Source organism: Burkholderia sp. LS-044, from assembly GCF_004803625.1.
Taxonomy (GTDB): domain Bacteria; phylum Pseudomonadota; class Gammaproteobacteria; order Burkholderiales; family Burkholderiaceae; genus Burkholderia; species Burkholderia cepacia.
In genome coordinates, this window is record NZ_SSWO01000003.1 from 226373 (window position 1) to 283088 (window position 56716).

Consider the following 56716-nt stretch of genomic DNA (forward strand, 5'->3'; position numbering starts at 1 on the left):
TCGAGGCCGCGCCACGTGGTGCCGCGCTTGTTGACGAGTGCGTCGAGCGACACGTCCTTCAGCCAGTCTTCGATCAGCGGCGCGCTGACGCCGAGCTTCTTGAAGTCGTGGAACTCGAATTCGACGCCGTGATCGTCGAGCCACACGCGGGCCTTCTTCACGGTGTCGCAGTTCGGAATGCCGTAGACGACCACGGTGTGCGGCTTCGCCATCAGTCGCCTCGCAGCAGCTCGTTCAGGCCGACCTTCGCGCGCGTCTTCGCGTCGACCTTCTTGACGATCACCGCGCAATACAGGCTATGCGAGCCGTCCTTCGACGGCAGGTTGCCGGCGACGACGACCGAACCGGCCGGGATGCGGCCGTAGCTGACTTCGCCCGTCTCGCGATCGTAGATCTTCGTGCTCTGGCCGAGGTACACGCCCATCGAGATCACCGAGTTTTCCTCGACGATTACGCCTTCGACGACTTCCGAGCGGGCGCCGATGAAGCAGTTGTCTTCGATGATGACCGGGTTCGCCTGCAGCGGCTCGAGCACGCCGCCGATGCCGACGCCGCCCGACAGGTGCACGTTCTTGCCGATCTGCGCGCACGAACCGACCGTTGCCCACGTGTCGACCATCGTGCCTTCGTCGACGTACGCGCCGATGTTGGTGTACGACGGCATCAGCACGACGTTCTTCGCGATGAACGAGCCGCGGCGCGCGATGGCCGGCGGGACGACGCGGAAGCCGCCTGCGGCGAAATCTTCTGCCGTGTAGTTCGCGAACTTCGACGGCACCTTGTCGTAGAACTGCGAGTAGCCGCCGGCGGGCATCGGCGCGTTGTCCTCCAGGCGGAACGACAGCAGCACGGCCTTCTTCAGCCACTGGTGCACGGTCCAGTTGCCGTCGATCTTCTCGGCAACGCGCAGCGCGCCTTTGTCGAGCTGCTCGATCGCGTGCGCGACGGCTTCGCGGACGTCGGCCGGCGCGGCCTTCGGCGACAGCTCGGCGCGGTTGTCCCAGGCGGTATCGATGATTTGCTGAAGTTGTTGCGACATGTTCGTTTTCGCAGGAGATTGGATGGAATTGATCGGATGGACGATTACCGCGCGAGAGACCGGCAGAAATCGACGATACGTTGCGCGCCCTCGACGCATTCGGGGGTGCCCGCGACGAGCGCGATCCGGATGAAATCGCGGCCCGGATTCGTGCCGTGCGCATCGCGCGCCAGGTACGAGCCGGGCAGAACCGTCACATTATAGTCGGCGTACAGGCGACGGGCGAACTCGGTGTCCGACAGGCCGGTGCGCGACACGTTGGCCCACAGGTAGAACGCCGCGTCGGGCAGTTTCACGTCGATCACGTCGGCGAGCATCGGCGTGACCGTGTTGAACTTCTGCAGGTACAGCGCGCGGTTCTCGCGCACGTGCGCCTCGTCGTTCCACGCGGCGATGCTCGCGTGCTGCCAGACCGGCGAAAGTGCCGCGCCGTGGTACGTGCGGTACAGCAGGAATTTCTTCAGCAGCGCGGCGTCGCCGGCGACGAAACCCGAGCGCATGCCCGGCACGTTCGAGCGTTTCGACAGGCTCGACAGCATCACGAGCCGCTCGAAGCCGCGGCCGAGGCGGTGCGCGGCCTCGAGGCCGCCGAGCGGCGGTGCCGCTTCGTCGAAATAGATTTCCGAATAGCACTCGTCGGACGCGATCACGAAACCGTGGCGGTCGGACAGCGCGAACAGCTCGCGCCAGTCGTCGAGCGTCAGCACGGCGCCCGTCGGGTTGCCCGGCGAGCAGACGTACAGCAGCTGCGTGCGCGCCCAGACCGCGTCGGGCACCGACGCGTAGTCGCACGCGAAGTTGCGGGCCGGGTCGCTGTTCGCGAAATAGGGTTCGGCACCGGCCAGCAGCGCCGCGCCTTCGTAAATTTGATAGAAAGGATTCGGACAGAGTACGATCGCCTTCTCGCCCGTTTCGGACGGGCGTGCGTCGATCACCGTCTGGGCGAGCGAGAACAGCGCCTCGCGCGAGCCCGACACGGGCAGCACCTGCGTGGCCGGATCGATGGCCGGCAGCCCGTAGCGGCGCTCGAGCCAGTGCGCGATCGACGTACGCAGCGCGTCCGAGCCGGCGGTGGCCGGGTACGACGCGAGACCGTCGAGGGCGGCCACCACGGCGTCGCGGATCAGCGCCGGGGTCGCATGTTTGGGCTCGCCGATGCCGAAGCTGATCGGTTTGAGGGCGCCGGAAGGCGTCACGTCCTTGAACAGGGCGCGCAGCTTTTCGAAGGGATAGGGCTGGAGCGAGTCGAGTCGAGGGTTCACGGGCGAAGCGGCCATCGCGGCCGGTTGGAGCGAAAGAAGCGGCGGGCGCGCCGCGCGGCTGCGAACGGGCGCCGCGGGCGCACGGGTCGCAACGGACGATTATAGCGTGACGGAACGCGGTCACGGCCTGCCGGAACGGCGGCCGGGCCGGTCGAATAAAGGGTATCGAACCAAATGAATAACGCGGTACGCGGCAGCCTGCCGACGCTGGCCATCCTGATCGGCGCCTCGGTATGGGGCCTGATCTGGTATCCGCTGCGGATCCTTGCGTCGCTCGGCGTGACGGGCACGCTCGCGAGCGCGCTGACGAGCCTCGTCGCGTTCCTGTTCGTGATCGTCGCGCGGCACCGCACGATCGCGACGCTGCGCTGGCACTGGGTGCTGGCCGGCATCGCGGTGACGGCCGGCGTGACGAACCTCGGGTTCGTGTGGGGCACGATCCACGGCGAAGTGCTGCGCGTGATGCTGCTGTTCTACCTGACCCCCGCGTGGACCGCGATCTACGCGCACTTCCTGCTGCGCGAGCGGCTGACCTGGGCCGGCGCGGGGCTCGCGGCGCTGTCGATCGGCGGCGCGATGCTGATGCTGTGGTCGCCGGCGCTCGGCCTGCCGCTGCCGGCCAGCCCGGCCGAATGGGCCGGCCTCGCTGCCGGGCTGAGTTTCGCGATGAGCAACGTGCTCGTGATCAAGGCGAGCCGCGAACTGCCGGAGATGCGCGCGGAGATGCGCACCGCGACGCTGTTCGGCGGCGCGGCCGTGTTCGGCGCGATCGCGTCGCTGTTCGAGGGGCTGCCGGCTGCGCCGGCGGGCGGCCAGCTCGGTGTCGCCGCGCTGATCATCGTCGCGATCGGCGTGACGATGGCGTCGAACAACCTGCTCGTGCAGTACGGGCTCGCGCGTGTGCCGGCGAACCGTGCGTCGATCATCATGCTGTTCGAGATCGTGATCACCGCGCTGTCGGCGTGGGTGTTCGCGAACGAGCTGCCGACCGCGCGCGAGTGGGCGGGCGGCGCGTGCATCGTGCTGGCCACGCTGCTGTCGAGCCGGGTCCATCCTGCCGCGCCGGCACCGGACAAACCCGGCGACGGTCGGGACGGTGCACGCGCGATGGTATGATGGAAGCCGTTTGCGGGGCCCAACGCTGGATGCGCGCGGCCCCGCTTTTGAATTCCGGGGCGCGTCGCGCGCATGGGCCGTCCGGCCTCGCGCAGTGCGGCTCCGTCCGTTTCACACCTTCTTCACATCCGATACCGCCGTGCGTCTGAGCTCGATCAAACTCGCTGGCTTCAAATCCTTTGTCGATCCCACGCATTTCCAGGTTCCGGGCCAGCTTGTCGGCGTGGTGGGCCCGAACGGGTGCGGCAAGTCCAACATCATCGACGCCGTGCGCTGGGTGCTCGGCGAGTCGCGCGCTTCCGAGCTGCGCGGCGAGTCGATGCAGGACGTGATCTTCAACGGCTCGACCGCCCGCAAGCCCGGCAGCCGGGCCAGCGTCGAACTGATCTTCGACAACTCCGACGGCCGCGCGGCCGGCCAGTGGGGCCAGTACGGCGAGATCGCCGTGAAGCGCGTGCTCACGCGCGACGGCACGTCGAGTTACTACATCAACAACCTGCCGGCGCGTCGCCGCGACATCCAGGACATCTTCCTCGGCACGGGCCTCGGGCCGCGTGCGTACGCGATCATCGGGCAGGGCATGATCGCGCGGATCATCGAGGCGAAGCCGGAAGAGCTGCGCGTGTTCCTCGAGGAAGCCGCGGGCGTCTCGAAGTACAAGGAGCGCCGCCGCGAAACCGAGAACCGCCTGCACGACACGCGCGAGAACCTGACGCGCGTCGAGGACATCGTCCGCGAACTCGGTGCGAACCTCGAGAAGCTCGAGGCGCAGGCCGTCGTCGCGACCAAGTACAAGGAACTCGTCGCCGACGGCGAGGAGAAGCAGCGCCTGCTGTGGCTGCTGCGCAAGAACGAGGCCGCGGGCGAGCAGCAGAAGCAGCAGCGCGCGATCGAACAGGCGCAGATCGACCTCGAGGCGCAGACGGCGAAGCTGCGCGAGGTCGAGGCGCAGCTCGAGACGCTGCGTGTCGCGCATTACTCGGCGAGCGACGCGATGCAGGGCGCGCAGGGTTCGCTTTACGAGGCGAATGCCGAGGTGAGCCGCCTCGAAGCCGAGATCAAGTTCATCGTCGAATCGCGCAATCGCGTGCAGGCGCAGATCGCCGCGCTGAACGCGCAGCGCGAGCAATGGCGCGCGCAGGCCGAGAAGGCGCAGGACGAGCTCGAGGAAGCCGAGGAAGCGCGCGCGATGGCCGACGAGAAGGCCGCGCTCGCCGAAGACAACGCCGCCGCGAAGCACGACGCGCTGCCGGCGCTCGAAGCGAAATGGCGCGATGCGCAGGCGCAGCTCAACGACGAGCGCGCGCGGATCGCGCAGACCGAACAGTCGCTGAAACTCGAGGCCGCGCACCAGCGCAACGCCGACCAGCAGCTTCAGCAGCTTCAGCAGCGCCATGAGCGCCTGAAGAGCGAAGCGGGCGGGCTCGACGCGCCGGACGAGGCCCAGCTCGAAGAGCTGCGCATGCAGCTGGCCGAGCAGGAAGAGATCCTTGCCGAAGCGCAGGCGCGCCTCGCCGACGCGCAGGAAACGGTGCCGCGCCTCGATGGCGAACGCCGTGCCGCGCAGGAGCGCGTGCAGGCCGAGGCCGCGCAGATCCACCAGCTCGAGGCGCGTCTCGCCGCGTTGAAGCAACTGCAGGAAAACGTGCAGACCGAAGGCAAGGTGCAGCCGTGGCTCGACAAGCACGAGCTCGGCGCGCTGCCGCGCCTGTGGAAGAAGCTGCACGTCGAGGCCGGCTGGGAAGCGGCGCTCGAGGCCGTGCTGCGCGAGCGTCTCGCCGCGCTCGAAGTGTCGAATCTCGACTGGGTGAAGGCATTCGCGACCGATGCGCCGCCGGCAAAGCTCGCGTTCTATGCGCCGCCCGCGGCCGGCGAACCGCCCGCGGCCGTGGCGGGCCTGCGTCCGGTGCTGTCGCTCGTGCGCATCGACGATGCGGGCATCCGTGCGGTGCTGAACGACTGGCTCGGCAACGTGTATGTCGCCGACGACGTCGCACAGGCGCTCGCGACGCGCACGCAGCTGCCGGCAGGCGGCGCGTTCGTCGTCAAGGCCGGCCATGTCGTCACGCGCGTCGGCGTGCAGCTCTATGCCGCCGATTCGGAACAGGCCGGGATGCTGGCCCGCCAGCAGGAAATCGAAAACCTGACGCGCCAGGTGCGTGCGCAGGCGCTGCTCGCCGACGAGGCGCGCACGGCGGCCGTGCGCGCGGAAGCCGCGCACACGCAGGCCACGCAGGCGCTCGGCGACGTGCGCGCACAGGCCGAGCGTGCGACGCAACGCGTGCACGCGCTGCAGATGGACGTGCTGAAGCTCGCGCAGGCGCACGAACGTTACACGCAGCGCAGCACGCAGATCCGCGAGGAACTCGAGGAAATCGGCGCGCAGATCGAAGAGCAGCGCGCGATGCGCGCGGAATCGGAAGCGAATTTCGAACGTTTCGACGGCGAACTCGCGGAGCTGCAGGCGCGCTTCGAGGACAACCAGCTCGCATTCGAAGCGCTCGACGAATCGCTGACGCAGGCGCGTCAGGAAGCGCGTGACCTGGAGCGCGGCGCGAACGACGCACGCTTCGCCGCGCGCAACGCGGTGACGCGGATCGACGAACTCAAGCGCAGCATCCAGGTCGCGCACGAGCAGAGCGAACGTGTTGCCGGATCGCTGGAAGACGCACGCGCCGAACTCGAGACGATCAACGAGCAGACCGCGCACACGGGCCTGCAGGACGCGCTCGAAGTTCGTGCGGTGAAGGAAGAGGCGCTGCAGGCCGCGCGGATCGAACTCGACGACCTGACCGCGAAGCTGCGCGCGTCGGACGAGCAGCGGCTCGTCGCCGAGCGCTCGCTGCAGCCGCTGCGCGACCGCATCACCGAATTGCAGTTGAAGGAGCAGGCCGCGCGCCTGGCGGTCGAGCAGTTCGCCGAGCAACTGACCGCGGCCGAGGTCGACGAGGAAGCGCTGCGCGAGAAGCTCACGCCGGATCTGAAGCCGTCGTACCTGCAAGGCGAGGTCACGCGCCTGAACAACGCGATCAATGCGCTCGGCCCGGTGAACATGGCCGCGCTCGACGAGCTGAAGGCCGCGAGCGAGCGCAAGGTGTTCCTCGATGCGCAGTCGGCCGACCTGATCGACGCGATCACGACGCTCGAGGACGCGATCCACAAGATCGACCAGGAAACCCGCACGCTGCTGCAAGGCACCTTCGACGAGGTCAACCGTCACTTCAGCGACCTGTTCCCGCGCCTGTTCGGCGGCGGCCAGGCGAAGCTGATCATGACGGGCGACGAGATCCTCGATGCCGGCGTGCAGGTGATGGCGCAGCCGCCCGGCAAGAAGAACGCGACGATTCACCTGCTGTCGGGCGGCGAGAAGGCGCTGACCGCGACCGCACTGGTGTTCGCGATGTTCCAGCTCAATCCGGCGCCGTTCTGTCTGCTCGACGAGGTCGACGCGCCGCTCGACGACGCGAACACCGAGCGTTTCGCGAATCTCGTGCGCGCGATGTCCGACAAGACGCAGTTCCTGTTCATCTCGCACAACAAGATCGCGATGGAGATGGCGCAGCAGCTGATCGGCGTGACGATGCAGGAGCAGGGCGTGTCGCGGATCGTCGCGGTGGACATGGAAACCGCCGCGGGTTTTGCCCAGAATTGACGTTTGACGAAACCGGACCGCGTTCGCGCGGCGCATGGGCGCCCGTTCGCGGTTCCGACGAACAAGAATTGCTGATGGAGCGTGCATGGACGAGTTGACACTCGGTTTGATCGGCGCGGGCGCCGTCGTGGTGGGCGGCGTCGTGGTCTACAACGCATGGCAGGGCGCGAAGGTGCGGCGCAGGATGCCGCGCCCGATGCCGGAGGAAGCGGCCGAGGCGATGAACCGCCCCGAGCGCGACGAAGAGTTGCCGTTCATCGAGCCGGTGCGTCAGCCGGTGCGGCGCGAGCCTGCGGCGCCGGCTGCTGCGGCTGCCGCGTCGGCGGAAGTCGCGCGCGTCGAGCCGACCTTCGGCGGTGCGGCGCCTGCCGACATGCCGGCCGATCTGCAGGCCGAGGCGACCGGCGTCGAGTCGCCGGCCGAGCCGGTCGACGCGGTTGCCGGCGAAGACACCGTGCCGGCCGCCGCGCACGACACGCACGCTGAAGCGGCCGAGCCGGTCGAACCCGTGCTGCCGGCCGCGACGACGATCTCGTCGGCACCGCCGGCGATCGTCGACCGCCGGATCGACTGCATCGTGCCGATCCGCCTCACCGGTTTGCTGCCGGGCGACAAGATCCTGCCGGCCGCGCAGCGGCTGCGCCGCGCGGGCAGCAAGCCCGTGCATATCGAAGGCAAGCCCGAAGGCGGCCAGTGGGAGCTGCTGCAGAACGGCGTGCGCTACGAGGAACTGCGCGCGGCCGCGCAGCTCGCGAACCGCAGCGGCGCGCTGAACGAGCTCGAGTTCTCCGAATTCGTGACGGGCGTCCAGCAGTTCGCCGACGCGATCGACGGCGCGCCGGAATTCCCGGACATGATGGAAACGGTCGCGATGGCGCGCGAACTCGACGCGTTTGCCGCGCAATGCGACGCCCAGTTGTCGATCAACGTGATGTCGGACGGCGCGCCGTGGTCGGCGAACTACGTGCAGGCGGTCGCGTCGCAGGACGGGCTGCTGCTGTCGCGCGACGGCACGCGTTTCGTGAAGCTCGACGCGAAGCAGAACCCGGTGTTCATGCTGCAGTTCGGCGACACGAACTTCCTGCGTGACGACCTCACGTACAAGGGCGGCAACATGATCACGCTGGTGCTCGACGTGCCCGTCGCCGAAGAGGACATCCTGCCGTTCCGGCTGATGTGCGACTACGCGAAGTCGCTGTCCGAACGGATCGGTGCGCGGGTCGTCGACGATTCGCGCCGGCCGCTGCCGGAATCGACGCTCGTCGCGATCGACCAGCAACTGATGAAGCTGTACGCGAAGCTCGAGGAAGCCGGCATCCCGGCCGGTTCGCCGGTCACGCGCCGCCTCTTCAGCCAGTAACGCGAGCGCACGGGCGGCGGGCTTCGGGGCCGCCGTTCGTCGCTGCGGCGCACACCTCGCTGTTTGCGCTGCAGCACGCGCATCGGGCGCGTTTTGCGCGCCCCGCCACGGCGGCAAACTGAGATAATCGGGCATCCGATTTTCTCAGAACGAATCTGCCGCCAGCATGGCCCGAACCCAAGCCGAACCGCCAGCCAGCCAGCCCGACGCGCGCGCCGCATGGCTGCGCGACCAACTCGAGCGGGCGAACTACGCCTACTACGTGCTCGATCAGCCGGATCTGCCCGACGCCGAGTACGACCGACTGTTTCGCGAGTTGCAGCAGCTCGAAACCGATCATCCCGAACTCGTGACGCCCGATTCGCCGACGCAACGCGTGGGCGGCGAGGCGGCCGGCGGCTTCACGCCGGTCGTCCACGACGCGCCGATGCTGTCGCTGAACAACGGCTTTGCCGACGAGGACATCGTCGCGTTCGACAAGCGCGTCGCCGATGCGCTCGACAAGGCGACCGATCTCGCCGGTTCGGTGACGGAGCCGGTCGACTACGCGTGCGAACTGAAGTTCGACGGTCTCGCGATCTCGCTGCGTTACGAGCAGGGCGTATTCGTGCAGGCGTCGACGCGCGGCGACGGCACGACCGGCGAGGACGTGACCGAGAACGTGCGCACGATCCGCTCGATTCCGCTGAAGCTGAAGGGCAAGAACGTGCCGGCCGTACTCGACGTGCGCGGCGAGGTACTGATGTTCAAGCGCGATTTCGCACGCCTGAACGAACGCCAGCGCGCGGCCGAGCAGCGCGAATTCGCGAACCCGCGCAACGCGGCGGCCGGCAGCCTGCGCCAGCTCGACTCGAAGATCACCGCGCAGCGTCCGCTGTCGTTCTTCGCGTACGGGATCGGCGTGCTCGACGGGATGCCGATGCCCGATACGCACAGCGCGCTGCTCGACTGGTACGAGTCGCTCGGCCTGCCCGTGAACCGCGAGCGCGCGGTCGTGCAGGGCGCCGAGGGCTTGCTCGACTTCTTCCGCAAGGTCGGCGAGAAGCGCGAGTCGCTGCCCTACGACATCGACGGTGTCGTCTACAAGGTCAACCGGCGTGACGAGCAGGAGCGCCTCGGTTTCGTGTCGCGTGCGCCGCGCTTCGCGCTTGCTCACAAGTTCCCCGCGCAGGAAGCGCTGACGAAGCTCGTCGCGATCGACGTGCAGGTCGGGCGCACCGGCGCGATCACACCGGTCGCGCGCCTCGAGCCGGTGTTTGTCGGCGGGGCGACGGTGACCAACGCGACGCTGCACAACGAGGACGAGGTGCGCCGCAAGGACATCCGGATTGGCGATACCGTGATCGTGCGCCGCGCCGGCGATGTGATCCCCGAGGTGGTCGGTGCGCTGCTCGACCGGCGCCCGGCCGATGCGGCCGAATTCGTGATGCCGACCGAATGCCCGGTGTGCGGCTCGAAGATCGAGCGCCTGCCGGACGAGGCGATCGCGCGCTGCACGGGCGGCCTGTTCTGCCCGGCGCAGCGCAAGCAGGCGCTGTGGCACTTCGCGCAGCGCCGCGCGCTCGACATCGACGGTCTCGGCGAGAAGATCATCGACCAGCTCGTCGAACTGAATCTCGTGCGCACGCCGGCCGACCTGTTCAATCTCGGCTTTGCGACGCTCGCCGAGCTCGACCGGTTTGCCGAGAAGTCCGCACAGAACCTGCTCGACTCGCTCGAGAAGGCGAAGCACACGACGCTCGCGCGCTTCATCTACGGGCTCGGTATCCGCCACGTGGGCGAATCGACCGCGAAGGATCTCGCGAAGCATTTCGGCTCGCTCACGCCGATCATGGACGCGTCGATCGAAGAGCTGCTCGAAGTCAACGACGTCGGGCCGATCGTCGCCGAGTCGATTCATCAGTTCTTCGCGGAAGAGCACAACCGGACCGTGATCGAGCAGTTGCGCGCACCGGGCAAGGTGACGTGGCCGGAAGGGCCGCCCGCGCCGAAGGCGCCGCAGGGCGTGCTGGCCGGCAAGACCGTCGTGCTGACGGGCACGCTGCCGACGCTCACGCGCGATGCCGCGAAGGAAATGCTCGAAGCGGCGGGCGCGAAGGTGGCCGGTTCGGTATCGAAGAAGACGGATTACGTGGTCGCGGGCGCCGAAGCCGGCAGCAAGCTCGCGAAGGCCGAGGAACTCGGCATCCCCGTGCTGGACGAAGACGGCCTGCACCAACTCCTGGAGGGCAATACGCCATGATTCGCGAGATCCTGAAGATGGGCGATCCGCGCCTGCTCGAAGTCGCCAAGCCGGTCGAGCGGTTCGATACACCCGAGCTGCACGAGATCGTCGCGGACATGTTCGAGACGATGCACCATGCGAACGGCGCCGGCCTGGCCGCGCCGCAGATCGGCGTCGGGCTGCAGATCATCATCTTCGGCTTCGGCAACAACAACCGCTACCCGGAAGCGCCGCCGGTGCCCGAGACCGTGCTGATCAACCCGAAGGTCGAATACATGCCGCCGGACATGGAGGAGGGCTGGGAAGGCTGCCTGTCGGTGCCGGGCATGCGCGGCGTCGTCAGCCGCTACGCGAAGGTGCGCTACAGCGGCTTCGACCAGTTCGGCGAGAAGATCGATCGTGTCGCCGACGGTTTTCACGCACGTGTCGTCCAGCACGAATACGACCACCTGATCGGCAAGCTGTATCCGATGCGGATCACCGATTTCACGCGCTTCGGCTTCACGGAAGTGCTGTTCCCGGGGCTCGATCCGGCTTCCGACGACTGATCCCTCTGCTTTCCCGGTTTCTCGCAGACAAGAAAAAGCCCGCTTGCGCGGGCTTTTTCATTGCATGGCGCACGTGTGGCGCGCCGGCGGTCAGAACGTCTCGTCGGCCGACAGATAGCGCCATTGCCCCTGCGGCAGTGCGCCGAGCATCACGCGGCCCATCCGGACGCGCTTCAGGCCGATCACGTCGAGACCCACCAGTTCGCACATGCGACGGATCTGGCGCTTCTTGCCTTCGCGCAGCACGAAGCGCAACTGCTCGCCGTTCTGCCAGCTCACCATCGCGGGCTTCAGCGCGACGCCGTCGAGCTCGAGGCCGTGGCGCAGCTTCGCGAGCGATTCCGCGGGGAAGTGCTGGTCGATGTCGATCAGCCGTTCGCCGAAGCGCACGCGCACCAGGTATTCCTTGTCGATATCCGACTGCTCGCCGATCAGCTGCTTCGCGATCACGCCGTTCTGCGTCAGCACGAGCAGGCCGGTCGAATCGATGTCCAGGCGGCCGGCCGGTGCGAGCGCGTGCAGGTGCTGCGGCGAGAAGCGTACCGGCGAATGGTCGCCGCTCCAGCGGTTCGCGCGCGTGATCAGCACGGCTGCCGGCTCGTAGCCGTCTTCCGCCTGGCCCGACACGTAACCGACGGGCTTGTGCAGCAGGATCGTCACTTGCGCGGCCTGCGCGGCGCTCGCGCGCTCGTCGATCTCGATCTTCTGGTCGGCGCGGACCTTGGTGCCGAGCGTGTCGATGCGTTCGCCGTCGACGAGCACCCAACCCTTTTCGATCCATTCGTCGGCTTCGCGGCGCGAGCACATGCCAAGCTCGGACATCCGCTTCGACAGGCGCATCAGGCCCGTTTCGTCGCCGTAGTCGACGTCGGCCGCCGCGCGCTTGACCGGCTGCGCGGTCTTGACCGCACCGAACGAGCGGCGCTCGCCGTCGCGCGCAGGGCGGGCCGGGCGGTCGCCGAAACTGCGCTTCGCGCCTTCGCCGGCCGTCTTGTCGCGATAGGACGGGCGCTTGCCGTCGTCGGCGCCTGCGCGGCGCGGACGGGCATCGTCATCGCGGCGCGGCGGACGATCGGACGACGGGCGGCGGTCGCCGAAGCTGCGCTTCGCGCCTTCGCCGGCCGTCTTGTCGCGATAGGACGGGCGCTTGCCGTCGTCGGCGCCAGCGCGGCGCGGACGGGCATCGTCATCGCGGCGCGGCGGACGATCGGACGATGTGCGGCGGTCGCCGAAGCTGCGCTTTGCACCTTCACCGGCTGCCTTGTCGCGATAGGACGAGCGTTTGTCGTCGTCGCCACCTGCACGGCGCGGACGTGCATCGTCATCGCGGCGGGGCGGACGATCGGACGACGGGCGGCGATCGCCGAAGCTGCGCTTTGCACCTTCACCAGCTGCCTTGTCGCGATAGGGGGTACGCGGGCCGCCTTCACCACCGGCGCGACGCGGACGTGCATCGTCATCACGGCGGGGCGGACGATCGGACGACGGGCGGCGGTCGCCGAAGCTGCGCTTTGCCCCTTCACCGGCTGCCTTGTCGCGATAGGACGGGCGCTTGCCGTCGTCGGCGCCTGCGCGACGCGGACGTGCATCGTCATCGCGGCGGGGCGGACGATCGGACGACGGGCGGCGGTCGCCGAAGCTGCGCTTTGCACCTTCACCGGCTGCCTTGTCGCGATAGGACGAGCGTTTGTCGTCGTCGCCACCTGCGCGACGCGGACGTGCGTCGTCATCACGGCGCGGCGGACGATCGGACGACGTGCGGCGATCGCCGAAGCTGCGCTTCGCCCCTTCGCCGGCCGCGTTGTCGCGATACGGCGCGCGCGTGCCGCGTTCGGCACCGCCGTCACGCGGCGCACGCTTGGCCGGTGCGCGATCCGCGCCCGGGCGCTCGGCGCCGGCCGCGCCGCGCGGCTTGAACGAGCGTTCGCCGGCGGCGGCCGGGGCGGCCTTCTTCGGGCGGGCCGGCTTGTCCCCTGCGGGCGGCGCAGCGGGACGCACCGCCTTGCGGGCGACGAGGCTGCCGGAGCGGACAGGGGCGCGGGTCGGCGACGCCGGCTTCGGATTCTTGACGGTTAGTTTGGTGCGCATAAACGCTGGAATTCATTCAGACTGCGATCGCACGCAGCAACTCGGTTTCAAGCTGGATCTGCAGGCGGTTGTCGGACAGGCCGGCACCCGCGAGCAGGAAGATGTCCTCGACGCGTTCGCCGAGCGTATTGATCCGCGCCGCGTGGACGCCGATCCGATGCTCGGCGAGTACGCGCGCGATCGAATAGAGAAGGCCCGGCCGGTCGTTGGCCGACACGGACAGGATGTAGTACTGGCCGCGCTCGTCGGCCCGCAGGTCGACGCGCGGCGTGATCGGAAACGTCCGGGACAGCCTCGACAGGCGGCCCTTGGACGGCTCCGGCAGCGGTGCGGTTTCGGTGAGCCGCGACGCGAGCTGTTGTTCGACGAGATTCGCGATGTCGCGGTAGCGCACGTCGCGTTCGGTCTGCGTGACGATGAAGTTGTCGAGCGCGTAGCCGTGCCGCGTCGTGCTGACGCGCGCGTCGAGCACCGACAGCCCGTTGCGGTCGAAATACGCGCAGATGCCCGCGAACAGGTCGGGGCGATCCTTCACGTACACGAGCACCTGCAGCGCGTCGCCGATCGGCGACGGCCGCGCGCGGACGATCGCGGTTTCGGCGTTCACGTGCCGGTACAGCACGCGTGTCTGCCACGCGATGTCGGCTGCGTCGTGACGCAGGAAGAAGCCGACGTCGAGCTGGTCCCACAGCGCGCGATGGGCGTCCTCGGGCACGGTCTCGAGGCGCAGCAGCGCGAGCGCCTGCTCCTGCCGCGACTTCAGCTCCGAATGCGCGTCGGGGTTGGCGCCGCCGAGCACTGCGAGCGTGATGCGGTACAGGTCCTCGAGCAGCTTGCCTTTCCACGTGTTCCACACCTTCGGGCTCGTGCCGCGGATATCGGCGACCGTCAGCAGGTACAGCGCGGTGAGGTAGCGTTCGTTGCCGACGACTTCGGCAAAGCGCTTGATGACTTCGGGGTCGCTCGTGTCCTGCTTCTGCGCGACCTGGCTCATCGTCAGGTGATGCTGGACGAGCCACACGATCAACGACGCGTCGTCGCCGGCGATGCCGTGCTCGCGGCAGAAGCGCCGCGCATCGGCCATCCCGAGCGTCGAGTGATCGCCGCCGCGGCCTTTCGCGATGTCGTGGAACAGCGCGGCGACATACAGCACCCACGGGCGCTCGAAGTTGCCGATCAACTGGCTGCAGAACGGATATTCGTGCGCGTGCTCGGCCACCGCGAAGCGGCGGATGTTGCGCAACACCATCAGGATGTGCTGGTCGACCGTGTACACGTGGTACAGGTCGTGCTGCATCTGGCCGACGATGCGGCGGAAGTTCAGCAGATAGCGGCCGAGCACGCTCGTCTGGTTCATCAGCCGGAACGCGTGCGTGATGCCTTCGGGCTGCTGCAGGATCCGCATGAACGTGTCGCGGTTCTGCGGATCGCGGCGCCACGCGTTGTTCATGATCTCGCGCGAGTTGTACAGCGCGCGCAGCGTGCGGGCGGACAGGCCCTTCACGCCGCGGGTCGTCTCGTACAGCAGGAACGCTTCGAGGATCGCGTCGGGATGGCGCTCGAACACGCCGTCGTCGACGATCTCGAGCATCCCCTGCTTCTCGACGAAGCGGTCGGGCGACAGCACGCGCGTGATGCCGCTCGTCGCGGGAAAGAGCTGCGCCTCGATGTTCTGGATCAGGATCGTCGCGAGCTGCGTGACGGCTTTCGCGGCCCAGTAATAGCGGCGCATCAGCTGCTCGCTCGCGCGCTTGGTCTGCGTCGGCTGGTAGCCGAAGCTCTCGGCCGCCTGCGTCTGCAGGTCGAACACGAGCATGTCCTGGCGGCGGCCGGCGATCACGTGCAGCCGCGCGCGCAGCGTCTTCAGGAAGCCTTCGTTGCGGCGCAGCTCGCGCGCTTCGCGATCGGTAATGAGGCCGCGCGTGTCGAGTTCGCGCCAGCTGCTGCCGAAGCCTGCCGCGCGCGCGATCCACAGGATCGTCTGCAGGTCGCGCAGCCCGCCGGGGCTTTCCTTCACGTTTGGCTCGAGGCTGTACGGCGTGTCCTGGAACTTCGCGTGGCGCTGGCGCATCTCGAGCACCTTCGCGGTGAAGAACGCGCGGGCGTCGAGCGCCTCGTGGTAGCGCACCGTGAAGCGCTCGAACAGCGCGGTGCTGCCGACGATGCGGCGCGCTTCCAGCAGGGACGTTTGCACCGTGACATCCTGCGACGCCTCTTCGATGCACTGCGCGACCGTGCGCACGCTGCTGCCGATCTCGAGGCCGAGATCCCACGCCATCCCGATGAAGCGTTCGATGCGCGCGTCGAGCGCGGGGTCGTGCGCATCGGGCAGCAGCACGAGGATGTCGACGTCGGAATAGGGTGCGAGCTCGCCGCGCCCGTAGCCGCCGACGGCGACGAGCGCGAGCGTCGCGGGCAGCCCGCAGTCGTCCCACACGCGCTTGAGCGCATCGTCGGTGAGTTTCGACAGCGCGTGCATCAGGGACGCGACGTTCGTCGCGCGGCGAAAGCGCTCGAGCATCTCCGTCTTGGCGGCCTTGAATTCGGCGCGCCGCGACAGCGCGTCGGGCGAGGGGGCGGCGTGAGCGCTCATGGGCGGCCGGTCAGGTGCAGGTGGTGCGGATAGGGCGGGCTGGCGCGAAGGCGCTCAGACCGCGGCGGCCGGTTGCGCGAACACGGGGCGTGCCGGCGTGCCGGCCGACACGGTCAGCACCTCGTAGCCGGTTTCGGTGACGAGCACCGTGTGCTCCCACTGCGCCGACAGGCTGCGGTCGCGCGTCTTGACCGTCCACTGGTCGGGCATCGTGCGGATGTCGCGCTTGCCGGCGTTGATCATCGGCTCGATCGTGAAGATCATCCCGGCCTTCAGTTCGATGCCGGTGCCCGGACGGCCGTAGTGGACGACCTGCGGATCCTCGTGGAACACCGTGCCGATGCCGTGGCCGCAGTATTCGCGCACGACGCTGTAGCCTTGCGCTTCCGCGTGTTTCTGGATCGCGTAGCCGATGTCGCCGAGGTGCGCGCCGGGCTTGACCTGGTCGATGCCGAGCCACATGCATTCGTAGGTGGTCTGCACGAGGCGCTTCGCGAGGATCGAACCCTCGCCGACGATGAACATCCGGCTGGTGTCGCCGAAGTAGCCGTTCTTGATCACGGTGATGTCGATGTTCAGCGCGTCGCCGTTCTTGATCACCTTCTCGCCGGGAATGCCGTGGCAGATCACGTCGTTGACCGAAATGCAGGTGGCCTTCGGGTACGGCGGATAGCCGGGCGGCTGGTAGTTCAGCGGTGCCGGGATCGTGCCCTGTTCGTTGAGCATGAACTCGTGGCAGAGGCGGTCGAGTTCGGCGGTCGTGATGCCCGCGACGACGTGCGGCGTGATGAAGTCGAGCACTTCGCTCGCGAGACGGCAGGCGACGCGCATCTCGGCGATATCGTGTTCGTTTTTGAGCGTAATAGCCATCGAGGTATGCCTGGAATGCGGTGAATTGACGGATTATCGCACCTTCTGGCAGGCGTCGCAGCCCCTGCCGGCGGTGCGGGTGCGGGTTTTCGCGGATTGTCCGGCCGGCTGCCGCGCGGCAAGCGAAAGTGGTGAGCGACTTGAGAGCGGACAAATCGGCGTGCTATACTCTTTGGCTAAGTCGACATCCAAATGCCGTAGTGCCCCATTCCGGGGCGGCATCGCGGTGAAAGGCTTACGGCACGGGCGTTTTGCACGTGCCGAATCGCAAGCCGGCGCAACCAGGGTGCCGACCGCGCGGAAATCGTGCCTTTCGGGGCAGGTTCGTGCGGCGGTACGGCGGCCGGCTTAAGACCCAACCCTCGTGGAGAATTTACATGGCAGTTACGATGCGCCAAATGCTGGAAGCGGGTGTCCACTTCGGTCACCAGACGCGCTTCTGGAACCCGAAGATGGCTCCGTTCATTTTCGGTCACCGCAACAAGATTCACATCATCAACCTCGAAAAGACGCTGCCGATGTTCACGGACGCACAGAAGTACGTGCGCCAGCTGGCAGCGAACCGCGGCACGATCCTGTTCGTCGGCACGAAGCGTCAATCGCGTGACACGATCGCCCAGGAAGCGCAGCGCGCGGGCATGCCGTACGTCAACGCACGCTGGCTCGGCGGCATGATGACCAACTTCAAGACGCTGAAGGTATCGATCAAGCGCCTGAAGGACATGGAAGCGGCAGTCGAGGCGGGCGAGCTCGAGAAGATGAGCAAGAAGGAAGCGCTGCTGTTCGAACGCGAAATCGCGAAGCTGCAGAAGTCGATCGGCGGCGTGAAGGACATGGGCGGCATTCCGGACGCAATCTTCGTCGTCGACGTCGGCTACCACAAGATTGCCGTCACGGAAGCGAACAAGCTGGGCGTGCCGGTCATCGCCGTGGTCGATACGAACCACTCGCCGGAAGGTGTGGATTACGTGATCCCGGGTAACGACGACTCGAGCAAGGCGGTCGCGCTGTACGCCGAAGGCGTGGCCGACGCGATCCTCGAAGGCCGTGCGAACGCGGTCAACGAAGTGGTCCAGGCCGCACGCGGCGACGACGAGTACGTCGAGGAAAACGCGTAACTGGCCCCGAGCCGGCGCAAAAAGGGGGCTCTCAACAGGCCCCCTTTTTTTAAGCTTGTGCGCCGGACCTGATCGCGCCGAATCGGCGCGGGTCCGGAAACGATTTTCGGCCGTTCGCGTCCAAGCGGGCGGCGTTGTGAATACAGACTCAAGGAGCGAATGATGGCGGCAATTACCGCAAGCATGGTGGCAGAACTGCGCGCGAAGACCGACGCACCGATGATGGAGTGCAAGAAGGCGCTGACGGAAGCCGACGGCGATCTGGCCAAGGCTGAAGAGCTGCTGCGCGTCAAGCTCGGCAACAAGGCGAGCAAGGCGGCATCGCGCGTGACGGCAGAAGGCGTCGTCGCATCGTTCGTCGGCGGCAACGCAGGCGCGCTGGTCGAGCTGAACTGCGAAACCGACTTCGTCGCGAAGAACGACGACTTCCTCGCATTCTCGAAGACGGTTGCAGAACTCGTCGCGACGCAGAACCCGGCCGACGTGGCAGCGCTGTCGGCACTGCCGCTCGAAGGCTCGACGGTCGACGCAGTGCGTCTGGCCCTGATCGGCAAGATCGGCGAGAACGTCTCGATCCGCCGTTTCGTCCGTTTCGAAACCGCGAACAAGATCGCAACGTACCTGCACGGCGCGCGTATCGGCGTGATCGTCGAGTACACGGGCGCGGAAGAGCAGGTCGGCAAGGACGTCGCGATGCACATCGCGGCAATGAAGCCGGTCGCGCTGTCGTCGGCTGACGTGCCGGCGGAACTGATCGAGACGGAACGCCGCGTGGCCGAGCAGAAGGCTGCGGAATCGGGCAAGCCGGCCGAGATCGTCGCGAAGATGGTCGACGGTAGCGTCCAGAAGTACCTGAAGGAAGTGTCGCTGCTGAACCAGACGTTCGTGAAGAACGACAAGCAGACGATCGAGCAGATGCTGAAGGCAGCGAATGCGGCAGTGCAGAAGTTCGCGCTGTTCGTTGTCGGCGAAGGCATCGAGAAGCGCCAGGACGACTTCGCTGCCGAAGTGGCCGCGCAAGTCGCAGCAGCAAAGCAGCAGTAAGCCGTAAGCAGTCAGGCAGTATCCGCGGCGGGCGTCCGCTCCGCCGCGGTCGGCGCCGCCGCCGGCCGGCCGGGAAACCCGGTTCGACCGTCGGCGCTTGCCCGAATCAGTATTTCGCCCCTACAGTTCGTGGTTGTCATCCTCTCGTCGCTCGGAAGCCCCTATGTCCAATGCCTATAAACGCGTCCTCCTCAAACTCTCCGGCGAAGCGCTGATGGGCGACGATGCCTTCGGCATCAATCGCGCGACGATCGAACGGATGGTGGCCGATATCGCCGAGGTCGTGCGTCTCGGTACGCAGCTCGCGGTCGTGATCGGTGGCGGTAATATTTTCCGCGGTGTCGCGGGTGGCGCGGCCGGCATGGATCGCGCGACGGCGGACTACATGGGGATGCTCGCGACGATGATGAACGCGCTGGCGCTGCAGGACGCGATGCGCCACGCCGGCATCGAGGCGCGCGTGCAGTCCGCGCTGCGCATGGACCAGGTTGTCGAGCCGTACATCCGGCCCCGCGCGATTCGCCAGCTCGAGGAAGGCCGCGTCGTGATCTTCGCGGCCGGTACGGGCAACCCGTTCTTCACGACGGACACGGCCGCCGCGCTGCGCGGTTCGGAAGTGGGCGCCGAGGTCGTGCTGAAGGCGACCAAGGTCGATGGCGTATATTCTGCCGATCCGAAGAAGGATCCGTCGGCCACGCGCTACACGACGATCACGTTCGACGAGGCGATCAGCCGCAACCTGCAGGTGATGGACGCGACGGCCTTCGCGCTGTGCCGCGACCAGAAGCTGCCGATTCGCGTGTTTTCGATCAACAAGCCGGGCGCGCTCAAGCGCATCGTGCTGGGCGAGGACGAAGGTACGCTCGTCCACGTGTAAACTCCCGCGGATGCGGGCCATCGGCTGCGGCGCGACGGACGCGCCGGGCAGGGCCCGCGTTCTTTGAAGGTTAGAAGGTTCGGAGGTTGAAATGAGTGTCGCTGATACCAAGAAGGGCGTCGAGCAAAAGATGCAGCGCTCGATCGAAGCGTTCAAGAACGATCTGGCAAAGATCCGTACGGGCCGTGCACACACCGGTCTGCTCGATCACGTGCAGGTCGACTACTACGGGTCGATGGTGCCGATCTCGCAGGTCGCTAACCTGACGCTCGTCGATGCGCGCACGATCGGCGTGCAGCCGTGGGAAAAGAACATGGTCGCCAAGGTCGAAAAGGCCATTCGCGAAGCCGACCTGGGCCTGAACCCGGCTACGACCGGTGACCTGATCCGCGTGCCGATGCCCGCGCTGACGGAAGAGCGCCGCCGCGAACTGACCAAGGTCGTCAAGGGCGAAGGCGAAACGGCCAAGGTCGCGATCCGCAACCTGCGCCGCGACGCGAACGAAGCACTCAAGAAGCTCGTGAAGGACAAGGAAATCTCGGAAGACGACGAGCGCCGTGCGAGCGACGACGTGCAGAAGCTGACCGACAAGCACGTTGCCGAAATCGACAAGCTCGTGCAGACCAAGGAAGCCGAGATCATGACGGTCTGACGACCGTCCTCGCGCGCCGCCTTCTTCCCGCAACTGTCTCAACGGCCATGACCTATACCAGCTCTACCGTTCGCGTGCCTGACGTCGGTGTCGTGCCGCGTCACATCGCGATCATCATGGACGGCAACGGCCGTTGGGCGACCGAACGCCGCTTGCCGCGCGTCGCGGGGCATACCCGCGGCGTCGATGCCGTGCGGGCGGTGGTCGAGGGCTGCGCGCGCGCCGGCGTCGAATACCTGACGCTGTTCGCGTTCAGTTCGGAAAACTGGCGCCGGCCGAACGACGAAGTGTCGTTCCTGATGCGGCTCTTCATCACCGCGCTCGAGCGCGAGGTCGGCAAGCTCCATGCGAACGGGATCCGCCTGCGTGTCGTCGGTGATCTCGACCGTTTCGAGCCGCGCATCCGCGAACTGATTCGCCGCGCCGAAACCAAGACGGCGCGCAACACCCGTCTTACGCTCACCATCGCGGCCAACTACGGCGGCCGGTGGGACATCCTGCAGGCGACGAAGAAACTCGTCGAGCAGGCCGTGCGCGAAGGGCGCGAGGTCGAAGTGACCGAGGACGCGTTCGCGCCGCACCTGGCGATGGCCTATGCGCCGGAGCCCGATCTCTTCATCCGTACCGGTGGCGAGCAGCGCGTCAGCAACTTCCTGCTGTGGCAGCTCGCGTACGCCGAATTCTATTTCACCGACAAATACTGGCCGGATTTCGACGGCGCGGCACTGGCCGACGCCATGGCGTCGTATACGGAGCGCGAACGTCGTTTCGGCCGCACGAGCGCACAGCTCGAACCGCAATCGCAGAACGCCGACTCCCTTTCATGCTGAAAACCCGTGTGATCACGGCGATCGTGATGCTGGCGGTACTGCTGCCGGTGACGCTGTTCGCGCCGCTCACCGCGTTCGGCGCGCTGATCGGCGTCGTGCTCGTGTTCGCCGCGTGGGAATGGGCGCGCCTGCTCAAGCTCGGCGGCGCCGGCCCGGTTGTCTATGCAGTCGTCGCGGCGCTTGCGCTCGCGGCGACGGTGCCGCTCGGCGTCGATGCGGCTTCGTCCCGTCCCCTTTTCATGGCAGCCGGCGTGTTCTGGCTGCTGGTCGGCCCGTTCGCGCTGCGGCGCAAGCCCGAACTCGCGGGCGGCGTCTGGCGGCCGTTCCTGCTGGCGGCCGGCCTCGTGGTCTTTGCGGCCTGCTGGCATGCGCTCGTCGCGGCGCGCGCGCTGGGCGTGCCGTTCGTGCTGTCGCTGCTTCTGGTCGTCTGGCTGGCCGATATCGGCGCATACTTCGCGGGCAAGGCCTTCGGAAAGCGTAAACTGGCCATCACGATCAGCCCCGGCAAGAGCTGGGAAGGCGCGATCGGGGGCTGGCTCGCCGTGATGGTCGTCGCCGGTGTCGCGATGGTCGTGCACGCGTTCGAGCCGACCCTGTTTTCCGCGTTCGCCGTGCGTTACGGAATGCCCGGCGCGTGGGCTGCACTGACGCTGCTGGTCGCGTACAGCGTGATCGGCGACCTGTTCGAGTCGCTGCTGAAGCGGCAGGCGGGCGTGAAGGATTCGAGCGGACTGCTGCCTGGCCATGGCGGCGTGCTCGACCGTGTCGACGCGCTGCTTCCGGTGCTGCCGCTCGCGATGCTGCTGCTTGGTTAAACCACTATTTCTGTTATGCAAAAACGTCTGACATTGCTCGGTTCCACGGGCTCGATCGGAGACAGCACGCTCGACGTGGTCGCGCGCCATCCCGAGCGCTTCTCGGTCTACGCGCTGACCGCACACCGCAACGGCGACAAGCTGGTCGAGCAATGCCTGCGCTTCGCGCCTGAAGTGGCGGTGGTCGGCGATGCCGCGACCGCCGCGCACGTCGAAGCGAAACTGCGTGCGGCGGGCAGCAAGACGACCGTGCTGCACGGGCCGCAGGCGCTCGTCGACGTGTCGAAGAGCGACGGCTGCGACACGGTGGTCGCGGCGATCGTCGGTGCGGCCGGCCTCGCGCCGAGCCTCGCGGCCGCGCGCGCCGGCAAGCGCATCCTGCTCGCGAACAAGGAATCGCTGGTGATGTCGGGCGCGATCTTTATGGACGCCGTGCGTGACCATGGCGCGATCCTGCTGCCGGTTGACAGCGAACACAACGCGATCTTCCAGTGCATGCCGCGCGACGAGAACGAGCACGGCGGGATCTCGAAGATCATCCTGACCGCGTCGGGCGGCCCGTTCCGCACGCGCGAACCGGCCACGCTCGTCGACGTGACGCCGGACGAGGCGTGCAAGCATCCGAACTGGGTGATGGGCCGCAAGATCTCGGTCGACTCCGCGACGATGATGAACAAGGGTCTCGAGGTGATCGAGGCGCACTGGATCTTCGGGCTGCCGGGCGACCGGATCGACGTGCTGATCCATCCGCAGAGCGTGATCCATTCGCTCGTGTCGTACCGCGACGGCTCGGTGCTCGCCCAGCTCGGCAACCCCGACATGCGCACGCCGATCGCGCACGCACTCGCGTTCCCCGAGCGCGTCGATGCGGGCGTCGATCAGCTCGACCTCGCGCAGATCGCCCAGCTGTCGTTCGAGAAGCCCGATTACGCGCGCTTCCCGTGCCTCGCGCTCGCGCTGAAGGCACTCGAGGAAGGCGGTATCGCGAGTGCCGCATTGAACGCGGCGAACGAAGTGGCGGTCGAAGCGTTTCTCGCGCGCCGCATCGGCTTCATGGCGATTGCGGCGACGGTCGACGCCGTGCTCAACACGCTGCCGAACCGCGCGCCCGACGGGCTCGACGACGTCCTGGCGGCGGATGCAGAGGCACGCCGCCTCGCCGCCGAGATCATTGCCAAAGCGCCTGCGCCACGCGTGGAGCGCACTGTCTGAATGGGGTGCTCATGAACGTGCTGGTCGAACTGATCGCGTTTGCGGTGGCGATCGGGGTGCTGGTCGTCGTGCATGAGTACGGACATTATCGCGTCGCGCGCTGGTGCGGCGTGAAGGTGCTGCGTTTCTCGATCGGCTTCGGCCAGCCCGTCGCGCGCTGGGTCAGCCGCCGGACGGGCACCGAGTGGACGCTGTCCGCGTTGCCGCTCGGCGGCTACGTGAAGATGCTCGACGAACGCGATCCCGGCCCCGGCATCCCGCCCGAGGAGCTCGGCCAGGCGTTCAACCGGCAATCGGTCTACAAGCGCATCGCGATCGTCGCGGCCGGGCCGATTGCCAACTTCCTGTTGGCAATTCTCCTGTTTTCCGTCGTATTTGCCACCGGTGTGACCGAGCCGGCCGCGATCGTCGCGCCGCCGGCCGCCGGTACGGCGGCGGCGCGCGCGGGCTTCGACGGTGGTGAGGCGATCGTGTCGATCCGCAACGCGCGCACGGGCGACGCGCAAGGCGGCGAGTCCGAGCCGGTAAGGTCGTGGTCGGACCTGCGCTGGAAGCTGCTCGCGGCCGCGTTCGATCACCGCGAGATCGTGCTCGGCGCGCGCGACGGCAACACGACGTTCGATTTCCGCGTCGACCTGCGCAACGTTCCCGAAAGTCAGCTCGACGACGATTTCATGGCCCATCTGGGCTTCGAGACCGGCGGCGGCACGCTGTCGGTCGCGTCGGTGCAGCCCGGCAGCGCGGCGGAGCAGGCGGGCCTGAAGTCCGGCGACAAGCTGGTCGCGCTCGACGGCAAGCCGATCGGCGGCGCGACGCGCTTCATCGATTTCGTGAAACACCATGCGGGCAAGCCGCTCGAGCTGCAGATCGAGCGCGACGGCGCCGCGCAGACGGTGTCGATCGTGCCGCAGATGCAGCGCGACGACGAATCGGGGCAGCAGGTCGGCCGTATCGGTGCGGCGCTGTCGATGCATGCGCCGTCCGTCGACGTGCGTTACGGGCCGATCGAGAGCCTGCGGCTCGGCGCGCACCGCACGTGGGACATTTCCGTGTATTCGCTGCGGATGTTCGGGCGCATGATCACGGGCAACGCGTCGCTGAAGAACCTGTCCGGCCCCGTGACGATTGCCGACTACGCGGGCAAGAGTGCGCGGCTCGGTCCGTCGGCGTTCCTGTCGTTCCTCGCCCTTGTCAGCATTAGCCTTGGCGTCCTGAACTTGTTGCCGATTCCCGTTTTGGACGGGGGGCATCTGTTATATTATGCGGTTGAAGCCGCGACCGGGAAAGCCGTCTCGGAGCGCTGGCAGCTGATTCTGCAAAGAGCCGGGTTGATCTGCATCGTCGCGTTGTCGGCGATCGCGCTGTTCAACGATCTGGCTCGGTTAATCCATTTCTGAAGCGTCAGGCGGCCGCCGCTGGGCAGTCGCCTGATTTGATGCAGCTAAATATTGGGGATGCATGTTGTTCAAACCTCATCGTTTTGTACCTAAGACAGTTGCAGCGGCCGCGCTCGCCGCGCACGGCCTCGCGGCGCATGCAGCGGCACCGTTCGTGGTGCAAGACATCAAGATCGAGGGGCTGCAGCGCGTCGAAGCGGGTTCGGTGTTCGCCTACCTGCCGATCAAGCAGGGCGATACCTTCACGGACGACAAGGCATCCGAAGCAATCCGCGCGTTGTACGCGACGGGCTTTTTCAACGACGTACGCATCGCCACGCAGGGCAACGTCGTGATCGTGCAGGTGCAGGAGCGTCCGGCCATCGCGTCGATCGACTTCACCGGCACGAAGGAATTCGACAAGGACAACCTGACGAAGGCGCTGCGCGCGGTCGGCCTTGCCGACGGCCGTTATTACGACAAGGCGCTCGTCGACAAGGCGGAGCAGGAGCTCAAGCGCCAGTACCTCACGCGCGGCTTTTACGCGGCCGAGGTCAAGACGACGGTCACGCCGGTCGACGCGAACCGTGTGTCGATCCTGTTCGCGGTGGCCGAAGGCCCGAGCGCGAAGATCCGCCAGATCAACTTCATCGGCAACAAGGCATTCAGCACCAGCACGCTGCGCGACGAGATGCAGCTGTCCACGCCGAACTGGTTCTCCTGGTACACGAAGAACGACCTGTACTCGAAGGAAAAGCTGACGGGCGACCTCGAAGCGGTGCGCTCGTACTACCTGAACCGCGGCTATCTCGAGTTCAACATCGATTCGACCCAGGTGTCGATCTCGCCCGACAAGAAGGACATGTACCTGACGGTCACGCTGCACGAAGGCGAGCCGTACACGGTGTCGGGCATCAAGCTGTCGGGCAACCTGCTCGATCGCGAGGCCGAACTCAGCAAGCTGATCAAGATCAAGCCGGGCGACCGCTTCTCGGCCGAAAAGCTGCAGCAGACCACCAAGTCGATCGTCGACAAGCTCGGTGAATACGGCTATGCATTCGCGACCGTCAACGCGCAGCCGGACATCGACCAGGCGAACCACAAGGTGAACCTGAACCTCGTCGTCGATCCGAGCCGCCGCGTGTACGTGCGCCGGATCAACGTCGTCGGCAACACGCGCACGCGCGACGAAGTCGTGCGCCGCGAAATGCGCCAGCTCGAAAGCTCGTGGTTCGATTCGAACCGCCTCGCGCTGTCGAAGGATCGCGTGAACCGTCTCGGCTACTTCACCAACGTCGACGTGACGACGGTGCCGGTCGACGGCACGAACGACCAGGTCGACGTGAACGTGAAGGTCGATGAAAAGCCGACCGGCGCGATCACGCTGGGCGCCGGCTTCTCGTCGACGGACAAGGTCGTGCTGTCGGCGGGCGTGTCGCAGGATAACGTGTTCGGCTCGGGTACCAGCCTGTCGGTGAACGTCAACACCGCGAAGAGCTACCGTACGCTGACCGTTACGCAGGTCGACCCGTATTTCACGGTCGACGGCATCAAGCGGATCACGGACGTCTACTACCGCACGTACCAGCCGCTCTACTATTCGACGAGCTCGAGCTTCCGGATCATCAGCGCGGGCGGCAACCTGAAGTTCGGCATTCCGTTCTCGGAAGTCGACACCGTCTACTTCGGCGCCGGCTTCGAGCAGAACCGTCTCGACGTCGATTCGAACACGCCGCAGAGCTACCAGGATTACGTGAACGAGTTCGGCCGCGTGTCGAACACGGTGCCGCTGACGGTCGCGTGGTCGCGCGACGCGCGTGACAGCGCGCTGATTCCGAGCCGCGGCTACTTCACGCAGGCGAACATGGAGTACGGCGTACCGGTCGGCAAGATCCAGTACTACAAGGCCGACCTGCAGGCCCAGTACTACTATTCGTTCTCGCGCGGCTTCATCCTGGGCCTGAACCTGCAAGGCGGCTACGGTAACGGTATCGGCAACCCGTACCCGATCTTCAAGAACTACTACGCGGGCGGTATCGGCTCCGTGCGTGGCTACGAGCCGAGCTCGCTGGGCCCGCGCGACACGAAGACGAACGACCCGATTGGCGGTTCGAAGATGCTCGTCGGCAACATCGAGCTGACGTTCCCGCTGCCGGGCACGGGCTACGACCGCACGCTGCGCGTGTTCACGTTCCTCGACGGCGGTAACGTGTGGGGCAACGCGCCGGGCGGCACGAGTACGGGCGCCAACGGCCTGCGTTACGGCTACGGCGTGGGTCTCGCGTGGATCTCGCCGATCGGCCCGCTGAAGCTGAGCCTCGGCTTCCCGCTGCAGAAGCACGAAGGCGACCAGTACCAGAAATTCCAGTTCCAGATCGGGACGGCGTTCTGACCGAACGCATGACAACAGCAACGAGAGGGTAATTTTGCTAACCGGTAAGTTTTCGAAACGAGTGATGTGCGCGCTGACCGTTGCGCTGGCCTTGGGCGCTGCGACGGTACACGCACAGGACGTCGCCCGCATCGCGGCGGTCAATTCGGATCGGATCCTGCGCGAGTCGGCGCCCGCGAAGGCGGCGCAGACGAAGCTCGAAGCCGAGTTCGCGAAGCGTGACAAGGATCTGCAGGATCTGGCGGCACGCCTGAAGTCGATGTCCGATTCGCTGGACAAGAACGGCGCGTCGCTGTCGGCGGCCGACCGCGCGCAGAAGCAGCGCGATCTCGCCCAGCTCGATACCGACTTCCAGCGCAAGCAGCGCGAGTTCCGCGAAGACCTGAACCAGCGCCGCAACGAGGAGCTGGCGGCCGTGCTTGAGAAGGCGAACAAGGTCATCAAGCAGATCGCCGAGCAGCAGAATTACGACCTGATCGTGCAGGAAGCCGTGTACGTCAGCCCGCGCATCGACATCACCGACAAGGTGCTCAAGGCGCTCGCGTCCGGCTCGACGAACTGAACGGAGCAGACGACGAATGGCATTGACGCTTGAGGAACTCGTAAAGCGGTTCGGCGGCGAGATCGCCGGCGACGCACAGTGCAAGGTGAGCGGGCTCGCACCGCTCGACCAGGCAGGCCCGCAGCAACTCGCGTTCCTCGCGAATCCGAAGTACCTGTCGCAGGTCGAGTCGACCCGCGCCGGCGCGGTGCTGATCGCGCCGAAGGATCTGGAAAAGCTGGGCGCGGCCGCGACGGGTCGCAATTTCATTGTCACGCCGAATCCGTACGCGTACTTCGCGCGCGTCGCGCAGATGTTCATCGATCTGGCTACGCCGCAGCGTACCGCCGGCGTGCATCCGAGCGCGACGATCGATCCGGCCGCGCAGGTCGCCGCGAGCGCGGTGATCGGCCCGCACGTGACGGTCGAGGCCGGCGCGGTGATCGAGGACGGCGTGCAGCTCGACGCGAACGTCTTCATCGGCCGCGGCACGACGATCGGCGCGGGCTCGCACATCTATCCGAACGCGTCGGTGTACCACGGCTGCAAGGTCGGCCCGCGCGCGATCATCCATGCGGGCGCCGTGATCGGCTCCGACGGTTTCGGCTTCGCGCCGGATTTCGTCGGCGACGGCGACGCGCGCACCGGCAGCTGGGTCAAGATCCCGCAGGTCGGCGGCGTATCGATCGGCCCGGACGTCGAGATCGGCGCGAACACGACGATCGACCGCGGCGCGATGGCGGATACCGTCATCGAAGAATGCGTGAAGATCGACAATCAGGTGCAGATCGCCCACAACTGCCGGATCGGCGCCTACACGGTGATCGCCGGCAAGGCGGGCATCGCGGGCAGCACGACGATCGGCCGCCACTGCATGATCGGCGGCGCGGCCGGGATCGCCGGCCACGTGACGCTCGGCGACTATGTCATCATCACCGCGAATTCGGGCGTATCGAAGTCGCTGCCGAAGGCCGGCATCTATACCAGCGCGTTCCCGGCCGTCGACCACGGCGAATGGAACAAGAGCGCCGCGCTCGTGCGCAACCTCGACAAGCTGCGCGAGCGCATCAAGGCGCTCGAGGCCGCGCTCGCCGCCCAGGGCGGCACGGGCGCCTGAGCGCATCATGCGAGACCTCGAACCGGGCACGGCCAGCGCAACCGGCCCGGTTTGCCAGACTGGGCCGCACGGCGGCCCGCTTCAGCCTTTGCATCACCACCGCGCAGCCTCTGCGTGAGACGAACCATCATGAGCACTGAAAAAATCAATCTCGACATCCACAAGATCCTCACGCTGCTGCCGCATCGCTACCCGATTCTGCTCGTCGATCGCGTGCTCGAACTCGAACCGCACAAGGGAATCAAAGCGCTGAAGAACGTGTCGATCAACGAGCCGTTCTTCCAGGGGCATTTCCCGAAGCGGCCGGTGATGCCGGGCGTGCTGATCCTCGAGGCGCTCGCGCAGGCCGCGGCGCTGCTGACCTTCTCGGAAGAGCAGCCGAAGGATCCGGAGAACACGCTGTACTACTTCGTCGGGATCGACGGCGCGCGCTTCAAGCGTCCGGTCGAACCGGGCGACCAACTGATTCTGAACGTGACGTTCGAACGCTACATCCGCGGCATCTGGAAGTTCAAGGCGGTGGCGGAAGTGGACGGCAAGGTGGCGGCGGAAGCCGAACTGATGTGCACGGTCAAGACGACCGACGTGGCGCCCTGAGCGACGCGGCACGCACAGGCAACGCAACGCGACACATCACATCGAGAGGCAACGGCGCATGACCAGGATTCATCCCACCGCGATTGTCGAACCGGGCGCGCAGATCGACGAATCGGTAGAGATCGGCCCGTACGCGATCGTCGGCCCGCACGTCACGATCGGCGCGCGCACGACGATCGGCTCGCACAGCGTGATCGAAGGCCATACGACGCTCGGCGAGGACAACCGCATCGGCCATTACGCGTCGGTCGGCGGCCGTCCGCAGGACATGAAGTACAAGGACGAGCCGACGAAGCTCGTGATCGGCAGCCGCAACACGATCCGCGAATTCACGACGATCCACACGGGCACCGTGCAGGACGGCGGCGTGACGACGCTCGGCGACGACAACTGGATCATGGCCTATGTGCACATCGGTCACGACTGCACTGTCGGCAGCCACGTGATCCTGTCGAGCAACGCGCAGATGGCCGGCCACGTCGAGATCGGCGACTGGGCGATCGTCGGCGGGATGTCGGGCGTCCACCAGTTCGTGCGCATCGGCGCGCACTCGATGCTCGGGGGCGCTTCGGCGCTCGTGCAGGACATTCCGCCGTTCGTGATCGCGGCGGGCAACAAGGCAGAGCCGCACGGCATCAACGTCGAAGGGCTGCGTCGGCGCGGCTTCTCGCCCGATGCGATCTCGGCGCTGCGCAGCGCTTACCGCCTGCTGTACAAGAACGGCCTGTCGTTCGAGGAAGCGAAGGTGCAGCTGCGCGAGCTCGCGGAAGCGGGCGGCGACGGCGACGCGGCGGTCAAGGCGTTCGTCGAGTTCATCGACGCGTCGCAACGCGGCATCATCCGCTAAGCGATGCCGCTTCCGACCACTCAGCTCCGGCTCGCGATGGCGGCCGGCGAACCGTCGGGCGACCTGCTCGGGGCGTCGCTGCTCGGCGGGCTGCGCGAGCGGCTGCCCGAATCGGCCCAGTATTACGGGATCGGCGGGCAGCGGATGATCGCGCAGGGCTTCGACTCGCACTGGCAGATGGACAAGCTGACCGTGCGCGGCTACGTCGAGGCGCTCGGCCAGATTCCCGAGATCCTGCGGATTCGTGGTGAGCTGAAGCGCCAGTTGCTTGCCGAGCGACCGGACGCGTTCATCGGCATCGACGCACCCGACTTCAACTTCAGCGTGGAACAGGCCGCGCGCGACGCGGGTATCCCGTCGATCCACTTCGTGTGCCCGTCGATCTGGGCATGGCGCGGCGGCCGCATCAAGAAGATCGCGAAGTCCGTCGACCACATGCTGTGCCTGTTCCCGTTCGAACCGGCGATTCTCGACAAGGCAGGTGTTGCCTCGACCTACGTCGGCCATCCGCTGGCCGACGAGATTCCGCTCGAGCCTGACATGCACGGCGCGCGCATCGCGCTCGGATTGCCGGCCGACGGCCCGGTGATCGCGGTGCTGCCGGGCAGCCGGCGTTCGGAAATCGCGCTGATCGGCCCGACGTTCTTTGCGGCGATGGCGCTGATGCAGCAGCGCGAGCCTGGCGTGCGGTTCGTGATGCCGGCGGCGACGCCCGCGTTGCGCGCGCTGCTGCAGCCGCTCGTCGACGCGCATCCGCAGCTTGCGCTGACGCTCACCGACGGCCGCTCGCAGGTCGCGATGACGGCGGCTGACGCGATCCTCGTGAAGAGCGGCACGGTCACGCTGGAAGCCGCGCTGCTGAAGAAGCCGATGGTGATCTCCTACAAGGTGCCCTGGCTGACCGGGCAGATCATGCGCCGGCAGGGGTACCTGCCGTACGTCGGCTTGCCGAACATCCTGGCGGGGCGTTTCGTCGTGCCCGAGCTGCTGCAGCACTTCGCGACGCCCGAGGCGCTCGCCGATGCGACGCTCACGCAGCTGCGCGACGACGCGAACCGCCGCACACTGACCGAAGTCTTCACCGAAATGCATCTTTCGCTGCGGCAGAACACGGCCGCGAAGGCGGCCGAAGCGGTCGTGCGCGTGCTCGAACAACGCAAGGGGCGCGCATGACCGCAGTACGTGCACCACGCCGCCGCGCGTCGAGCGACGTGCAGGACGGTTTCGATTTCAGCCGGCCCGACGAGATCGTCTGCGGCGTCGACGAAGCCGGTCGTGGCCCGCTCGCGGGGCCGGTGGTGGCCGCCGCCGTGATCCTCGCTCCGGCGCAGCCGATCGACGGGCTCGACGATTCGAAGGCGCTGTCCGCGAAGAAGCGCGACGCGCTGTACGACCTGATCGTCGCACGTTCGCGCGCGTATTGCGTCGCGTCGGCGAGCGTCGACGAAATCGACACGCTGAATATCCTGCACGCGACGATGCTCGCGATGAAGCGGGCGGTCGAGGGCCTGTCGGTGCTGCCGACGCTCGCGCAGATCGATGGCAACCGCTGCCCGACGCTGACGGTGCGTGCCGAGGCGATCGTCAGCGGCGATGCGCTCGTGCCGAGCATCTCGGCCGCGTCGATTCTCGCGAAGGTCACGCGCGATCGCATGCTCGTCGACCTGCACGAACGTTTTCCGGTGTACGGCTTCAACGTACATGCGGGCTACGGCACCGCGAAACACCTTGCCGCGCTACGCGAGCACGGGCCATGCGAAGCGCACCGGCGCTCGTTCGCGCCGGTTCGCGCGGCACTCGACCTGATTCGATGAAAAGCATCACTTCCCGCGACAACCCGCTGTACAAGCGCCTGAAGGCGCTCGCGGGTTCGACGCCCCATCAGCGCCGCAGCGGCCAGGCGCTGCTCGAAGGATTCCATCTCGCGAGCGCGTACCTCGATACGGGCGCGACGCCCGAGCTGTGCGTGGCGACCGAAGGCGCACTCGGCCACGCGGAGGCGCAGGCGATCGTCGCGCGCATCGATGCGCAACGGATCGTCACATTGCCCGACGCGCTGTTCGGGCAGTTGTCGAACGTCGTCAACGGCGTCGGCTTCCTGCTGCTCGTCGACCGGCCGGCGCAACCGCTGCCCACTCGCGTCACGCATACGTCGGTCGTGCTCGACGGCGTGCAGGACGCCGGCAACGTCGGCTCGATCCTGCGCAGCGCGGCGGCCGCAGGCGTGCGCCACGTGTTCTGTGCGCCGGGGACCGCGTACGCATGGTCGTCGAAGGTGCTGCGTTCGGGCATGGGCGCGCATTTCCTGCTGTCGATCCACGAGGACGTCGAAGCCGGTGAACTCGCCGAACGCCTCGATGTACCGGTTGCGCTGACCGACTCGCACGGCGCGCAGGCAATTTACGATTGCGATCTGTCGGGCCCCGTGGCGTGGGTGTTCGGCAACGAGGGCGCAGGCGTCTGCGCGTACTGGCGCGAGGTCGCCACGCATCGCGTGACGATTCCGCAGCCGGGCGGGATGGAGTCGCTGAACGTCGCAGCCGCGGCGGCGGTGTGCCTGTTCGAGCAGGTGCGCCAGCAGCGGTGAGCGTGACGCCACGCTCGCGCGTTCCCCGCACCACGAAAAAAGGCCGCGTTCGACGCGGCCTTTTTGTTTCCGACGGCGGCCGGGCGGCCCCCGGCGCTCGACCTTAGTACGACTGCCGGTCGAGGCGGACTTCCTGCAGGATCGTCGTCGCGATTTCCTCGATCGACTTGTGCGTCGACGACAGCCACTTGATCCCCTCGCGGCGCATCATCGCTTCCGCCTCGTTGATTTCGTAGCGGCAGTTCTCGGGCGCCGCGTACTTGCTGCCCGGGCGCCGCTCGTTCCGGATCTCCGACAGGCGCTGCGGGTCGATCGACAGCCCGAACAGCTTCTCGCGGTGCGAGGCGAGCGCCGACGGCAGCTTGCCGCGTTCGAAGTCTTCCGGAATCAGCGGATAGTTCGCTGCCTTCACGCCGTACTGCATCGCGAGATACAGGCTCGTCGGCGTCTTGCCGCTGCGCGACACGCCGACGAGGATCACGTCGGCCTCCGACAGGTTGCGGTTCGACTGGCCGTCGTCGTGCGCGAGCGAGAAGTTGATCGCCTCGATCCGGGTCTTGTATTCCTCGGTGTCCGCGTTCTGGTGGCCGCGGCCCATCGCGTGGCTCGACTTGAGCTCCAGTTCCTGTTCGAGCGGTTCGACGAAGCGCTGGAACATGTCGAGCACGAGTGCGTTCGAGCGTTTGACGATGTCGTTCGACTCGCTGTCGACGAGCGTCGTGAACACGATCGCGCGGCGGCCGTCGTGCACGGCGGCCTCGTTGATCTTCTCGACGGTCGCATAGGCCTTGTCGAGCGAGTCGACGAACGGCACGCGCACGAGACGGAATTTCTGGTCGAACTGGGAGAGGATCGAGTGCGCGAAGGTTTCGGCAGTGATCCCGGTGCCGTCGGAGACGATGAATACGGTAGGCAGCATGAATCTGGACGTCGAGCGTGAAGGGCGGTTGCGCGGGCGGCTGGAGGGTCGCCTCCAGACGCAGTGACAAGGTCGCGCCACATCCGGCAGCCGGCACGGTAGAATAGCGGCAACCTGTTGGATAAGCAATTGCGGGGGCAGGGCGCGAACGGCGCCCCAGGCTTTGCCGCTCGATTTCATAATTCCCGGCAAGTTTGGCGATTTGTCTGCAAATATCGCCCTTCTGCCGGGATTTTTGCAAATCGGGTCAGAAGATTTTCGCCGCTGCGAGTGTTTCTCCAACAGGTTGCGCAAGACGCGCCGCGCCTTTTTGCAAGCGCCCGCGTCCGAGCCCACTTGCGCAATCGAGCATTTTTTTCACACTTAGGGGCTTGTATGACTAACGCAGCAAACGTCGCAAAGGACCAGGCGTATGTAATTCCGTTCGAGCAGTTGCGGATGACCGATGTGGAAATCGTCGGCGGCAAGAATGCGTCGCTTGGCGAAATGATCAGCCAGCTTTCCGAAGCAGGCGTTCGCGTACCCACCGGTTTCGCCACGACCGCGCTCGCGTTCCGCGATTTCCTCAAGCACAACGACCTTACCGACCGCATCGCCAAGCGTCTCGAGTCGCTCGACATCGACGACGTGAAGGCGCTCGCCGAAGCTGGTGCGGAAATCCGCAAGTGGATCGTCGATGCGCCGATGCAGGCACGTCTCGAGCAGGAAATCCGCGAGCAGTTCGACATCCTGAAGAACAGTTCGCCGGGCGAGCTGTCGTTCGCCGTGCGCTCGTCCGCTACCGCGGAAGACCTGCCCGACGCATCGTTCGCCGGTCAGCAGGAGTCTTACCTGAACGTCGTCGGCATCGAAGACGTGCTCGACCGCATGAAGCACGTGTTCGCGTCGCTGTACAACGACCGCGCGATCTCGTACCGCGTGCACAAGGGCTTCACGCACGCGGAAGTCGCGCTGTCGGCCGGTGTGCAGCGCATGGTTCGCTCGGACGTCGGCGCGGCCGGCGTGATGTTCACGATCGACACCGAATCGGGCTTCAAGGACGCCGTGTTCATCACGTCGAGCTACGGCCTGGGCGAAACCGTCGTGCAGGGCGCGGTGAACCCGGACGAGTTCTACGTGTTCAAGACGACGCTCGCACAGGACAAGTACCCGATCATCCGCCGCTCGATCGGCTCGAAGCTGATCAAGATGGAATTCACGCAGCCGGGCGAGCCGGGCCGCGTGAAGACGGTCGACGTGCCGCACGAACAGCGCAACCGCTACTCGATCACCGACGAAGACGTGATCGAGCTGGCGAAGTACGCGGTCATCATCGAGAAGCACTATCAGCGTCCGATGGACATCGAGTGGGGCAAGGACGGCCGCGACGGCAAGATCTTCATCCTGCAGGCACGCCCGGAAACCGTGAAGAGCCAGGCAACCGGCAAGGCCGAGCAGCGCTTCAAGCTGAAGGGCCAGTCGCAGGTGCTCGCGACGGGGCGTGCGATCGGCCAGAAGATCGGCGCGGGCCCCGTGCGCGTGATCCAGGATCCGTCGGAAATGGAACGCGTGCAGCCGGGCGACGTGCTGGTGGCCGACATGACCGACCCGAACTGGGAGCCGGTGATGAAGCGTGCGGCCGCGATCGTCACGAACCGTGGCGGCCGGACCTGCCACGCGGCGATCATCGCGCGTGAGCTCGGCGTGCCGGCAGTCGTCGGCTGCGGCGATGCGACCGACGTCCTGAAGGACGGCGCGCTCGTCACCGTGTCGTGCGCGGAGGGCGACGAAGGCAAGATCTACGACGGCCTGCTCGAGACGGAAGTCACGGAAGTGCAGCGCGGCGAACTGCCGGAAATCCCGGTCAAGATCATGATGAACGTCGGCAACCCGCAGCTCGCGTTCGACTTCTCGCAACTGCCGAACGGCGGCGTGGGTCTCGCGCGTCTCGAGTTCATCATCAACAACAACATCGGCGTTCACCCGAAGGCGATTCTCGAGTACCCGAACATCGACCAGGACCTGAAGAAGGCCGTCGAGAGCGTCGCGCGCGGTCACGCATCGCCGCGTCAGTTCTACGTCGACAAGCTGACGGAAGGTGTCGCGACGATCGCTGCGGCGTTCTATCCGAAGCCCGTGATCGTGCGTCTGTCCGACTTCAAGTCGAACGAGTACAAGAAGCTGATCGGCGGTTCGCGTTACGAGCCGGACGAGGAAAACCCGATGCTGGGCTTCCGCGGCGCATCGCGCTACATCGCTGAAGACTTCGCGCAGGCGTTCGAGATGGAATGCCGTGCACTGAAGCGCGTGCGCGACGAGATGGGCCTGACCAACGTCGAGATCATGGTGCCGTTCGTGCGTACCGTGAAGCAGGCGGAGCGTGTCGTCGGCCTGCTCGAGAAGTTCGGCCTGAAGCGCGGCGAAAACGGCCTGCGCCTTGTGATGATGTGCGAAGTCCCGACCAACGCGATCCTCGCCGAAGAGTTCCTGGAGCACTTCGACGGTTTCTCGATCGGCTCGAACGACCTCACGCAGCTCACGCTCGGCCTTGACCGCGATTCGGGCATGGAACTGCTGGCTGTCGACTTCGACGAACGTGACCCGGCCGTCAAGTTCCTGCTGAAGCGCGCGATCGATACCTGCCGCAAGATGGGCAAGTACGTTGGTATCTGCGGCCAGGGCCCGTCCGATCATCCGGACTTCGCGCAATGGCTGACCGACGAAGGCATCGTGTCGATCTCGCTGAACCCCGACACGATCATCGATACGTGGCAGGCGCTTGCCAACCGGAAGTAACGGTCGGCGATGCCGCTTCGGTGAAAGCGCGGTACCGCCGCGCTTTCGTTGAAGGCAAAATGCAAGGTTCGTGTTATAAACACCCCGGTACGCACCGGGGTGTTTTTATTTGTCGGTACGCAACGTGCTGATCCGGGCGTGCCGGTCGCCTCCGCTCGCGGCAGCGAATATAGTGAGTATCGGGGGCGTTTTTCTGGAGGCCAAAATGATGTCGGGGCATCTGTTCTGGTGGGTCGCGGTGGGCGTGCTGGTCGTGGCCGAACTGCTGACGGGCACGTTCTACCTGCTGATGATCGCACTCGGCTTTCTCGCGGGCGGCTTGCTGCAACTGGCTGGTTTCGCGCCGCACGTGCAGTTCGGCGCGGCGGCCGCGGTCGCGATCGTCGCGATGATCGCGCTGCGCCGCTCGGGGCTCGGCCGCAAGCAGAAGCGCGACACGTCGACGAATCCCGACGTCAATCTCGACATCGGCTCGACCGTTACGGTCGATGCGTGGCGCGACGGCCGTGCGCGCGTGCAGTATCGCGGCGCCGACTGGGACGTCGAGCTGGCGAACGGCGAGCGCGACGATGCGCATGTGTATCAGGTGAGTGCCGTGCGCGGCAATTGTCTCGTGGTCGTGGCGAAACCCGCGGGCTGATCGTCCGCCGATACAACAAGGAGGGAATATTTCATGGATTCGCTGATCATCTGGGTTGTCCTGCTCGTCATTGCGATCGTGATCGTGTCGAAGACGGTGAAGATCGTGCCGCAGCAGCATGCGTGGGTGCTCGAGCGCTTCGGGCGCTATCACGCGACGCTGTCGCCCGGCCTGAATATCGTGCTGCCGTTCGTCGATCGCATCGCGTACCGGCACGTGCTGAAGGAAATCCCGCTCGATGTGCCGAGCCAGGTCTGTATCACGCGCGACAACACGCAGCTGCAGGTCGACGGCGTGCTGTACTTCCAGGTGACCGATCCGATGAAGGCGTCTTACGGGTCGAGCAACTTCGTGCTCGCGATCACGCAGCTCGCGCAAACGACCTTGCGTTCGGTGGTCGGCAAGCTCGAACTCGACAAGACGTTCGAGGAGCGCGACTTCATCAACCACAACATCGTGTCGGCGCTCGACCAGGCGGCGGCGAACTGGGGCGTGAAGGTGCTGCGTTACGAGATCAAGGACCTGACGCCGCCGAAGGAAATCCTGCACGCGATGCAGGCGCAGATCACCGCTGAGCGTGAAAAGCGCGCGCTGATCGCCGCATCTGAAGGCCGCAAGCAGGAGCAGATCAACCTCGCGTCGGGCGCGCGCGAAGCGGCGATCCAGAAATCCGAAGGCGAACGCCAGGCTGCGATCAACCAGGCACAGGGCGAGGCCGCTGCGATTCTGGCGGTGGCCGAGGCGAACGCGCAGGCGATCCAGAAGATCGCGAACGCGATCCAGTCGCAGGGCGGGATGGATGCGGTGAACCTGAAGGTCGCCGAGCAGTATGTCGGGGCGTTCTCGAATCTCGCGAAGCAGGGCAACACGCTGATCGTGCCGTCGAACCTGTCGGATCTCGGCACCGCGATCTCGTCGGCGCTGACGATCGTCAAGAACGCGGGGGCGGCCTCGGGCGGGAAGGCCTGATTCGGGCGTACGCGGCGTGCGAAGGGCGCGCCGCGTACGATCGGTGTGCGGCGAATCGTCGCGCAGCCGGGGCGCGGATGATGCCCGCGGCACCTTTCTTCGGCCGACGCCGGCGGTATGGCGTGCCTCAGCCGCCGCCGCACAGCCGGCATCGGCGATTCACGTAGTCCAAAGCAACACGGCCCGCTTCGAGCGGGCCGTGTCGTTTGCGGGGTGCGTCGCGCGTCAGGTGCCGGCGCGCATGATGCGTGCCTTTTCGCGTTCCCAGTCGCGCTTCTTCTCGGTTTCGCGCTTGTCGTGCAGCTTCTTGCCCTTTGCGAGCGCGATGTCGCACTTCACGCGACCGCCCTTGTAGTGGAAGTTTAGCGGCACGAGCGTGTAGCCGCGCTGCTCGACCTTGCCGATCAGCTTCTTGATTTCCTCGCGGTGCAGCAGCAGCTTGCGCGTGCGAACCGGGTCGGGCTTGATGTGCGTCGAGGCTTCGGGCAGCGGGCTGATATGGGTACCGATCAGGAAGATCTCGGCGTTCTTCACCACGACGTAGCCTTCCTTGATCTGGCCGCGCCCGGCGCGCAGCGCCTTGACTTCCCAGCCCTCAAGCACGAGCCCCGCCTCGTAGCGTTCCTCGATGTGATAATCGAAGTGCGCTTTCCTGTTGTCGATGATGCTCATGAAAGGATCGGGCCAACTCGTTTAAAATCACGATTTTAGCAAAGCAGGGCGGGAATCGCCCGGCTTGCGTTCTCACCTTGAGCGATGCCGCGCGATTTATGGCAGATGTCCAGAAAACCGTATTGATCCGTCATTCGGCGGAACAGATGTTCGACCTCGTCACCGACGTGGCCGATTACCCCAATTTCCTGCCCTGGTGCGGCGGTGTCGAGGTTCGCCGTCAGGACGAGAGCGGGATGGAAGCGCGCATCGACATCAACTTCAAGGGCATCAAGCAGCACTTCGCGACGCGCAACACGCAGCAGCGCCCGACTCGGATCGACATGGAGTTCACGGACGGCCCGTTCAAGAAGTTCACGGGCTCGTGGCGCTTCACGGCGCTGCGTGCCGATGCGTGCAAGATCGAATTCGCGCTGCATTACGAGTTCTCGAACATCCTGCTCGAGAAGATCATCGGGCCGGTGTTCAGCCACATCGCGAACACGTTCGTCGATTCGTTCGTGAAGCGCGCCGACCAGCGCTACGGGAAGGGGTGACGCGATGCTGTCGATCGAAGTCTGCTACGCGCTGCCGGATCGCCAGACGCTGATTCCGCTGTCGCTCCCCGAAGGGGCGACCGTTCGTTCGGCGATCGATGCGAGCGGCGTGCTCGCGCTGCATCCGGAAATCGATCTCGCGAACGCGAAGACGGGCGTGTACGGGAAGCTTGCGCCGCTCGACACGCTGCTCGCCGACCACGACCGCGTCGAGATCTACCGCCCGTTGATCGTCGATCCGAAACTCGCGCGCCAGCGTCGCGTCGACAAGTCGCGCCGCGACGGCTCCATCGAGGGCCGCAAGTGGATGCACAAGGACGCGCGCTGACGCGGAGCGATCCGCGTCCTTCAGCTCGATTCGTCTGAGCAAACGCCGCGGCGTTCAATGGGCTGCGGCATTCGCGTTTGCCGGTGCGTTTGCCGCCGCGCTTCCCGCCGTCCCGCCGCCGGCGGGCGTGTCGCCATGCCGGCGCACCGATCCATAGACGCCGGCGAGCAGCAGCACCAGCGCGGCGATCTCGAGCGCATGCGGCATCCGCTGGTCGTACACGAACGCGTAAAGCATCGCGAATACGGTTTCGAACACGATCAGCTGGCCCGACAGCGTGAGGGGCAGCCGCTTCGACGCGGCATTCCACAGCCCGTTGCCGAGCCACGACGCACCGATCGCGAGCACGAGGTTCAGCAGCCAGAACAATTGCCAGCGCGACGCGGGCACCGCTTCCTGCAGCGTGCCGGCCGGCAGCGCGAGGATCGCGATCCAGACGAGCCCGCCGATCAGGCCCGTCACGACACCCCACAAGACCGACCACTCGTTGCCGCCGAAACGATGATGGCGCTGCAGATAACGTGCGTTCGCGACCGCATACCAGGTCCAGCTCGCGAGCGCGCCCGCCGCGCAGGCGATGCCGGCGAGTTTCTGGCCGAGCGTCGTCGCATGTGCGGCCTCGGACGTGAACAGGTCGACGTTGATGCAGACGATGCCCGCGATCACCAGCGCCAGCGGGGCGGCGAGCCGGCGCAACGGCACGGCGCCGTGGTCGCCGAGGCCTGCGAGCGTCACCGTGACGGGCAGCACGCCGACGATCAGGGAGCTGGGTGCGATGCCGATCAGGTGCACCGCACCGGACAGCAGCATGTAGTACGCGACGTTGCCGATGACGGCGAGCCTGACCAGCGCGACGAGATCCTCGCGGGTCAGCCGCGCGAGCAGCGAGCGGGCCGCCGGCAGCGCGGCCGCGAGCGACACGAGACCGTACATCGCATAGCGGCCGGCGCTCAGCAGCAGCGGCGAGAAGTCGGTCAGCAGCCGCGGAACGAGAAACACCATGCCCCACAGGGCACCTGCCAGGACACCATAGACCACACCGCGCTGCATCGACTGCTCCGAACACGTGACTGATGAGCGCGCATCTTAGCGACGCCGTCGCGGCGTCGTCTTGTTCATTCCTGCACTCGGTGCAGGCCGGTGGGTGGGCGCGCCGCGCGCAGCAGCGATCGCGGCAGGCGGCGGATCAGTCGTCAGCCGGATCGGGCGCCGCCGCACCGCCGCCCGGTGCCCGCACCCGCGCGGGCCGCCGCACGGCGCGCAGCGTGCCGCTGTTGCCGCCGCCGCAGTAGAAGCGGTCGTGGCCGTCGGATTCGAGCCCCGACACACCGACGCCGGCCGGCATGTCGATCTGCTCGAGCACCCGGCCCGTGTGCGGATCGATGTGCCGCAAGTCGGCCTGATCGGCTTCCCAGGTGCCGTGCCACAGCTCTCCGTCGACCCACGTCACGCCGGTGACGAAGCGGTTCGACTCGATCGTGCGCAGCACGGCGCCCGACTGCGGATCCACCTGATGAATCTTGCGATCGCGGTACTGGCCGACCCACAGCGCGCCTTCGGCCCATGCCAGCCCCGAATCGCCGCCGCCGCCGGGAGCGGGAATCGTCGCGAGCACGCGGCCCGATTCGGGGTCGATCTTCTCGATGCGGTCCTCGACGATCTGGTACAGGTGGCGGCCGTCGAACGCCGTGCCCGCATGCGCGGCGACGTCGATCGAGCGGACGGTCGTGCCGCGCTCCGGGTCGAGCGCATTCAGCTTGTCGCCGGACGCGTACCACACGTACTTTCCGTCGAACGTGACGCCGTGTACGCCGTCGACGCCGGGAAACGGGCCGTATTCGCGAAGAATCTCTGCACTGGAGCGTTTCATGTTCGTCGCCTCGTCGTTCGGTGAGGTCATCCTAATCTCCCGGCAGCGGGGCAGGGAGTAACAAGGTCGTCGCGAAACCGGGCAGCGGCGGCGTCATCCAGCGGCGCGCGCGGCCGCGGCCGAGCGCCTGGACCTTGTCGGCTTCGGCGAGCACGTCGAGCGCGCGCTGCACGGTGCGCTGGCTCGCGCCGAGGGCCAGCGCCAGCGCGGAGCTCGACCATGCTTCGCCATCGGCGAGGAGCGCGAGTACGGCTGCGTGGCGATCGTCGACCGGGCGCGCGAGGACGACGGTCTCGCGTACGCCGAGCGGTTCGAGCGCAAAGCCGCGCGGCGTCGCGACGATGTTTGCGAGCGGCCGCAGCACCGCGCGCAGCCGGCCGATCTCGACGCGCAGGCGCGCGCGATGCGATTCGTCCGCGTGTTTCGCGCGGAACGCGACCGCGACGAGCGCGTTTCGCGACACGTCGGCCGGCCATGCCTCGCCGAGCGCGCGGGCGAGCACGAACAGCACGGGCCGTCGCGCGAGCGACACGGTCGTGCGCGCGTCGCGTACCGTGTGGCGGCACGCATCGACGACGAGTGCGTTCGACGCGAACAGCGTCTCGACTTCGTCGAGCTGCACGAGCCGCGACGTGCCGCGCGCGATGAGGCGCGCGGCCGGTGCGTCGAGCACGCGTGCCGCGGTGTCGATTTCGGCCGTCAGCGCGGCGATGCCGGCGTCGCGGGCCGCCGCGCGCGCCCGCACGAGCGCCGCGCGAGCCGCCTGCGTGCGGATGCGGCGCATCGCGATGCCGGCCGCGATCAGCTCATGGGCGGCGCGCGATGCAGCCGGCAGCGGTGCGGGATCGAGATTCGCGAGCATCCGTTCGGCGTCGTCGAGCTGGCCGACCAGCAGCAGCCGGCGCACGCCGAGATAGCGCGCGTGCGCGGCGTTCGCGCGGTCACCGTGCGCGTCGAGCGTCGCACAGGCGGCATCGAGCGCGCGTGTCGGCCAGCGCAAGTCGCGCGATGCGAGCGCGATCTCCGCTTCCGCGACGACGCAGCGCGCACGCGCCACGGCCTCCCGGGGGCCGAACGCGCGTGCGGCGCCGCGCACGAGTGCGCGCGCGCGTTCGAAATCGCCGAGCTGCGCCATCGCGATCCCGCGCAGCGCGAGCGCCGGCGCGTCGTCGCGCAGCGCGACGCGGTTCAGCGCGCCGAGCGCGTCACCGGCCGCGAGCGCGCGCGCGGCCGCCGTGATCAGCGAATCCATCCGAATCCCGACACACTTGTCACTCCCTCCGGCCCGATGCCCGCCACTAATCTAGCACCACGCACACGGCACCGGACGCCGTGCCCGGCTACCCATCGGAAGGAGGAACTCGCAATGACGACCCATCTCACCGGAACGCGCGACGAATGGCTGGCCGCGCGGCGCGCGCTGCTCGACGCGGAAAAGGCGCTGACGAGGCAAAGCGACGAACTCGCGCGGCGGCGCCAGGCGCTGCCCTGGGTACGCGTCGACAAGACCTACCGGTTCGACACCGAAGACGGGCAGGCCACGCTCGGCGACCTGTTTCGCGGCCGTTCGCAACTGCTCGTCTATCATTTCATGTTCGGCCCCGACTACAAGGCAGGCTGCCCGTCGTGTTCGGCGCTCGCCGACGGTTTCGACGGCTTCGCCGTGCACCTGGCGAACCACGACGTGACGCTCGCCGCCGTGTCGCGTGCGCCGCTCGCGACACTCCTCGCTTACCGGCAGCGGATGGGGTGGCGCTTCCCGTGGGCGTCGTCGGTCGGCAGCGATTTCAACTTCGACTTCAATGTGTCGTTCACCGAAACGCAGCAGCGCGCGGGCGCCGTCGAATACAACTACGCGCTGGCCGGTCACGCGATGGACATGGATCCGCCGCCGGCACCCGTCGTGCAGTTCGCTGCGACGTGCGGCACCGATGCGCTCACGTATTCGCTCGACCGGCCGGGGATGAGCGCGTTCGTGCGCGAGGACGGCGTCGTCTATCACACGTACTCCACCTATGCACGCGGGCTCGACGGGCTGTGGGGGATGTACCAGTGGCTCGATCGCGCGCCGCGCGGACGCAACGAGGCCGGCCCGTGGTGGCGCCGTCATGACGAGTACGCACGCGGCTGAGCGCGCCGGCGACGGGCGGGGGCGGGCGGTGCGGGCGATGGCGCGGCCGCCGGCCGGCGACGCGGGCCCCGATCCGCGAGCCTTCGGCGCGGCGCTCGTGGCCGTGTTCGCCGTTGCCGCGCTCGCGACCGTGGCGCAGCATGCGTCGATGGCCGCGATGGGCCGCGAACCGATGGCCGGCGGCTGGATGGCTTCGGCCGCATGGCTGCAGCCGTGCGGCCGAAGCGCCGGACGCGCATTCGCGGCGTTCGCCGGAATGTGGGGCGCGATGACGGTGACGATGATGCTGCCGGTGCTGGCGCCGATGCTCTGGCGATACCGGCAGCGCATCGGCCCGATGGCGACGGCGCGTTCCGCCTGGCTCGTCGTCGTGGCGGGCGCCGGGTACTTCGCGGTGTGGATGGCGCTCGGGGCGCTCGTGTTTCCGGCTGGCGCCGCGCTGACGGCCGCCGCCGCACGGCTGCCGGCGCTTGCCCGCGTGCTGCCGTTTGCGGCCGGCGCGGTCGTGTCGGTTGCGGGCATGCTGCAATTTTCCGCGTGGAAGGCCCGGCGGCTGGCGTGCTGCCGGCATGCGGCAGGCGACGCACACCGGTCGTCGGCAGTTGCCGGTGCGGCATGGTGGCACGGCGTGCGGGGCGCCATGCACTGCGGCGCCTGTTGCGGGAACCTGATGGCGATCGCGCTGGCGGCCGGCATGATGGACCTGTGCGTGATGGCTGCCGTGACGGTCGCGATCACCGCTGAGCGCCTCGGGCCGCCCGGCGGGCGTGTCGAGCGGATCGCCGGTTGCGTGGCGGTCGGCGGCGGCATCGCGATGATCGCGCGCGCGGCAGGGCTGCTATAACTCAGGGTAGGCAGGCCGATTCGACGCGTTACCTGGCCTTGCTTCGCCGCGGCTGCTTCGGCTGCGTGGCCCGTTTGCAACAGGCCGATGGGCCATATTGCCGCCCGTTGCGCGAATGGCTCGATGCGGCGGTGAAACGAAAGACGATCGAAAACGAACCGAACGGCGAACCGAACGATTCGGCCCCCGAACGGCCGAAACCGGCTAAGCCGTTGTTCGTGTTGTGAAAATTCACGGCGCTTCGCGTATAATTCGCTTTTGCGCCCATAGGATTTGCCATGCGTCTGATCCAAAAAGCACTCACTTTCGATGACGTGCTCCTCGTTCCCGCCTTCTCCGACGTTCTCCCGCGCGACACCAGCCTCAAGACCAAGCTGACCCGCAACATCTCCCTGAACATGCCGCTCGTGTCCGCCGCGATGGACACGGTCACCGAAGGTCGCCTCGCGATCGCGATGGCCCAGCAGGGTGGCGTCGGTATCGTCCACAAGAACCTCACGCCGGCCGAGCAGGCCCGCGAAGTCGCGAAGGTCAAGCGTTTCGAATCGGGCGTCGTCCGCGATCCGATCACGGTGCCGCCGCAAATGAAGGTGCGCGACGTGATCGCGCTGTCGCGCCAGCATGGCATCTCGGGCTTCCCGGTCGTCGAAGGCCCGCAGCTCGTCGGCATCGTCACGAACCGCGACCTGCGTTTCGAAACGCGCCTCGATGAGCCGGTCAAATCGATCATGACGCCGCGCGAGCGCCTCGTCACGGTCAAGGAAGGCACGCCGCTCGCCGAAGCGAAGGCGCTGATGCACAGCCACCGCCTCGAGCGCGTGCTGGTCGTCAACGACGCGTTCGAACTGCGCGGCCTGATGACCGTCAAGGACATCACGAAGCAGACCGAGCACCCGGATGCGTGCAAGGACGAACACGGCAAGCTGCGCGCAGGCGCGGCGGTCGGCGTCGGCCCGGACAACGAAGAGCGCGTCGAGCTGCTGGTGCAGGCCGGCGTCGACGTGATCGTGGTCGATACCGCACACGGCCACAGCAAGGGCGTGCTCGAGCGCGTTCGCTGGGTCAAGCAGAACTTCCCGCACGTCGAAGTGATCGGCGGCAACATCGCGACGGCCGCCGCCGCGAAGGCGCTCGTCGAATACGGCGCGGACGCGGTCAAGGTCGGTATCGGCCCGGGTTCGATCTGCACGACGCGGATCGTCGCCGGTGTCGGCGTGCCGCAGATCAGCGCGATCGCGAACGTCGCGGAAGCGCTGAAGGGCACGGGCGTGCCGTGCATCGCCGACGGCGGCGTGCGCTTCTCGGGCGACGTGTCGAAGGCCCTCGCGGCCGGCGCGAATGCGGTGATGATGGGCAGCATGCTCGCGGGCACCGAAGAGGCGCCGGGCGACGTGTTCCTGTATCAGGGCCGCCAGTACAAGTCGTATCGCGGCATGGGTTCGGTCGGTGCGATGAAGGACGGCGCGGCGGACCGCTACTTCCAGGACAACTCGGCGAACATCGACAAGCTCGTGCCGGAAGGCATCGAAGGCCGTGTCGCGTACAAGGGTTCGGTCAACGCGATCCTGTTCCAGCTGGTCGGCGGTGTGCGCGCCAGCATGGGTTACTGCGGCTGCCGCACGATCGACGAACTGCACGACAAGGCCGAATTCGTCCAGATCACCGCGGCAGGCATGCGCGAGTCGCACGTGCACGACGTGCAGATCACGAAGGAAGCGCCGAACTACCACGTGGACTGATCGCCGATGAAACCGCTGCTGCGAGCCGTGCTGATCATCGATGCCGTGCTGCTGCTGGCGTTCGGCGTGCTGTTCGTGCTGACGCCCTGGCAGTCGCTCTTCAACGCGCTGCAGCTCGCGAACGTCCAGCCGGCGATGCTCGGCCAGGCGTTCGGCATCGCGTTGCTCGGGCTCGCGTGGCTCGCGTTTCATGCAGCGTTCAACGGGGATCTCACCGCGCCCGTCGCGCGCGCGGTCGGCCATGTGTACTGGCTGACCGGCGCGCTGACGATCGTCTGGTCGATCGGCACCGGCAGCGGTCCCGCGCTCGCCGCCGCCGGCAGGGTGCTGTCGGCCGTGGCGGGTGTCGCACTGATCGTGCTCGGCCTCGGCGGCGTGCGGCTCGCGTCGGCCGTGCGCCGGCGCGAAAAAGCGCAGGCGCTCGAGGCGCGCGCGCCGGCGTCGCGTCCGGACGAGCCTGCGATGGCGCAAGCGTCGTCGGCCGCGCCGCAGCGTGTCGAACCCGTCGTCAGCCGCCCCGTGGCGCCGTCGCCGGCCGCCGCATCGTCATCGGCCGCATCCGGCCAATCGTCGTCAGGCACCGTCGCACTCGACGAGCGCCCGCCGATGCAGGATTGACCGGCCATGCGTCGCGCGTGCTGCCTTCCGCCCGACGCCGCTGTCCATGCTTTTGACGCAGCGCATGATGCAAACGATGCGCTGCTTTTCTTATTCTCTTCATCCCGTCCGCAGCCATGCACGACAAAATCCTGATTCTCGACTTCGGTTCGCAAGTCACCCAACTGATCGCGCGCCGCGTGCGTGAAGCGCACGTCTACTGCGAAATCCATCCGAACGACGTGTCCGACGACTTCGTCCGCGAATTCGCGCCGAAGGCGGTGATCCTGTCGGGCAGCCACGCGAGCACGTACGAAGACCACCAGCTGCGCGCGCCGCAGGCTGTGTGGGATCTCGGCGTGCCGGTGCTCGGCATCTGCTACGGCATGCAGACGATGGCCGTGCAGCTCGGCGGCAAGGTCGAGTGGAGCGACCACCGCGAATTCGGTTACGCGGAAATGCGCGCGCATGGCCATACGCGCCTGCTCGACGGCATCGAGGATTTCAAGACCGACGAAGGCCACGGGATGCTGAAGGTCTGGATGAGCCACGGCGACAAGGTGGCCGAGCTGCCGCCGGGCTTCGCGCTGATGGCGTCGACGCCGAGCTGCCCGATCGCCGGCATGGCCGACGAGGCACGCGGGTACTACGCGGTGCAGTTCCACCCGGAAGTCACGCATACGGTGAAGGGCCGCCAGATCATCGAGCGCTTCGTGCTGCAGATCGCCGGCGCGAAGCCCGACTGGATCATGAAGAACCACATCGAGGAAGCCGTCGCGAAGATCCGCGAGCAGGTCGGTGACGAGGAAGTGATTCTCGGCCTGTCGGGCGGTGTCGATTCGAGCGTCGCAGCCGCGCTGATCCATCGCGCGATCGGCGATCAGTTGACCTGCGTGTTCGTCGACCACGGCCTGCTGCGCCTCAACGAAGGCAAGATGGTGCTCGACATGTTCGAAGGCCGCCTGCATGCGAAGGTCGTGCACGTCGACGCATCCGAGCAGTTCCTCGGCCACCTGGCCGGCGTGACCGATCCGGAAGCGAAGCGCAAGATCATCGGCCGCGAGTTCGTCGAGGTGTTCCAGGCCGAGGCGAAGAAGCTGTCGAAGGCGAAGTGGCTCGCGCAGGGCACGATCTACCCGGACGTGGTCGAATCGGGCGGCACGAAGACGAAGAAGGCGACCACGATCAAGAGCCACCACAACGTCGGTGGTCTGCCGGAAACGCTCGGCCTGAAGCTGCTCGAGCCGCTGCGCGACCTGTTCAAGGACGAAGTGCGCGAGCTGGGTGTCGCACTCGGCCTGCCGCCGGAGATGGTGTACCGCCATCCGTTCCCGGGCCCGGGCCTCGGCGTGCGGATTCTCGGCGAAGTGAAGCGCGAATACGCGGACCTGCTGCGCCGCGCGGACGCGATCTTCATCGAGGAACTGCGCAACACGACCGCGACCGCGCAGGATGCGGCTGCCGGCCTGTGCGGCGAAGCCGATGTCGGCAAGACCTGGTACGACCTGACGAGCCAGGCGTTCGCGGTGTTTCTGCCGGTCAAGTCGGTGGGCGTGATGGGCGATGGCCGCACGTATGACTACGTGACGTCGCTGCGCGCCGTGCAGACGACCGACTTCATGACCGCACACTGGGCGCACCTGCCGTACGCGCTGCTCGGCCGCGCGTCGAACCGGATCATCAACGAGGTGCGCGGGATCAACCGGGTCGTGTACGACATCTCGGGCAAGCCGCCGGCGACGATCGAGTGGGAGTGAGCGGTAAAAAGCTCCTCTTGAATCATTGGCTTGCGCAGGACCTTGCAGGGTTTTCGTTGCGATCCGCATGGTTGTAAGCCATTGACGTAGAAACGAAGTTTCTACGAATCCGGAGACTGCCCGCCGCGTATGCGCTGCAAGTGACAGTGGGGCGGGCAGTAGCCGAATGCACGATTGCGACTCGATAATCTCCCGGCAACGGGATTCAGTCGTGGCAGTAAAAATCCTTCCGGAATGCGGGACGCGATGCGGGTTTGCGGGCACATCGAGGGCTCGTGATTGGTAACGGTAAAAGCGGTACCAATCTCGCGAGAACAAAAAACGAGGCTCACTGAATTCGCATTCCGCAATCCTTTTAAATCCCGTACAGCCCTGTACAAGATCGCCGACCGCGACGGTGTGCATGTCGCAGTATCTCCGGCGGGCATATTTCCTTTCTTCGATACGATTGCCAGCATTATTGAGTGAAGGGAAACGATGGCGGCCGCGCGCCGTGTTGAAGCCTTTCACTGAATGCGTCGCCAGTTGGCGTAATGAAGCCGGAATGGCGAATCAGAAAGCGCATTGTTGCGCTCGACAGGGATTTTGTCGTCGAATTGATGTCGCGCGTTTCTCCAAAGGATCGATATTTTTTCACGCAATCTGCACGGTTTTATCTTTCGCCACTTCCTATAATGGTCTTCAGCAACGTGGAACGCCTTGGTTCATTGCGGGGCTGTGTCGTCTCCGGGCGTGACCGCATTGCCGATGCGCCATGGTCAATTGGCCGTGGTATTTGGTGGCCTTCTACTGTAGTTGCAGCGTCGCGCGCCACCGCCAAAAAACGCTACGTCACAGGAAAGAAAAATGGCAAACCTACAAAACGGCATCAATGCGTGGATTTTCTTGAACGAAGACGAACCGCCACAAACCAACTACAACAGTCCCGAAAGTTGCTATCAATCGCTGATCGATTGCAAGGTTTACGACAGTGCAAATTTTCTTGGTATTGCTTTTTTCGAGGTCGTTCCCGCCGCACAGAGTTCCACGATCCAGATCGGCAACGCGTCGCATTCGGGTGGGTTGACCAATCAGGATTATTTGAATTTTGTACTCCGTGATGCGCGTCAGGTGAATCCTGGAATTAAATTTCTGGCCACGATGGTGTATTCCGGCGCCAATACATTGGCGGCGGTTTTCTCGGGAGGTGGAGATCCGCAAACGCAGGCGGCCAACTTTGCGAATAATCTGGTGACATATCTCCAGAATAATGGAATGAATGGCCTGGATATCGATTGGGAAGGCGATGTTTCCGATAAAATGACACGAACGCAGTTTCAGATTCTGTTCTCTGCAATTCGCGCCGAATTCGATCGGCAGCCAGTGAAATATTATCTGTCATTCACGCCCGCATGGCCGACCAGTTCGATTGATTACGCTACGGTTAATAGTCAGTTCGATTTTGTCTCTCCGCAATTCTACGACGGCACGCCGCTATCGGATTTTCTTGATGCCGGCATATCGCCGTCCAGGATTGGCTATGGCGCTCAGTTCGAACCGGGAAATTCCGCCCCCAATGCCAGTGCGCAACAGGTCTGGAGCATGGTTTCGGAAGGTTTTTCTTCCGGGGGTACGCGGTACGATTATCAGGATATTTTCGTCTGGCGCTTCAATTCGGGAAACTTCCAGTTCGAGCAGGCGCAGTTCATGATTCTCGATCAACTCGGAAATCCGCCCACCAGCAACGCCTTCGACGACACATCGATTATCAGCGCCGCAGGTAATCCCAACCTAACCCGAGTGACGATCCGGTCAGGCGACGTACTCAACGCGGTTCAGGCCGTCAATACCGGGACGGGGCCATATAACACCGGCACCCAGGGAACGGGAACCGGAATATTCACCTTGTTGCAACACGGCGGAAACAGCGGGACTGCCCAGGTCATCAATATTCCGCTTGACGATCCGATCGTGTCCATTTCCGGCTACACGGGCGTGTGGTACGGCTGGCAATGTGTTTTGCAACTCACGTTGACCGGGAAAAGCGGAGCCACTTATGGCCCGTTCGGCAGTATGGCCGGCTCAACCACCCGGAATGGTTTCGTGCAGTCTGCTCCGGCCGGACAAAGCGTGGTCGGCTTCAGTGGATCTACGGTGACGGTTCCGTTGGCAGGGGGCAGCCAGACCGCAATTCTTGCAACGCTGAATGCCGTTTTCGCCTGAGGCACCTGATAACGATTTTTCAGTACCTGCGGCAATAGTTGACCAAGGCCATGCGACTGCATGGCCTTTTTTCAATTCGTGTCGGGAGATTCCCAAGCCGTTTTGCGCTCACATGCTGCCCGAGTCATGAAACGTCGCGTGGCACGCGTGATGCGGCAATCCGTCATGTGCCTGACAGCGATCGCCCGCGGCCGTCGACCGATTCTCACGCATGCGCGCCCGCGAGCGAGCGCAGGTACATCGGCACTTTCGCCTTCGCCGTTGCCTGGACACGTGTCATGAGCGCGTGATCGATACGATCCAGCCCGTAAGTCCGGGCAATGTCCTGCTGCAGCCTGCACCACAGGTGGCTGGCCATTTCGGCATCGACCATCGCCCGGTGCGCCCGTCCCGATTTCGGCAATCGCAGCATGTCCGCGAGGCTCGATAGGCGATGGCTCAGCGCGTCCGGGTAAATGCGCCGCGCCACGAGCATCGTGCAGGCAAAGGCATGCTCGGCCGTCATGCCAAGCAGCCCGAGTTCCGCCTGCCAGAACCGTTTGTCGAAACCGGCGTTGTGGGCGACGACCGCGTGTTTGCCGACGAACGCAGCCGCTTCCTTCATGACTTTCGATGCCGGCGGCGCCGATGCGATCATCTCGTTCGTGATGCCGGTCAGCGCGACGACGTCCGACGGTATGCGTCTGCCTGCATTCATCAGGCTCTGGAAACGATCGACGACTTGTCCGTCGCGGAGGAGGATGACGGCGATTTCGGTCGCACGATCACCCAGGTTCGGCGAAAGTCCGGTTGTTTCGAAGTCCAGTACCGCAACGGTTTGCATGGTCGAATCCTGTTGCTTCACGCGGTGTCGTTCAGAGAGGCCGAGAGGTTAGCATTTCCCGGCCCACGACGGACTCGTTCAGCCCGGCAAACAACCGTCCGTGCGGCGCAAGCCGATCCGATCGATGCCTGGGATCGCCCGCGAATGCGTCCCGATTCGCCGTTGGCCTGGCAGGACGCACGAGGCGCGACGATGCAGAAGGGTGCAGGCTAGCGGCAGACCATCGATCCGCGCGTCATGCCGCAATCCCGTTTCCGCCTTCGACGATCCGGATCGGGCCCGTGGCGCGTCCCGCACCCTGCCCGAGACTGAACTCGATCAGCGCTTCGAAAATCTCCCGTTGCCCGGCTGGCAGCACGGGCAGCAGCGTCTCGCGCCGCTTGTCCGCATCGAACATCGATTCCACCAGCCATCCCGTCAGATAGAGCGACGCAAGGCATCCGCCCGCGGTCGCGACGTTGCCGTGACACACCAGCGGCTGGTCCATCACTTGCAGCCCGACTGCCTGCAAACCCTGCCGCGCTTCGGGGTGCGTCGTCGCGCGGCGCTGCGGTAGCAGCCCGAGCCGTTCGAGAATGAAGGCGCCGCCGCAGATCGACCCGACAAGCTGGCGTTCGGGATCGAGATCGAACGACGGCAGGAAATCAGGATCGGCGAGCGCGGCCGGTACACCTTCCTTGCCGCTCGAAAACAGGACCGCGTCGGCGCGATTGGCGTCGGCGAGCGGGCCGTGCGTCGGGATCGCCAGACCCTGGGCGGAACGCAGCACCGGCTGCGCACCCAGGATCCGGACGCGCCAGTCCTTGCTGTTGCGACCGAGAATGTCCCACATCAGGAACAGGTCGATATCGGTGAACCGGTCGAATGCGATGAGCGCGATGTCTTTCAAGGCGGACTCCTTACGTAATGGCGCGCTGCCGGAAGCGGCGGCGGCCGTGATAGAGTTCGCAGCCTATCTGTCCATGCCGCACCATACACAGCCTGTATGGCGAAGACGATGAGCACACTGACGCGAAACGACTGGATTGCCGCGGGCTTCGACGCCCTCGACGGAGAGGGGTATGTGGGGATTTCGGCCGAGAGCCTCGCGCGTCGGCTGAACGTGACGCGCGGATCGTTCTATCACCACTTCCGCAATCGCGAGGACTTCGTCAGGACGCTGCTGACCGCGTGGGAGGACGACTACACCGCGCGCATGCTGGCGTATGCGGCGGAGGGCCACGGTGCCGGCGACACGCTGTTGCGCTACCTGCGCATTGCCGCCGAGAAACGGCCAGGGCGTGAAATTGCGATCCGTGCCTGGGCATTGCACGATCCGCTGGTCGCGGAATGCCAGCAGCGTGTCGACGCGGTGCGGCTCGCGTTTGCGATCGATACGTCGCGCCGGCTGGTGCGCACGCCGGGCGAGGCCGAGATCGTCGGGCAGGCCGTGCACTTGTGCCTGATCGGTGGGCAGCAGTCAGGGCTGCGGCGCGACGCCGACCGGTTCAACGGCTTCATGCAGCGCGCTTTTTCAATGGTCGAACGCGTGCTGCCGATGCGTCGCGCATGATGCGTCACCTGGCACGCGTACCGGTGCACGCGCGGCATGCGGGGCGCGGACTCGGTAGTACGCAGCCGCGTTCGCATGTGCCGTGCGTGTGACGTAGAGGGCGGCGCGATCTCCCGCCCTGGCCAGACGGGTCATGCGTGCCGAGGCGCCGAGGGCGGTGCCGCGCGATGGCGCAGGTGAATCAGCGGATACGGCCGTCCTTGTCCGTCGAGCGCCGAGCGCCCGCAGCGCTCGAAGCCGAGCCGTTCATAGAATCGCGCTGCCGATTCGTTCTGCTCGTTGACGTCGGTCGACAGGTCGGGATGACGCGTGAGTGCGTCTTCTACGAGCAGGCGCCCGACGCCTGCCCCATGGTGCGCGGGATCGACGAACAAGGCTTCCATGTGACTGCCGTCGAGCAGCATGAAGCCGATCGCATGGTCGGCCTCGTCGACGGCGAGATCGAGCGGTGCACCGGGCAGGAACCCGACCACTTCGGATTCGATCGCGCGACGGTCGTCGTCGCTCAGGAAGTGATGCGTGGCGTCGACCGCGTTGCGCCAGATATCCAGCACGCGTGCGCCGTCGGCCTCGGTGGACTTGCGAATTCTGATCATGGTTTGACCTGTCTTGATTTGTAGTTTGAAGGTCGGCGGCCCGCCGACACCGTCATGGCCGCGATCGGGACGCTCGCAAGGGATGCGGGCAGACGGCGTTGTTCAGGGAATGGCCGGACGCCGTGCGTCGCCGAGGCTCGCTGCACGTTCGATCGCTCGTCGCGCGACGTCGCGAACGCCCGCGCTCATCGGCAAATCGTCGCGGTCGAGCTCGTCGAGATCGAACCAGCGCGCGTCGAGCGCATCGTCGCCGGCAGCAGGTGTGCCGCGTAACCAGTTGCACAGCACCGCGACCATGACGAAATGCTGGTGCACGTTGCCGCCGGCATCGTAATCGAAGGCATCCAGCGCGGTAAAGACGTCGAGTGCCTCGACGTCGACGGTCGTCTCTTCCACGATCTCGCGCACGATCGCGCTCGCAATCGATTCGCCTGCTTCGATCTTGCCGCCAGGAAAGCCCCAGCAGCCCGCATCGGGCGGATTGGCGCGGCGCACCAGCAGCACGTCGCGTTCCCGCAGGACGATGCCGATCACGGCGGGAACGGGGCGTATGGAGGCGATGACGCCGGTCGGGGAGCGGGGCGAGTCGGACATGACGGATCGATGCGTGCGCGTGGTCGAGGGGGCGGCCGGTGACGATTTACCGCGCGTCGTGCGTGCGCTGCTCGATTGCGCGGATCACGGCGACCATGTCGTCCGCGCCATGTCCGGCCTGCTCGGTCTCGCCGTAAAGCGCGTGGCAGATGTCGAGCAGCGGCGACGCGATGTTGGCGCCGCGCGCGGATTCCGCGACGAGGCGCGCATTTTTCAGCACGTCGGTGATCGCGGCCTGCACCGAGAAATCCGCTGCGACGAGTTTGCCGAGTTTCACGCGCGACACGTCGCTCGCCATCGGTCCCGCGTTCAGCACGTCGGCGAAGCGGGCGAGATCGATACCGTGGCTTTGCGCGAAATGCGTGGCTTCGGTCAGGCCGGTGACCATCGTGATGAGGAACAGGTTCACGGCGAGCTTCATCGTCAGCGCCGACGGTACGTCGCCGCACACGAAGCTGTCGCGGCACAGCGGCTTCACGAGCGCGCGGACGGCGTCGACTTCGTCCGGCGCGCCGGCGAGCATCACGACGAGTTGACCGGCTTCGGCCGGCTTGCGCGAACCCGACACCGGCGCTTCGACGTAGCGCCCCGACGCGGCGGCGATTTCATCGGCCAGCGCGCGCGAATACCCGGGAGCGTTCGTGCCCATGTTCACGATGGTGTGCCCGCCGACACGGGTAGCGAAACCGGGCGTGCCGCGCGCGAGAACGGCGTCGATCGCCGCGTCGTTCGCGAGCATCAGGATCACGGTGGAGCAGGCGGCGAACACGTCGTCGGCGTGCTCGGCCACGCGTGCGCCGGCGTCGCGCAACGCATCGTCGCTGCCGTGCGACCGGCTCCATACGACGAGCGGCGTGCCGGCCCGCGCGAGATTGAGCGCCATCGGCGTGCCCATCACGCCGAGGCCGATGAATCCGACTGCGGTTTGCATGTTCTGACTCCCACGGTGGGTGGAGACGATCGTGGGCGTCAGTATCGCAGCGTTTCCGCACGTCTGCCATGTCGTCCGCGCACCCGCGGGAGCCACGTCACGGCCGCGCCGTCGTGTCCGCCCTGTCAGCAATGTCAGCCATGTCAGCCAAAAACGGCCACGGATAGATGCCGCGGGCATGGCCGTCGCCGAAGAGGGCGCGGATGCCGTAGCCGGCTGCTTCGAGGCCGGCCAGCGTCAGGTCGGGCCGCGCATCGACACGACCGCCGTCGAGCCGGATCCTTCGGCATTCCGCACACGGGCAATCGCGGCGCAGCCGCGCATAGCCGATGCGCTGCGTGCGACCGTCCGGCCAGCGGAGCGTCAACGTGCGTGCAGCGTGATCGAGCGCGATTTCGGTCGGCGCGATCATCGCGACGCCTCGTCGATTTGCCGGATCGCGATTCGCACGGCTTTGCGCACTTCCGGATCGTGATCCTCCAGCGCGTGGGTGAGCGCGGCCAACGTCGCGCGGTCGCGCAATTCACCGAGCGCAAGCGCGGCTTCCTTGCGCAGGTTGCTGATCGCATGCGACAGCAGTGCGGCGACGGCCGGCGCCGCCGCAGCATCGCGCAGTTGCCCGAGCGCACGCGCGGCACGCAAGCGCACCTGCCAGTAGTCGTCGTCGAGCGCGGCGGCGAGCGGGTCGCGCGCGGCCGCGACCCGCAACTTGCCGAGCGTCGTGGCCGCTTCCTCGCGCACCTGCCATTCGCGGTCGCGCAGCGCGGCGAGCAGTGCGTCGATGGTGGCCGCATCGTCGGGTGTCGCGAACCCGATCGCGCCGACCGCGGCGCGTCGCACGTCCGCTGCGGCATCGGTGGTCGCGATGCACGCGAGCGACGGCAGCGCACGCGGATCCCTGAGCCAGCCGAGTACCGCGACGGCTTCGGCGCGCACGGCGGCGTGTTCGGCATCGAGTGCGCGCAGCGCGGGCGCGAACGCGCCGGGGTCGCGCAACTCGCGCAATCCGCGCAGCACGGCACGGCGCACGAACGACTCGGGCCGGTCGGCCCATCGGCACAGCACGGCACCCGATGCCGCGTCCTTCAGTTCGGACAGGCTCTGCGCGGCGGTGGCGCGTACACCTTCGTCCGGATCGAGCAATGCGCCGCACAGTGCGTCGACGACGTCGGGCTGTTCCCATGCGCCGAGCACGCGCGCAGCCTCGCTGCGTACGTCGGCCGACGGATCGTCGCACAGTGCCGCAACGAATGACGGCACCAGATCGGATTCCTCGAGATCGGCAAGCTCGATCAGTGCGATGCGGCGCACGGATGCGTCGGGCGCGGCGAGGCGGAGGGCGAGTGCGGCACGATCCGGATCGTGCGTGCCGGGCAGCGAGGCGGTGAAGGAGAAAGCGGTCATGGGCAAAGGATCGGTTCGGTGAAAAAGCCGCTGCTCGCGCAGCGCGATGCATGGGCGGCGCGGCATGGCGGCGCGAACCT

General features: G+C 66.4%; 51 protein-coding genes (1 of these 51 only partly in view). 33 read left to right on the forward strand and 18 right to left on the reverse strand.

Annotated features, from left to right (window positions below; translation table 11 throughout):
• The 3 genes in view from E9536_RS09450 to dapC are tightly spaced (at most 44 nt apart) and all read right to left on the reverse strand, a layout consistent with a single transcriptional unit that may run on beyond the window.
• Window positions 1-212 carry the 5' portion of an ArsC family reductase gene (locus tag E9536_RS09450; RefSeq protein ID WP_006478478.1) on the reverse strand. The gene continues 157 nt to the left of window position 1, outside the view, so 212 of the gene's 369 nt are visible here — the first part of the coding sequence; its start codon is at window positions 210-212; its stop codon lies beyond the left edge, outside the window.
• Entirely contained in the window at window positions 212-1039 is an 828-nt protein-coding gene (dapD, locus tag E9536_RS09455; protein WP_014896723.1) for a 2,3,4,5-tetrahydropyridine-2,6-dicarboxylate N-succinyltransferase, read from the reverse strand. The genes E9536_RS09450 and dapD overlap by 1 nt, the downstream gene beginning before the upstream one ends.
• A gap of 44 nt (window positions 1040-1083) precedes the next feature.
• Window positions 1084-2316 carry a succinyldiaminopimelate transaminase gene (gene dapC, locus E9536_RS09460; RefSeq protein WP_027787081.1) on the reverse strand — a complete coding sequence of 411 codons (1233 nt, stop codon included), beginning with the start codon at window positions 2314-2316 and terminating at the stop codon, window positions 1084-1086.
• 159 nt (window positions 2317-2475) lie between these two features.
• Between dapC and E9536_RS09465 the strand changes: the two genes are divergently transcribed.
• The 5 genes from E9536_RS09465 to def all read left to right on the forward strand — a co-directional run bounded on the left by E9536_RS09465 (window position 2476) and on the right by def (window position 11201).
• A complete protein-coding gene (locus E9536_RS09465; protein ID WP_136469774.1) occupies window positions 2476-3417 on the forward strand; it encodes a DMT family transporter in 942 nt (313 codons plus the stop codon).
• Between the two features lie 139 nt (window positions 3418-3556).
• On the forward strand, window positions 3557-7069 hold the full coding sequence (smc, locus tag E9536_RS09470; protein ID WP_027787083.1) for a chromosome segregation protein SMC: 3513 nt from the start codon (window positions 3557-3559) through the stop codon (window positions 7067-7069).
• 85 nt (window positions 7070-7154) lie between these two features.
• Window positions 7155-8429 carry a cell division protein ZipA C-terminal FtsZ-binding domain-containing protein gene (locus E9536_RS09475; protein WP_119337957.1) on the forward strand — a complete coding sequence of 425 codons (1275 nt, stop codon included), beginning with the start codon at window positions 7155-7157 and terminating at the stop codon, window positions 8427-8429.
• A 166-nt stretch (window positions 8430-8595) separates the two neighbouring features.
• Window positions 8596-10671, forward strand: a complete 2076-nt coding sequence (gene ligA, locus E9536_RS09480) for an NAD-dependent DNA ligase LigA (RefSeq protein WP_027787085.1) — start codon at window positions 8596-8598, stop codon at window positions 10669-10671.
• Window positions 10668-11201, forward strand: coding sequence for a peptide deformylase (def, locus tag E9536_RS09485; protein WP_059532269.1), 534 nt, complete (start codon window positions 10668-10670; stop codon window positions 11199-11201). The genes ligA and def overlap by 4 nt, the downstream gene beginning before the upstream one ends.
• A gap of 90 nt (window positions 11202-11291) precedes the next feature.
• Here the strand turns inward: def and E9536_RS09490 are convergent, their stop codons facing one another.
• Genes E9536_RS09490 through map form a run of 3 tightly spaced genes read right to left on the reverse strand, consistent with a single transcriptional unit; the run spans window position 11292 to window position 16752 of the window.
• Complete coding sequence (locus E9536_RS09490; RefSeq protein WP_136469775.1) at window positions 11292-13289, reverse strand: pseudouridine synthase; 1998 nt, start codon at window positions 13287-13289, stop codon at window positions 11292-11294.
• Window positions 13290-13305: 16 nt separating this feature from the next.
• Window positions 13306-15882 (reverse strand): [protein-PII] uridylyltransferase, encoded by a 2577-nt coding sequence (locus E9536_RS09495; RefSeq protein ID WP_027787088.1) that lies wholly within the window; start codon window positions 15880-15882, stop codon window positions 13306-13308.
• A 54-nt stretch (window positions 15883-15936) separates the two neighbouring features.
• Window positions 15937-16752: a type I methionyl aminopeptidase gene (gene map, locus E9536_RS09500; protein ID WP_021159103.1), complete on the reverse strand. Its 816-nt coding sequence runs from the start codon at window positions 16750-16752 to the stop codon at window positions 15937-15939.
• A 377-nt stretch (window positions 16753-17129) separates the two neighbouring features.
• Here map and rpsB point away from each other — a divergent pair, with 377 nt between their 5' ends.
• The 16 genes from rpsB (at window position 17130) to E9536_RS09585 (ending at window position 32757) form a co-directional block, all read left to right on the forward strand.
• Window positions 17130-17870 carry a 30S ribosomal protein S2 gene (rpsB, locus tag E9536_RS09510; RefSeq protein ID WP_006483818.1) on the forward strand — a complete coding sequence of 247 codons (741 nt, stop codon included), beginning with the start codon at window positions 17130-17132 and terminating at the stop codon, window positions 17868-17870.
• 162 nt (window positions 17871-18032) lie between these two features.
• Window positions 18033-18914, forward strand: coding sequence for a translation elongation factor Ts (gene tsf / locus E9536_RS09515; protein WP_021159104.1), 882 nt, complete (start codon window positions 18033-18035; stop codon window positions 18912-18914).
• Window positions 18915-19077: 163 nt separating this feature from the next.
• Window positions 19078-19791 (forward strand): UMP kinase, encoded by a 714-nt coding sequence (pyrH, locus tag E9536_RS09520; protein ID WP_011352459.1) that lies wholly within the window; start codon window positions 19078-19080, stop codon window positions 19789-19791.
• A 91-nt stretch (window positions 19792-19882) separates the two neighbouring features.
• Window positions 19883-20443 carry a ribosome recycling factor gene (gene frr, locus E9536_RS09525; RefSeq protein ID WP_136469776.1) on the forward strand — a complete coding sequence of 187 codons (561 nt, stop codon included), beginning with the start codon at window positions 19883-19885 and terminating at the stop codon, window positions 20441-20443.
• Window positions 20444-20490: 47 nt separating this feature from the next.
• A complete protein-coding gene (uppS, locus tag E9536_RS09530; protein ID WP_006478494.1) occupies window positions 20491-21273 on the forward strand; it encodes a polyprenyl diphosphate synthase in 783 nt (260 codons plus the stop codon).
• Window positions 21267-22088, forward strand: a complete 822-nt coding sequence (locus E9536_RS09535; RefSeq protein ID WP_027787090.1) for a phosphatidate cytidylyltransferase — start codon at window positions 21267-21269, stop codon at window positions 22086-22088. The genes uppS and E9536_RS09535 overlap by 7 nt, the downstream gene beginning before the upstream one ends.
• Window positions 22089-22103: 15 nt before the next feature.
• Complete coding sequence (locus E9536_RS09540; protein WP_027787091.1) at window positions 22104-23300, forward strand: 1-deoxy-D-xylulose-5-phosphate reductoisomerase; 1197 nt, start codon at window positions 22104-22106, stop codon at window positions 23298-23300.
• 11 nt (window positions 23301-23311) lie between these two features.
• Window positions 23312-24697, forward strand: coding sequence for an RIP metalloprotease RseP (gene rseP / locus E9536_RS09545; protein WP_136469777.1), 1386 nt, complete (start codon window positions 23312-23314; stop codon window positions 24695-24697).
• A 61-nt stretch (window positions 24698-24758) separates the two neighbouring features.
• Window positions 24759-27068 carry an outer membrane protein assembly factor BamA gene (bamA, locus tag E9536_RS09550; RefSeq protein ID WP_057056463.1) on the forward strand — a complete coding sequence of 770 codons (2310 nt, stop codon included), beginning with the start codon at window positions 24759-24761 and terminating at the stop codon, window positions 27066-27068.
• A gap of 64 nt (window positions 27069-27132) precedes the next feature.
• Entirely contained in the window at window positions 27133-27630 is a 498-nt protein-coding gene (locus tag E9536_RS09555) for an OmpH family outer membrane protein (RefSeq protein ID WP_011549544.1), read from the forward strand.
• 16 nt (window positions 27631-27646) lie between these two features.
• Window positions 27647-28726: a UDP-3-O-(3-hydroxymyristoyl)glucosamine N-acyltransferase gene (lpxD, locus tag E9536_RS09560; RefSeq protein WP_136469778.1), complete on the forward strand. Its 1080-nt coding sequence runs from the start codon at window positions 27647-27649 to the stop codon at window positions 28724-28726.
• Window positions 28727-28855: 129 nt separating this feature from the next.
• Window positions 28856-29323 carry a 3-hydroxyacyl-ACP dehydratase FabZ gene (fabZ, locus tag E9536_RS09565; RefSeq protein ID WP_021159112.1) on the forward strand — a complete coding sequence of 156 codons (468 nt, stop codon included), beginning with the start codon at window positions 28856-28858 and terminating at the stop codon, window positions 29321-29323.
• 58 nt (window positions 29324-29381) lie between these two features.
• Window positions 29382-30170 (forward strand): acyl-ACP--UDP-N-acetylglucosamine O-acyltransferase, encoded by a 789-nt coding sequence (lpxA, locus tag E9536_RS09570; RefSeq protein WP_021159113.1) that lies wholly within the window; start codon window positions 29382-29384, stop codon window positions 30168-30170.
• A gap of 3 nt (window positions 30171-30173) precedes the next feature.
• On the forward strand, window positions 30174-31343 hold the full coding sequence (gene lpxB / locus E9536_RS09575) for a lipid-A-disaccharide synthase (RefSeq protein WP_027787095.1): 1170 nt from the start codon (window positions 30174-30176) through the stop codon (window positions 31341-31343).
• Window positions 31340-31984 carry a ribonuclease HII gene (gene rnhB, locus E9536_RS09580; protein WP_136469779.1) on the forward strand — a complete coding sequence of 215 codons (645 nt, stop codon included), beginning with the start codon at window positions 31340-31342 and terminating at the stop codon, window positions 31982-31984. The genes lpxB and rnhB overlap by 4 nt, the downstream gene beginning before the upstream one ends.
• The gene (locus E9536_RS09585; RefSeq protein ID WP_027787097.1) at window positions 31981-32757 is read left to right on the forward strand and encodes an RNA methyltransferase; all 777 of its coding nucleotides are present in this window, start codon (window positions 31981-31983) and stop codon (window positions 32755-32757) included. The genes rnhB and E9536_RS09585 overlap by 4 nt, the downstream gene beginning before the upstream one ends.
• Before the next feature lie 103 nt (window positions 32758-32860).
• Here E9536_RS09585 and E9536_RS09590 read toward each other — a convergent pair whose 3' ends face one another.
• The gene (locus E9536_RS09590; RefSeq protein WP_021159117.1) at window positions 32861-33676 is read right to left on the reverse strand and encodes a pyruvate, water dikinase regulatory protein; all 816 of its coding nucleotides are present in this window, start codon (window positions 33674-33676) and stop codon (window positions 32861-32863) included.
• 375 nt (window positions 33677-34051) lie between these two features.
• Between E9536_RS09590 and ppsA the strand changes: the two genes are divergently transcribed.
• The 3 genes from ppsA (at window position 34052) to E9536_RS09610 (ending at window position 38060) form a co-directional block, all read left to right on the forward strand.
• A complete protein-coding gene (gene ppsA, locus E9536_RS09600; RefSeq protein WP_027787098.1) occupies window positions 34052-36451 on the forward strand; it encodes a phosphoenolpyruvate synthase in 2400 nt (799 codons plus the stop codon).
• A 205-nt stretch (window positions 36452-36656) separates the two neighbouring features.
• Entirely contained in the window at window positions 36657-37091 is a 435-nt protein-coding gene (locus E9536_RS09605; protein WP_027787099.1) for an NfeD family protein, read from the forward strand.
• Window positions 37092-37124: 33 nt separating this feature from the next.
• Complete coding sequence (locus E9536_RS09610) at window positions 37125-38060, forward strand: SPFH domain-containing protein (protein ID WP_014896750.1); 936 nt, start codon at window positions 37125-37127, stop codon at window positions 38058-38060.
• Window positions 38061-38285: 225 nt separating this feature from the next.
• Here the strand turns inward: E9536_RS09610 and smpB are convergent, their stop codons facing one another.
• On the reverse strand, window positions 38286-38732 hold the full coding sequence (gene smpB / locus E9536_RS09615; protein WP_006478511.1) for an SsrA-binding protein SmpB: 447 nt from the start codon (window positions 38730-38732) through the stop codon (window positions 38286-38288).
• Window positions 38733-38830: 98 nt separating this feature from the next.
• Here smpB and E9536_RS09625 point away from each other — a divergent pair, with 98 nt between their 5' ends.
• The gene (locus E9536_RS09625; protein ID WP_027787100.1) at window positions 38831-39268 is read left to right on the forward strand and encodes a type II toxin-antitoxin system RatA family toxin; all 438 of its coding nucleotides are present in this window, start codon (window positions 38831-38833) and stop codon (window positions 39266-39268) included.
• A 4-nt stretch (window positions 39269-39272) separates the two neighbouring features.
• Window positions 39273-39596: an RnfH family protein gene (locus E9536_RS09630; protein WP_021159122.1), complete on the forward strand. Its 324-nt coding sequence runs from the start codon at window positions 39273-39275 to the stop codon at window positions 39594-39596.
• 54 nt (window positions 39597-39650) lie between these two features.
• Here E9536_RS09630 and E9536_RS09635 read toward each other — a convergent pair whose 3' ends face one another.
• The 3 genes from E9536_RS09635 to E9536_RS09645 all read right to left on the reverse strand — a co-directional run bounded on the left by E9536_RS09635 (window position 39651) and on the right by E9536_RS09645 (window position 42718).
• The gene (locus tag E9536_RS09635; RefSeq protein ID WP_136469780.1) at window positions 39651-40646 is read right to left on the reverse strand and encodes a DMT family transporter; all 996 of its coding nucleotides are present in this window, start codon (window positions 40644-40646) and stop codon (window positions 39651-39653) included.
• Between the two features lie 136 nt (window positions 40647-40782).
• A complete protein-coding gene (locus tag E9536_RS09640; protein ID WP_136469866.1) occupies window positions 40783-41466 on the reverse strand; it encodes a glutamine cyclotransferase in 684 nt (227 codons plus the stop codon).
• A gap of 31 nt (window positions 41467-41497) precedes the next feature.
• Window positions 41498-42718 (reverse strand): helix-turn-helix domain-containing protein, encoded by a 1221-nt coding sequence (locus E9536_RS09645; protein ID WP_136469781.1) that lies wholly within the window; start codon window positions 42716-42718, stop codon window positions 41498-41500.
• A gap of 114 nt (window positions 42719-42832) precedes the next feature.
• Here E9536_RS09645 and E9536_RS09650 point away from each other — a divergent pair, with 114 nt between their 5' ends.
• The 6 genes from E9536_RS09650 to E9536_RS09680 all read left to right on the forward strand — a co-directional run bounded on the left by E9536_RS09650 (window position 42833) and on the right by E9536_RS09680 (window position 50736).
• Complete coding sequence (locus tag E9536_RS09650; RefSeq protein WP_060084322.1) at window positions 42833-43597, forward strand: DUF899 domain-containing protein; 765 nt, start codon at window positions 42833-42835, stop codon at window positions 43595-43597.
• 37 nt (window positions 43598-43634) lie between these two features.
• Entirely contained in the window at window positions 43635-44441 is an 807-nt protein-coding gene (locus tag E9536_RS09655; RefSeq protein WP_136469867.1) for a DUF2182 domain-containing protein, read from the forward strand.
• Between the two features lie 278 nt (window positions 44442-44719).
• Window positions 44720-46180, forward strand: coding sequence for an IMP dehydrogenase (gene guaB / locus E9536_RS09665; RefSeq protein ID WP_027787106.1), 1461 nt, complete (start codon window positions 44720-44722; stop codon window positions 46178-46180).
• 6 nt (window positions 46181-46186) lie between these two features.
• Window positions 46187-46798, forward strand: coding sequence for a hypothetical protein (locus E9536_RS09670; RefSeq protein WP_027787107.1), 612 nt, complete (start codon window positions 46187-46189; stop codon window positions 46796-46798).
• Between the two features lie 116 nt (window positions 46799-46914).
• On the forward strand, window positions 46915-48534 hold the full coding sequence (gene guaA / locus E9536_RS09675; RefSeq protein WP_027787108.1) for a glutamine-hydrolyzing GMP synthase: 1620 nt from the start codon (window positions 46915-46917) through the stop codon (window positions 48532-48534).
• A gap of 846 nt (window positions 48535-49380) precedes the next feature.
• Window positions 49381-50736 (forward strand): glycosyl hydrolase family 18 protein, encoded by a 1356-nt coding sequence (locus E9536_RS09680; RefSeq protein ID WP_136469782.1) that lies wholly within the window; start codon window positions 49381-49383, stop codon window positions 50734-50736.
• A 205-nt stretch (window positions 50737-50941) separates the two neighbouring features.
• Here the strand turns inward: E9536_RS09680 and E9536_RS09685 are convergent, their stop codons facing one another.
• Window positions 50942-51559 (reverse strand): 3'-5' exonuclease, encoded by a 618-nt coding sequence (locus tag E9536_RS09685; protein ID WP_059494117.1) that lies wholly within the window; start codon window positions 51557-51559, stop codon window positions 50942-50944.
• Window positions 51560-51794: 235 nt separating this feature from the next.
• Window positions 51795-52448: a DJ-1/PfpI family protein gene (locus tag E9536_RS09690; RefSeq protein ID WP_060170412.1), complete on the reverse strand. Its 654-nt coding sequence runs from the start codon at window positions 52446-52448 to the stop codon at window positions 51795-51797.
• A gap of 108 nt (window positions 52449-52556) precedes the next feature.
• Here E9536_RS09690 and E9536_RS09695 point away from each other — a divergent pair, with 108 nt between their 5' ends.
• A complete protein-coding gene (locus E9536_RS09695) occupies window positions 52557-53111 on the forward strand; it encodes a TetR/AcrR family transcriptional regulator (protein ID WP_136469783.1) in 555 nt (184 codons plus the stop codon).
• A gap of 131 nt (window positions 53112-53242) precedes the next feature.
• Here the strand turns inward: E9536_RS09695 and E9536_RS09700 are convergent, their stop codons facing one another.
• The 5 genes from E9536_RS09700 to E9536_RS09720 form a co-directional block, all read right to left on the reverse strand.
• Window positions 53243-53707 (reverse strand): acetyltransferase, encoded by a 465-nt coding sequence (locus tag E9536_RS09700; RefSeq protein ID WP_059694677.1) that lies wholly within the window; start codon window positions 53705-53707, stop codon window positions 53243-53245.
• 102 nt (window positions 53708-53809) lie between these two features.
• Window positions 53810-54301, reverse strand: coding sequence for an NUDIX hydrolase (locus tag E9536_RS09705; RefSeq protein ID WP_136469784.1), 492 nt, complete (start codon window positions 54299-54301; stop codon window positions 53810-53812).
• 46 nt (window positions 54302-54347) lie between these two features.
• The gene (locus tag E9536_RS09710; protein ID WP_136469785.1) at window positions 54348-55232 is read right to left on the reverse strand and encodes an NAD(P)-dependent oxidoreductase; all 885 of its coding nucleotides are present in this window, start codon (window positions 55230-55232) and stop codon (window positions 54348-54350) included.
• 97 nt (window positions 55233-55329) lie between these two features.
• On the reverse strand, window positions 55330-55644 hold the full coding sequence (locus tag E9536_RS09715; protein WP_136469786.1) for a DUF971 domain-containing protein: 315 nt from the start codon (window positions 55642-55644) through the stop codon (window positions 55330-55332).
• Window positions 55641-56636 carry a HEAT repeat domain-containing protein gene (locus tag E9536_RS09720; RefSeq protein WP_136469787.1) on the reverse strand — a complete coding sequence of 332 codons (996 nt, stop codon included), beginning with the start codon at window positions 56634-56636 and terminating at the stop codon, window positions 55641-55643. Before E9536_RS09720 ends, E9536_RS09715 begins: the two co-directional genes overlap by 4 nt.
• Window positions 56637-56716 lie beyond the last annotated feature (80 nt).

Excerpts from the sequence above, each read along its gene's own strand:
- dapD (WP_014896723.1), bottom strand. The coding sequence starts at position 1,039 with ATGTCGCAACAACTTCAGCAAATCATCGATACCGCCTGGGACAACCGC.
- dapC (WP_027787081.1), bottom strand. The coding sequence starts at position 2,316 with ATGGCCGCTTCGCCCGTGAACCCTCGACTCGACTCGCTCCAGCCCTAT.
- E9536_RS09465 (WP_136469774.1), top strand. The coding sequence starts at position 2,476 with ATGAATAACGCGGTACGCGGCAGCCTGCCGACGCTGGCCATCCTGATC.
- E9536_RS09475 (WP_119337957.1), top strand. The coding sequence starts at position 7,155 with ATGGACGAGTTGACACTCGGTTTGATCGGCGCGGGCGCCGTCGTGGTG.
- ligA (WP_027787085.1), top strand. The coding sequence starts at position 8,596 with ATGGCCCGAACCCAAGCCGAACCGCCAGCCAGCCAGCCCGACGCGCGC.
- def (WP_059532269.1), top strand. The coding sequence starts at position 10,668 with ATGATTCGCGAGATCCTGAAGATGGGCGATCCGCGCCTGCTCGAAGTC.
- E9536_RS09490 (WP_136469775.1), bottom strand. The coding sequence starts at position 13,289 with ATGCGCACCAAACTAACCGTCAAGAATCCGAAGCCGGCGTCGCCGACC.
- E9536_RS09495 (WP_027787088.1), bottom strand. The coding sequence starts at position 15,882 with ATGAGCGCTCACGCCGCCCCCTCGCCCGACGCGCTGTCGCGGCGCGCC.
- map (WP_021159103.1), bottom strand. The coding sequence starts at position 16,752 with ATGGCTATTACGCTCAAAAACGAACACGATATCGCCGAGATGCGCGTC.
- rpsB (WP_006483818.1), top strand. The coding sequence starts at position 17,130 with ATGGCAGTTACGATGCGCCAAATGCTGGAAGCGGGTGTCCACTTCGGT.
- tsf (WP_021159104.1), top strand. The coding sequence starts at position 18,033 with ATGGCGGCAATTACCGCAAGCATGGTGGCAGAACTGCGCGCGAAGACC.
- pyrH (WP_011352459.1), top strand. The coding sequence starts at position 19,078 with ATGTCCAATGCCTATAAACGCGTCCTCCTCAAACTCTCCGGCGAAGCG.
- frr (WP_136469776.1), top strand. The coding sequence starts at position 19,883 with ATGAGTGTCGCTGATACCAAGAAGGGCGTCGAGCAAAAGATGCAGCGC.
- uppS (WP_006478494.1), top strand. The coding sequence starts at position 20,491 with ATGACCTATACCAGCTCTACCGTTCGCGTGCCTGACGTCGGTGTCGTG.
- E9536_RS09535 (WP_027787090.1), top strand. The coding sequence starts at position 21,267 with ATGCTGAAAACCCGTGTGATCACGGCGATCGTGATGCTGGCGGTACTG.
- E9536_RS09540 (WP_027787091.1), top strand. The coding sequence starts at position 22,104 with ATGCAAAAACGTCTGACATTGCTCGGTTCCACGGGCTCGATCGGAGAC.
- rseP (WP_136469777.1), top strand. The coding sequence starts at position 23,312 with ATGAACGTGCTGGTCGAACTGATCGCGTTTGCGGTGGCGATCGGGGTG.
- bamA (WP_057056463.1), top strand. The coding sequence starts at position 24,759 with ATGTTGTTCAAACCTCATCGTTTTGTACCTAAGACAGTTGCAGCGGCC.
- E9536_RS09555 (WP_011549544.1), top strand. The coding sequence starts at position 27,133 with ATGTGCGCGCTGACCGTTGCGCTGGCCTTGGGCGCTGCGACGGTACAC.
- lpxD (WP_136469778.1), top strand. The coding sequence starts at position 27,647 with ATGGCATTGACGCTTGAGGAACTCGTAAAGCGGTTCGGCGGCGAGATC.
- fabZ (WP_021159112.1), top strand. The coding sequence starts at position 28,856 with ATGAGCACTGAAAAAATCAATCTCGACATCCACAAGATCCTCACGCTG.
- lpxA (WP_021159113.1), top strand. The coding sequence starts at position 29,382 with ATGACCAGGATTCATCCCACCGCGATTGTCGAACCGGGCGCGCAGATC.
- lpxB (WP_027787095.1), top strand. The coding sequence starts at position 30,174 with ATGCCGCTTCCGACCACTCAGCTCCGGCTCGCGATGGCGGCCGGCGAA.
- rnhB (WP_136469779.1), top strand. The coding sequence starts at position 31,340 with ATGACCGCAGTACGTGCACCACGCCGCCGCGCGTCGAGCGACGTGCAG.
- E9536_RS09585 (WP_027787097.1), top strand. The coding sequence starts at position 31,981 with ATGAAAAGCATCACTTCCCGCGACAACCCGCTGTACAAGCGCCTGAAG.
- E9536_RS09590 (WP_021159117.1), bottom strand. The coding sequence starts at position 33,676 with ATGCTGCCTACCGTATTCATCGTCTCCGACGGCACCGGGATCACTGCC.
- ppsA (WP_027787098.1), top strand. The coding sequence starts at position 34,052 with ATGACTAACGCAGCAAACGTCGCAAAGGACCAGGCGTATGTAATTCCG.
- E9536_RS09605 (WP_027787099.1), top strand. The coding sequence starts at position 36,657 with ATGATGTCGGGGCATCTGTTCTGGTGGGTCGCGGTGGGCGTGCTGGTC.
- E9536_RS09610 (WP_014896750.1), top strand. The coding sequence starts at position 37,125 with ATGGATTCGCTGATCATCTGGGTTGTCCTGCTCGTCATTGCGATCGTG.
- smpB (WP_006478511.1), bottom strand. The coding sequence starts at position 38,732 with ATGAGCATCATCGACAACAGGAAAGCGCACTTCGATTATCACATCGAG.
- E9536_RS09625 (WP_027787100.1), top strand. The coding sequence starts at position 38,831 with ATGGCAGATGTCCAGAAAACCGTATTGATCCGTCATTCGGCGGAACAG.
- E9536_RS09630 (WP_021159122.1), top strand. The coding sequence starts at position 39,273 with ATGCTGTCGATCGAAGTCTGCTACGCGCTGCCGGATCGCCAGACGCTG.
- E9536_RS09635 (WP_136469780.1), bottom strand. The coding sequence starts at position 40,646 with ATGCAGCGCGGTGTGGTCTATGGTGTCCTGGCAGGTGCCCTGTGGGGC.
- E9536_RS09640 (WP_136469866.1), bottom strand. The coding sequence starts at position 41,466 with ATGAAACGCTCCAGTGCAGAGATTCTTCGCGAATACGGCCCGTTTCCC.
- E9536_RS09645 (WP_136469781.1), bottom strand. The coding sequence starts at position 42,718 with ATGGATTCGCTGATCACGGCGGCCGCGCGCGCGCTCGCGGCCGGTGAC.
- E9536_RS09650 (WP_060084322.1), top strand. The coding sequence starts at position 42,833 with ATGACGACCCATCTCACCGGAACGCGCGACGAATGGCTGGCCGCGCGG.
- E9536_RS09655 (WP_136469867.1), top strand. The coding sequence starts at position 43,635 with ATGGCGCGGCCGCCGGCCGGCGACGCGGGCCCCGATCCGCGAGCCTTC.
- guaB (WP_027787106.1), top strand. The coding sequence starts at position 44,720 with ATGCGTCTGATCCAAAAAGCACTCACTTTCGATGACGTGCTCCTCGTT.
- E9536_RS09670 (WP_027787107.1), top strand. The coding sequence starts at position 46,187 with ATGAAACCGCTGCTGCGAGCCGTGCTGATCATCGATGCCGTGCTGCTG.
- guaA (WP_027787108.1), top strand. The coding sequence starts at position 46,915 with ATGCACGACAAAATCCTGATTCTCGACTTCGGTTCGCAAGTCACCCAA.
- E9536_RS09680 (WP_136469782.1), top strand. The coding sequence starts at position 49,381 with ATGGCAAACCTACAAAACGGCATCAATGCGTGGATTTTCTTGAACGAA.
- E9536_RS09685 (WP_059494117.1), bottom strand. The coding sequence starts at position 51,559 with ATGCAAACCGTTGCGGTACTGGACTTCGAAACAACCGGACTTTCGCCG.
- E9536_RS09695 (WP_136469783.1), top strand. The coding sequence starts at position 52,557 with ATGAGCACACTGACGCGAAACGACTGGATTGCCGCGGGCTTCGACGCC.
- E9536_RS09700 (WP_059694677.1), bottom strand. The coding sequence starts at position 53,707 with ATGATCAGAATTCGCAAGTCCACCGAGGCCGACGGCGCACGCGTGCTG.
- E9536_RS09705 (WP_136469784.1), bottom strand. The coding sequence starts at position 54,301 with ATGTCCGACTCGCCCCGCTCCCCGACCGGCGTCATCGCCTCCATACGC.
- E9536_RS09710 (WP_136469785.1), bottom strand. The coding sequence starts at position 55,232 with ATGCAAACCGCAGTCGGATTCATCGGCCTCGGCGTGATGGGCACGCCG.
- E9536_RS09715 (WP_136469786.1), bottom strand. The coding sequence starts at position 55,644 with ATGATCGCGCCGACCGAAATCGCGCTCGATCACGCTGCACGCACGTTG.
- E9536_RS09720 (WP_136469787.1), bottom strand. The coding sequence starts at position 56,636 with ATGACCGCTTTCTCCTTCACCGCCTCGCTGCCCGGCACGCACGATCCG.